We start from the raw sequence: 43,305 nt of genomic DNA on the forward strand, positions 1-43,305 counted from the left end.
GGACCATCATGTTTCACCCCACGGTGCGACCCGACGAGCTACGTGAAACCGCCCGCCTACTCCGGGCAACCAAATACACCCAGCCTTTCAAGTTCATGGGCCGGATCACACCGTATCCGGGAACGCCGTTGTACCAGGCATATTCGGCGGCCGGCTATCTGAGTGCGGAATGGCCGCTGGGGCAATGGGACTTCGTCGACCCGCAAGCCGCCCGGGTCTACGCCGACCTGGTCGCCCGCATCTCCCCCGACGAGAACATCAGCTACGACGAGGCCGAAGCGTTCTTCCTGGCCCGCCTCGACGAATGGGACAACGCCAGCGCACGCGAAATCGCTGGAATGGCAGACCAGGACGCCGGCGCGGCGGCCATGCAGATCGACCGCAAACCGACCCAGGCCCCCCACCTACCGACTGGTCCTTCGGTCCGAACCGGGCGTTCTTCGCTTCAGCTGGTTCAAAATTGAGGGTTGTCCTGGTTCGCCGACCGTCTTGGGCGGCGCCGGCGGTATAGCTGCCCGACCCCGCCGGCACCTTGCTCGCCAGCGATATGTCAGCATGTGCGGATGACTGCACGCAGCCTTGCTCGCATCGTTGGTGTCGTGGTTGTGACGGCGTGGGCGCTGCTGAGCGCAGCCGTCATCAGCCCCGCCGCTCACGGTGACCTATGCTCCGACGTCGCGGTGGTATTCGCTCGGGGCACCCACCAGGCGCCCGGTCTCGGGGACGTCGGCCAGGCATTCGTCGACTCGCTCAGCTCGCAGGTCGGCGGGCGTTCCGTCGGCGTCTACGCGGTGAATTACCCCGCCAGCGACGACTATCACGCGAGCGCGGCTGCCGGGTCCGACGATGCGAGTGCTCACATCCAGGACACCGCGGCGAGTTGCCCGAACGCGAAGATCGTGCTCGGCGGCTATTCTCAGGGCGCGGGAGTGATCGATTTGGCATCGTCGGCGATGCCGCCCACGATGGCCGATCATGTGGTCGCGGTGGCCCTCTTCGGCGAGCCGTCCAGCGGGTTCTCGAGCATGTTGTGGGGCGGCCAACCGCTGCCGACCATCAACCCGCTGTACAGCTCCAAGGTCATCAGTATGTGCGCTCCCGACGATCCGATATGCACCGGCGGCGGAAACATCATGGCGCACGTTTCCTACATCCAGTCCGGGATGACAACGCAGGCAGCCACATTTGCCGCCAACAAGCTCGGCCAGGGCAGCGAACGCGCGTAGCGGCACGGCAAGCCGACCACCGGCTCGGGCCCGGCCGGCTACCGGCTAATGAAAGACCGTCGTCCCGACACCGGACGGGGCGTAGGAGACATACACCGGCTGCTGCGTGAAGGGCACATACCCGGTGTTCATCAGCCCACTGGAAATGACCCGGGGGCCGTTCCCATTCACGATGTACTCGTACAGCAGCGTCGAACCGTCGTTGGTGTAGACCTGGATGTGCGTTCCGTCCGGCACGTTCCCGGAAACCTGGCCGGTGCCGAGCACCGATGCCGGCATGGTACCCAACACGCCGCCGGAATCGACGATCATCGGAACGTTCTGCAGGGGCCCGAAGCCGCTGCCGGTGTCGATCTTGAGACCCAGTGTCGCGATCGGCGATCCGGTAATGGAGTCTCCCCCGATCAGCGGATCGGGACCGAACCGCATGGTGCCCTCGGGGATGTTGATGAGCACACCCTGATTGAGGTCGCCCGGCAGCGCCTGGTTCGGAATGCTGGGGCCGGGGCCGGTCGCGTTGGGTCCGATACCCAGCACACCGTTTACACCGGCGGGCGCGAAATACCCGGAGAATGTTTGCGGGAATGACAGCAGGACGACGTTGACATTGGTCGGCGGGGTGGCGATGCCGTTCCCGAAATCGACCGGCGCTTGGTAGGTGGCATAGAGGTAGGTCAGTCCGCCGCTGTAACCGCTGAGTCCGAAGCTGGTCGGCAAGCCCATGCGGAAGAGGCCGAATATTCCCCCCACTTCGCTGGGCGTGACGACAAGACCGGCGGAGCCGGTGTCAACCAGCACGGGCACGCTCGGTCCGCCGTTGACGGAGATGTACACCACCGGCTCGGTGACGGCATGCATGGTCAGCGGAACCGTTCGGCCGTCCAGACCTGGCCCGCTGATCCCGGCGTTGCCCCACAACAAGCCGCCGCTGCCACCGGCGCCGCCGGTGCCGAGAATTCCGCCGTTGCCGACGCCGCCGGCACCACCGCCCCCGCCCCAACCGAACAGGCCCGCGGCGCCACCGACGCCACCGGTCCCGCCAATGGCAAGCGACGCGCCCCCGGGTCCACCGGGCCCGCCGTTGCCCCACAGCCAGCCACCGTTACCGCCGGCCCCGCCCGGTGCTCCGGTTCCGCCGGTACCTCCGGCGCCGCCATTGCCGAGCAGCCCGGCCGGACCACCAGCCCCGCCGGGCACTCCCGACGCCGTCTGGGAATAACCGTTGCCGCCGTTGCCGACCAACAGCCCGCCCGCCGCACCGTTCGGACTCGACGCCGTGCCGGCTGCGCCATCCCCGATCAGCGGACGACCCAACAGCAGCTGGGCGGGTGCGTTCACCATGCCCAGCAGATCGCTTTGTGCCGTCTGCAACAGCGACACAGCCTGGGCCTCTCCGGCCTGATAGGACCCGGCCGACGAGTTCAGCGCCGCCACGAACTGCTGGAAAAAGGCATTGGCCTGGGTGTTGAGCGCCTGGTATTCCTGACCGAACCCGGCGAACAGGGTGGCCACCGCCACCGACACCTCGTCAATGCCGGCGGCCGCAAGCACAGTTGTCGGTCCGGCAGCCGCCGCGTTCGCCGCATGCAGCGCCGAGTTGAGGCTCTCCAGATCCGCTGCCGCCGACGCCACGATCTCGGGAGCCACGACCAGAAGTGACACGCCGCTCCCTCCGCGTCAATCACCGACCCGTGTGCGCCACTAAGCGTATCCAGGTCCTGCCGCGGGATATGCGTTTTCGGCACAGCGGCCTACATCGCGGCCCAAATCGGCCCGAGCACCCCGTGCCGTCTTCCTGAGCTCAGTCAACCGGCGCGCCCGCGCGGCCTGCACGCAGTGACGAAATTGCCGATGGCGGATAGGTGCGGATAGGTAGTGTCGGCACCCGAGTTGATCGGAAGGGTCGGGGTATGCGATTGGTGGTCGATCTCAACAGGTGCCAGGGCTATGCCCAGTGCGTCCCGCTGGCGCCCGAGGTGCTGCGGCTCGTCGGCGAGGAGGCGCTGGCCTACGACCCGAATCCCGACGATTCGCAACGCCAGCGGGTCTTGCGCGCGGCGGCCTCGTGCCCGGTCCAGGCGATCATCCTCGAGGTGGACCCGCCGGCGGACCGGGACACCAAATGAGCGCGGTTTCACTGGTCGACCAGCTCGTCGACAGCTTCAAGGCCCAGGGCCGGATCGTCATCGTGGGTGCGTCCCTGGCAGGTCTGCGTGCGGCAGAAGCCCTGCGGGACAACGGATTTCGTGGAGCGCTCACCATCATCGGCGACGAGCCGCACGAACCCTACGACCGGCCGCCGCTATCCAAGCAGGTGCTGAAGGGCTGGGTGCGCGCCGACCACACCAAACTACCCCGGCTGCGTCCCGTCGACGCGCAGTGGCGATTGGGCGTGGCGGCGGTGGGGTTGGATCGGTCCAATCGCCAGGTGCTGCTGGCCAACGGCGAGAAGGTGGACTACGACCGGCTGCTGATCGCCACCGGGACCAGGGCCCGGCCGTGGTTCAACCCGGAGGAGGCGGCGTTGCTGGGGCTGTTCACGGTGCGCACGTGTGACGACGCCGCGAAGTTGGCGGCCGCGCTGCAGGCGTGCCCGCGCCGGGTGCTTATTGTCGGCTCGGGTTTCGTAGGTTCGGAGATCGCCTCGGTGTGCCGCGAACTCGGCCTTCCGGTAACGGTCGCCGAGCGCGGCAAGGCGCCGCTGGTCGGGGCGCTCGGCGGGGTGATCGGTGACATCGCCGCGCAGATGCAGATCGAAGCCGGGGTGGACCTGCGTACCGGGGTGGCGGTCGAAGGCCTCGACGCTGACGCCGACGGCCATGTCCGCGCGGCCCGGCTTTCCGACGGCAGCGTGCTCGACGTCGACGTGGTGGTGGCCTCGCTGGGTTCGATCCGCAACGTGGAATGGCTCGACGGCGCGCAGCTGGCCAGCGGCTTCTGGGGAGTCGCTTGCGACGCCGGCTGCCGCGCCTTCGACATCAACGGCGTGGTGACCGACAACATCTTCGTAGCCGGCGACGTGGCCCGCGCCCCGCACGTGCTCTACGAATACCAATTCATGTCTCAAGAGCATTGGGACAACGCCGTTTCCGGAGCCGAGGTGGCGGCCAACAACATGATCAGCCTGGAAACCGGACGACGCCCGCATCTGCCGCTGCCGTCGTTCTGGTCCGGGCAGTTCGGCGTCAACGTCAAGAGCGTCGGGGTGTGCTCGTTCGGCGACGAAATCGTGTTCACCCAGGGCTCGGTCGAGCAACGCCGCTTCGCGGCCGCCTACGGCCACCGGGGGCGCATCGTCGGCGCGGTGACGTTCAACCACGGTAAATGGCTGCCGTATTACGCCTCACTCATCGAGCGGTCCGCTCCGTTCCCACCGCCCCCGCCGGGCTACGACCGACCAGCCAACTGCGAGCCGATGCCGGCCCGGTTCCCCGACCCGCGCGAACCGACCGCTTTGCCCGATGTGGTGCTGACCGGACACGACCCGACCTCGCGCGGTGCCGAATTCCGCCCCCGAACCCGCTGACGGTAGGAGACGACCATGGACGCCGCAACCGCCTGGGCCGAGGCGATGAAGTTCGAGAACCGGCCCAACCCCTACCCGTACTTCGCGGAGCTGCGCCGGACTCCGGTGGCCAAAGTCGCCGAGGCGACCTACGTCGTCACCGGTTACCACGAATTGCTCGCCCTGGCCCACGACCCGCGGATCAGCTCCGACATCAGTCGAAGCCCCGCGGGTTTCGGTCCGAACAAGCCCGAACCAGAGCCCGGCAGTGAGCACATGAAGGCTTACGGCCGCGACGCCAGCATCATCGTCTCCGATCCGCCCGATCACGACCGGGCCCGCCGGCAGGTGATGCGCCACTTCGGCCCGCCGCACTCCCCCGACCTGATCCCGGGCATGGAGCCGTTCGTCGTCGCACTGGCCAACCAATTGCTGGACAAGGCCCTGGACAAGGCCCTGGACAAGGCAAAAGCCCGCGGCAAGAACCGCTTGGACATTGTGGAGGACTTCGCCTACCCGATACCCGTTGAGGTCATCTGCAAGATCCTCGGCGTGCCGGTCGACGACGAGGCCATGTTTCATGCCTGGATCTTCGACTTCATGATGGGCACCGACCTCGGCCCCGAGGGCACCACCGAGCAGGGACGCTCGCTGGCCGAGAAGGGCCGGGCCAGCACCGCAGCATTGCTGGACTACCTGGGCGATCTGGTACAGCGGTACGCCGAGACCCCGGGCGAGGGCCTGCTGTCCAGGCTCTTGCACGACGACGGACCCGACGGCCCGATGTCGGTGGCGGAGACGACGTCGAACGCCATGCTGCTGTTGGTCGCCGGCCACGACTCGACGGTCAACACCATCACCAACTGCGTCATGACGTTGTTGCGCAATCAGGGTTCCTGGGATCTGCTGAGGCAACGTCCGGAGCTGATTCCACGCGCCATCGAAGAGGTACAACGGCTGCAGTCCGCGGTGCAGTTTTTTCCCAGCCGTAGCGCCACCGCCGACATCGAGGTCGGCGGGACGGTGATCCCGGCAGGGGCGGCGGTGCACCTGATCTATGCGGCGGCAAACCGTGATCCGCGGCGGTTCGACAATCCGGATCGCTTCGACCCGTTACGTAAGGACAACGAGCACTTCGGCTGGGGCAGCGGAATCCACACCTGCATGGGTGGCCCGTTGGCTCGCCTTGAAGTCAACCTGGCGCTGGAGATCTTGCTGCGCCGTGTCGAATCCCCGACGCTGGTGGTCGATCCGCCACCATATCGGCACAACCAGGTGTTCCGCGGTCCCCGGCACCTTTGGGTGGATTACGTCACGATCGCCGGCTGAGCCTTGCCTACGTGATCTGCGGCTGAACGCCGCCGCACGCAGCGGTCCACACAGTCACTTCCGACGACTCGCCCGCGCGCACAGTGCTGGAACGGCGTCAACGACTTGTCGGTAGCGACCGTCAACGACCCGGAATCCTGAACCGCATGACGTGATCGTCGAGGTACGGCTCAGCACCACCTGCGGCTCGGACCCTCAAGTGCGCGACACATTCCGGGCCGGCTAAGTGTCGCCGGACCCTCCGGCGGCAAGGCTGCAGGATTCGACCAGAGCCGGCCCATACGTAGCCGCGCCGCACTCGCACTGCCAACAGATGTGCCGGCCGCAGGAACATTGGATGGTGGCCACGATCATGTGCCCGGGCAGCAGCCAGTGGCCACGCCCACAGCGCCGGGGCGGTCGGTCCGCCCAGTGCGCTGCCCAGCCATGCGCCAACTCGCCTACGTCAACACTCACCGCAACACACTCGCATCCGCTTGCGGATCAATTCCAGGGCGGGCGCCGAATCGTTATGCTTCGTTCTCCGCTCTTGGCCGTGTCGTTGCATCCGAAATGGTGCCGGGTGCGTCCCGCCCGGTAGCGACGGCAGTCGGGCCTGGCTGTTAAAGGTTGTGCGCCAAGCGAATTGGCTACCTATCGCCGGGGCCGGAGCCAAGCGCTACTTCTGCAAGGTGAACTGGTTGACGTCTATGTAGCCGGTGCGGAACGCCTTGGCGCAGCCGGTCAGGTACTTCATGTAGCGCTCGTAGACCTCTTCGGACTGGATTGCGATGGCCTCATCCTGGTGCGCCTGCAGCGCCTGCGCCCACAGGTCCAGGGTCCGCGCGTAGTGCTGTTGCAGCGACTGGCGCCGGGTCAGCGTGAATCCCGACTTTGCCGAGCGCTCCGCCACCATGTCGATCGACGGCAACCGGCCACCGGGGAAGATCTCGGTGACGATGAACTTGACGAAGCGGATGATGTCGATCGAGATGGGCAGACCCTGCTCGCTGAGCTGCTCTCGGGTCAGTCCGGTGATGGTGTGCAGCAGCATCACGCCGTCGGCGGGCAGAACCCGGTGCGCCATGGCGAAGAAGTCGTCGTAGCGGTCGTGGCCGAAGTGCTCGAAGGCGCCGATGGACACGATCCGGTCGACGGGCTGGTCGAACTCTTCCCAGCCCTTCAGCAACACCGTCCTGCTGCGCGGAGAGTCGAGCTCGTCGAAGGTCTTCTGGACGTGGGCGGCCTGGTTCTTCGACAAGGTCAGGCCGATGACGTTGACGTCGTACTTTTCGATGGCCCGGCGCATGGTGGCGCCCCAGCCGCAGCCCACGTCGAGCAGCGTCATGCCCGGCTGCAGGCCCAGCTTGCCCAGCGCCAGGTCGATCTTGGCGATCTGGGCCTCTTCCAGCGTCATGTCGTCGCGCTCGAAGTAAGCGCAGCTGTAGGTCTGCGTCGGGTCCAGGAACAGCCGGAAGAAGTCGTCCGATAGGTCATAGTGCGCCTGCACCTTGTCGAAATGCGGCCTCAGCTTCTGCGCCATGATCGTGTGCCTTTCCGGCCCCCCCAGAGGCCCCCGCGGGTGGCGTGCACCGTCTGCAGCATTCTCCCCGTTTTGTCAATCAAACCAGCCGACAGCCATGCGCTCGCTTGTCCCCCCGCCAGGCGATGCTCCATAGCGGAGCGGGGGCGTAAGGACGGGCGAATTCCAGGTGTGGTTGGCTGAATCTTCGTGGCGAGTAATCGCGTGCGCCGGCCGACCAAGGACAACGCATGAACGTGAACGCCGAACGGTATGTCGTCAGCCGTACCATCGCCGCGACTCCGGCGGAGATTTTCGCAGTTCTGGCCGAGCCGTCACGCCATCGGGACACCGAGCCCGGCGATTGGGTCCGCGACGCGATAGACGCCGCACCGATCACCGGCAGCGGTCAGGTCTTCGCGATGAACATGTACCTGACTCAAGCCGGCGGTGACTACGTCACCTACAACGTGGTCAATGTCTTCGACCGGGACCGCGCGATCGGCTGGATGCCGGGCCAGCTCGACACCGCGGGAAACCACGTTGCCGGCGGTTGGTGGTGGCGCTACGACCTCGTCCCCAGCGGGGAGTGCACCGACGTCACCCTCACCTACGACTGGAGTGGCACTCCGCAGAGTTTCCGCGATCAGGTCGGCGGGATGCCGCCCTTTTCGGAGGCCTACCTGACCGCATCACTGCAGACCCTGGAGCGCTTGGTCACCAGTTGAGCCGCGATCGGCAATCTCGGGTCAACTGCTTGCGCCGCAAGGCTATTGAACTCATGAGTCGATGAGCCGAGGCGAACGACGCTCGTCGTTCCAACCGGTTGCATCCGACCGCCACGGTCCATGACGGGTTCGCCAAATTCCAACCCCGATAAGTCTTGACTGATTCAAGAAAAGGCGTCATAGTGGCGAAGTGGCGTCAATGGCGCACTACACAGAAAAGCTGCGAATAGCCGATCTGCGTGTCACCCGGCCACGGCTTGCTGTACTCGAAGCCGTAGACGCCCACCCGCACGCCGACACCGAGACCATCTTCTCGGCGGTTCGGGCCGGCTTGCCCGACGTTTCCCGCCAAGCGGTGTATGACGTGCTCAGCGCGCTCACCTCGGTGGGCCTGATCCGTCGGATCCAACCTTCAGGGTCGGTCGCCCGCTACGAATCCCGGGTCGGCGACAACCACCACCACGTCGTCTGCCGCTCGTGCGGAGTCATCGCCGATATCGACTGTGCGGTCGGCGACGCGCCGTGCCTGACCCCGGCTGACGGCGGCAACGTTCTTGATGGCTTCGTTCTCGACGAGGCCGAGGTCATCTACTGGGGCTTGTGTCCCGACTGCTCGACCGCAGTACCTCGATCACAGCCGTGATCGCAGCCCGTTTCACCCCATGGAAGGAATGCTGTGTCATCCGCTACATCCGAAAGCCGCCCGCCGCAACCGGATACGAACACGGCGAGCACCAGCGACAGCGAAAACCCGGCGATCGCCTCGCCCAAGCCCAAGGCGCATGCACCGCTGACCAACCGGGACTGGTGGCCCGACCAGATCGACGTGTCGATGCTGCATCCGAACCCACCGGCGGCCAATCCGCTCGGTCCGGATTTCGACTATGCGAAAGAGTTCGCCAAGCTCGACGTCGAGGCGCTCAAAGCCGACCTCATCGAGGTGATGACCACCTCGCAGGACTGGTGGCCCGCTGACTACGGCCACTACGGCGGCCTGTTCATCCGGATGAGCTGGCACGCCGCCGGCACCTACCGCATTCATGACGGCCGCGGCGGCGGCGGCCAAGGCATGCAGCGGTTCGCCCCGCTCAACAGCTGGCCGGACAACGCGAGCCTGGACAAGGCCCGCCGGTTGCTGTGGCCGGTCAAGAAGAAGCACGGCAACAAGATCTCGTGGGCGGACCTGATCATCTTCGCCGGCAACGTCGCCCTGGAATCGATGGGATTCAAGACCTTCGGCTTCGGCTTCGGCCGCGAAGACGTCTGGGAGCCCGAAGAAATCCTCTGGGGCGAGGAGGACGAATGGTTGGGCACCGACAAGCGCTACTCGGGCGAACGTAACCTTGCCCAACCCTACGGTGCCACCACCATGGGTCTGATCTACGTCAATCCCGAAGGCCCCGAGGGCAAGCCGGATCCGATCGCCGCGGCGATCGACGTCCGCGAGACGTTCGGCCGGATGGCCATGAACGACGAGGAAACGGCTGCCCTGATCGTGGGTGGGCACAGCTTCGGTAAGACCCACGGGCGCGGCGATCCCGAGCTGGTCGGTCCCGAGCCGGAGGCCGCCCCGATCGAGCAACAGGGACTGGGCTGGAAGAGCTCCTACGGCAGCGGCAAGGGCAAGGACGCCATGACCAGCGGCCTGGAGGTCGTCTGGACACCCACCCCGACCAAGTGGGACAACACCTTCCTGGAGATCCTGTACGGCTACGAGTGGGAGCTGACTAAGAGCCCCGCCGGAGCCTGGCAGTTCACCGCCAAGGACGGCGCGGGTGCCGGCACCATCCCCGACCCGTTCGGCGGGCCGGGCCGCGCCCCGACGATGCTGGTCACCGACATCTCGTTGCGCGAGTCGCCGATCTACCGCGACATCACCCGGCGTTGGCTGGATCACCCCGGGGAGCTGCAAGAGGCCTTCGCCAAGGCCTGGTACAAGCTGCTGCACCGCGACATGGGGCCGATCAGCCGCTACCTGGGGCCGTGGGTGGCCGAGCCGCAGCTGTGGCAGGACCCGGTTCCGGCCGTCGACCACGAGCTGGTCGACGAGCAGGACGTTGCCGCGCTGAAGAGCAAGGTGCTCGAGTCCGGCTTGTCGGTTCCGCAGCTGGTCAAGACGGCATGGTCGGCCGCGGGAAGTTTCCGCCGTACCGACAAGCGGGGCGGCGCCAACGGCGGCCGGCTGCGGCTCGAGCCGCAGAAGAGTTGGGAGGCCAACGAGCCCGCCGAGTTGCAGCAGGTGCTGCCCGTGCTGGAGCGCGTCCAGCAGGAGTTCAACGGGTCGGCATCCGGCGGCAAGAAGATCTCGCTGGCTGACCTGATCGTGCTGGCCGGGTCCGCGGCGGTGGAGAAGGCCGCCAAGGACGCCGGCTATGAGATCTCGGTGCATTTCGCGCCCGGGCGTACCGACGCCTCGCAGGAGAACACCGACGTGGAGTCGTTCGCGGTGCTCGAACCACGTGCCGACGGGTTCCGCAACTACATCCGTCCTGGCGAGAAAGCTCCGCTCGAGCAGTTGTTGGTCGAGCGGGCGTACCTGCTGGGGGTGACCGCTCCGGAGATGACGGTGCTCGTCGGCGGGTTGCGTGCCCTCGGTGCCAACCACGGTGGCAGCAAGCACGGTGTATTCACCGACCGGCCGGGCGCGTTGACCAACGATTTCTTCGTCAACCTGCTCGACATGGGTACGGAGTGGAAGCCCTCGGAGACTGTGGAGAACGTCTACGAGGGTCATGACCGGGCTACCGGCGATCTGAGGTGGACCGCGACCGCCAATGACCTGGTGTTCGGGTCGAATTCGGTGTTGCGGGCATTGGCCGAGGTCTACGCCCAGGACGACAACGCGGGCAAGTTCGTCGAGGACTTTGTCGCGGCCTGGGTCAAGGTCATGAACAACGACCGGTTCGACCTCGCCTGATCCGCCGGCGTGACCGAGCGACACCCCGCGAGCCGCCGGTTCGCGGGGTGTCGTTTTCGGTCAACCCGCGGCGGCGGTGACGACGATCGAATCCCCGCCGGTATGCCAGGCCGTCGTGAAGGTGGTGACAGCGACCTGCTCGTCGGCGTGGTCGGCGCCGGGGTCATTGAGGTGGACGATCTCGTTGTTGGTGTCGATCCCGGTGACGACGAGGAAGTGATCGGCCGTGCCGCGCTGGTCGTTGCTGTTCCAGATGACCGCGGAATTGACCCAGGCGATGATCTTGCGGTTGTCGGTGAGGTACCGCTGCAGGGCGGGCAACCCGGTCTGATCGGGGTGCGTGGTATCGGTCATCACGGATGTGATGCCGTAGTGCGCCAGCAGCACCACCTCGTCGGCCATCTCGATGCCCCCGGTGCCGTTGGCATGGCTCGGGTCGTTGGCGGGGGCATAGATCGGACCGGGATTGGTCTGCGACGGAGTGCTTTCCGCCAGCGCGATCACCTCGTGCTCGGTCGGCGCATGACCGGTGATTTCACCGACCACGTCGGCCACCGAAACCAGCCCGCAGTTGTCCTCGAGCGACTGCTGCTGCCAGTACCTGGCGGCCGCCACCGGGTCGCCGTACATGCCGGCGACGGTGGTCGGGGACGCCGTTACCGGGAGATTGGTGGACGTGGCGCCGGCGGTGACCGTCGACAGCGTCGTCGACGGCTCCGGCGGCGCAGGGTGGCCACACGCCGCCGAGGCGATGGAAATAGCGGCCACGACGAACGCGGCTCGCACCGCATTGCGTGTGGCGGCTGCGATCCGGACGTCGGGCATGGTGCTGATTATCGATCACGGTCTGGCCGCAGTTGTGCTTTCGCCTCTTTGACCAGATCCGCAGCGGTGCGGCGGGCTTCCTGGGCTTTGCGATAGCGCTGTTCGGCTCTGCTTTCGACTTTTCGGCCCGAGTCCCCGCCAGCAGCTGCTCCGCGTCGCCGAGGGCCCGAGTCCCCGCCCACCGCTGCGCCTTGGTCAGTCGAACCCAGTCGCGCCGCAACCCGGGGTCGGCGATCGCGGCGTGCAGCGTACTTATCACGTCGTCACGCAGCGCTGACGACGGGTTTTTCGCCTCGGCTGCGGCGAATGCGGTGCGCGCGATTGTCGCATCTAGCTTCTGCGGCTTCTCTTGACATTTCAACTTACTGATCGGCTGAAAGGCCCGCACGAGTTGGCCGACGAGGAGCATGATCGGCTCAGCAGCTGGTCGTTAGTGCTTAAGGAGCGCCTCGTGGAGATGCAACCGCAGAAATTGTGTCGGTGTGCACCTAAGGATATTGGGAAATCACGCAAGCACGCTTCCGCGCCTATCGCGAAAGTGGTCTGAGATGACACTGGCACAGGTTTCACATCATGCGATGACGCCGCGCCAGCGGCTGACAGTTGTGGCGACCGGTCTGGGAATCTTCATGGTGTTCGTGGACGTCAACATCGTGAACGTCGCCTTGCCCAGCATCCAAGCCGTGTACCAGACGGGTGAGCAAGGTCTTCAGTGGGCGGTCGCCGGTTACAGCCTCGGAATGGCTGCGGTATTAATGAGCTGCGCTTTGCTCGGTGATCGGTATGGCCGTCGCCGTGGATTCTTCATAGGGCTCGGGGTATTCGCTGCCGCCTCCGTGATCTGCGCGGTACCGGTCAGCCTCGGAATACTCACGCTGGCGCGGGTGGTTCAGGGCGTAGGTGCGGCTTTCATTTCGGTGCTATCGCTGGCCTTGCTCAGTCACACCTTTCCCGATCCCGGTATGAAAGCGCGGGCGATAGCCGGCTGGATGGCCATTGGCTGCATTGGTGCGGGCTCGGCCCCGGCGTTGGGCGGGGTCCTGGTTGAAGGACTCGGCTGGCGAAGCGTCTTCGCGGTCAACGTGCCGCTTGGAGCAATCGTCTGGCTGCTCACGGCGTTGAGTGTCAGCGAATCCAAGGATCCTGATCCGACTCAGCTGGACTGGCCGGGGCAGCTGTTGTTTGCTCCTGCGATCGCGGTGATCGCGTACGCGATCATCGAGGCTCCGAGGGCGGATCGGGAGCCCGGGTTGATTGTCACGTTGCTGCTGGTGGCCGCGGTGTTGCTGCTATTTTTTGTGCAACACGAGCGTCGTGCTGTCTTTCCGCTGATCGATCTGCACTTGTTCGCCGAGCCCGTGTACCGGTCGGCACTACTGGTGTACTTCGTGGTGATGTCGTGCTATTTCGGGACGTTGATGGTCATCACCCAGCACTTCCAGAACGTGCGCGGCTTCTCTCCGCTGCATGCGGGCCTGCTGATGTTGCCAGTGCCGGTCGGATTCGGGATTGCAAGTCTGCTGGCGGGGCGGGCGGTAGAACGCTGGGGCTCTCGGCTGCCGCTGCTGATTTGTCTGACAGCGATGATTGCCGGGTTGGTGCTCTTCGGGATGGCCATTGGCCGGGTGATGCCAGTCGTGATTATTGGTCTGGCCTTGTTCGGCGCGGGAGCCGGCGGGTGCGCTACGCCGCTGTTGAGTATCGGTATGACCGAGGTCGATGATCACCGAGCCGGCATGGCCGCGGGTCTGATCAATCTGCAGCGCTCACTGGGCAGCATTTTCGGCGTCGCCTTGCTTGGCTCCATCCTGGCGGGCTGGCTCAGCGCCGCGTTGCCAGAGCGTCTCGATCAGGTGATCAGCGAACCCAGCGAACGCGCGGCGGTTCTTTCTTCCGTGGTTGACGGCGCAAATCCGCGCGCCCACGCTGCTGATATCGGACCTGGACATCCGATGACTTCAGCGCAGGAGCAGCTGATCGTTCGTGTCGCGGACAAAGAGTTCATTCGCGGGGTCCAGCTCGCAGTTGCCGGCGCTGCAGTCTTACTCTTGGGTGCGCTCGCCCTCGGGCTGCGGCGGTTTCCCAGTGGTCTTCCCGCCGCACCTCAGCAGGATTGAAAAAGCAGGATTGAAAACTGCTTAATAGCAAGATTATTCGGCCGACGCTGCTGGAATAGGCAGAGACGCGGTAATGCTAGCTGGAGTGCTGTCCGGTGCATTTCTCCGTACCCGGTACCGATATTCAGTTTCCGGCGAACCACGCGGTGGCCACCGCGCGAGTCTGCGGCGCCGGGAAATGGTCAGTGGGCATGCCCAGCTGCCCCACCCTGACCGTCCACACCGGCGCCGTTCGGTCGATGCAGGTCCCAACCCCCTGGCTGGGCAGCCACAGGACCGCGAGGTTCGAGCCGGGCGCGCCACATCCGTAGACGCCGACGTACCCGTCGTCACGGCCGCCCCAGGCGCCGCCGTTGCGTAGCAGGCAACGGGTGCCGTCGTCGAGAAGCAGCGCGAACGGATCGGGTGTCGCGATCGGCTGCACTCGCGGGAGCGGGCGGCCGTAGGTCACCCGATGCAGCCGCTGGTCCCACGGATTATCAACGCACAGAAGCGATTCCGGCGTGGATGGCCAGCAGGTTCCGGCATCGGCGGCGCTCGGCGAGCAATAGTAGATGTTGTCGGCCACCGCCGACGGCGACGGTGCTGTGCAGTTGTCGACGGCGGTGACATTGCCCTGCGCGGGGGCTTCACGGTACCCATTGATCGGCTGGCCATTTGATCCGACCGCCACCGCGGTGACCACCCGCGTCGGCGCGGGATCGGCCAGCGCCGACCCGGAGACGGAGAAAACCGCGAAGGCAAGCATCGCGACCGGCGTCGCGACGGCTCGAAAGACGAAGTCCACGAGCCTAACTCTGCTCCACCGCGGGCCAGCTTTCAAAGGAGCAATCGCGTTCACCCGTTGATTGCAGACGACGCTCAGTCCCGTACCCCATCCACCGTGACAACCAGGTGGCGCGGCCCGCGCAGCAGAGGACTCCTTCGGTACGGGGGCGGATCCGCGACCAGCCGCGGTGATTTCAGCCGGCGCGCCAGTGCGGTTAATGCCATCTGTGTTTCGAGCCGAGCCATGGGAGCACCGAAGCACGCGTGAATGCCGTGTCCGAAACCGAGATGTTGATTGTCCGGGCGGTCGGGCACGAACAGGTCAGGGTCGGTGAAGCGCCGCGGATCGCGATTTCCGGCGGCAAGCAGAAGCATGACTTTCGCGCCCCGCGGGATCGTCACCCCGGCAAGGGAGATGTCGGCCAGGGCCACCCGCGGCGTGATTTGTGCGGGCGGCTCGTAGCGGAGCAGTTCCTCGACCAACGGGATGACCAAGTCGGGTTCGCGGCGCAGCCGCTCCATCACCTCGGGATGCCGCAGCAGGGTCAGCATCCCATTGGCGATCAGGTTGACGGTCGTTTCGTGGCCGCCGATGAGCAGCAGGACTCCCGTGTCCGCGATTTCGGTCATGCTCATCTGGCCGTCGGGGCTGTCGTCGGTGACCCACCGCGACAGCATGTTGTGGCCCGGGCGCCGGCGATAGGCCTCGGCGATCCCGGTGATGTATTCCCGCATCTCGGCGATCGCTTGCTCACCTCGGTGGCGCTGTTGGGGTGTTCCGAATTCGCCGTCGAGGAAGTCTTGCGTCCAGCGCTGGAACCGGGGTTCGTCCTCGAGCGGCACCCCGAGCATGTCGCAGATCATGGACACCGGCAGTGGATACGCCAGGTCGTCCACGATGTCTATCTGGCTGCGGCCGCGACAGTCGTCGATGAGGCGCTGAACCGTGTCGGCGAACTTGTCGCGCATGCCGTCGATCCATCCGGCCCGGTGCGGCGGACCGAAATGCCGCATCGCCATGCGGCGTAGCCGGCCGTGCTCGGGCGGGTCGAGCGTGATGAAGCCCGGGATCAGATCTGGCTCCAGTTGGGCGCCCTTGGTCATATCGGAGCTGATCCGCGGGTCGTGAAGCAAAGTCACGATTTCCCGATGGGTGCTGACGACGTAGCTGCCATCCTCGTACTGGGCCACCGGTGTCTGCCGCAGCTGGGCGTACAGCGGATATGGGTTGGCACGGTTGGCGTAGTCGAGGACTTGTTGATACGCGGATTGTGGCGTCATGACGGCTCGCTCTCAGCCTGCTCGTGGCCGGTCAGAATGAATCCGGGCAGGGCCTGAGTCGGAAACCGGGCTGGGACCGGCTGGGCGTCGGCCGGCTGGTCGAAGCCGGGTGCGACGGGCGGGAACGGGGCCGATTCGGCGATCAGCCGTTCGAAGAAGTCCAGCCACATGCCCTGGTTGAAGGTGACGGCCCCGACGAGTCGGCCTTGCCTGCCGTAGGCGGCGACGAACCGGTGCTTATCGACCGAGCCCTGGCTGACGACGACCTCATCGGCGAAGCGCGGCACGCCGACGGACTTGATATTGACCCCGAACTGGGCGGACCAGAACGTGGGCACCGCCAGATGGAGGCGGCGCTGGGCGGGGGCGCACGCCATGTTGTGAGCCGCGACCTCGGCCTGGGCCACGGCGTTGCTCCAGTGCTCCACACCCAGGAACTCGAAATCGTAGAGCGGGTGTGGGCAGCGGGCCACGTCGCCTGCGACAAAGACATTGTCGGTGACGATGCCGTTCAGCCCGAAGGCGCGGCAGGCCGCGTCGCAGGCCACACCCCAGTTGCTGTCGGCTGCCAATCCCGAGCCTTGCAACCACTCGGTATTGCGGAGCGAGCCGAGCGCGGCCACGGCCACCTCGACGTCGAGCGTGGTTCCGTCGGACAGGTGTGCGCGCCGGAGTCGCCCGTTTTCATCCCCCTCCAACTCGGTGACGGTGACGCCGCAGCGCAGATCGACGCCGTGCTGTCGCTGCAGGGTCGCGGCGACGTCGCCGATCACCCCGCCCAAAGCGTTCTGCAGCGGGGCCCCGCCCCGATCGACCACCGTCACGGGCAGATCTAGTTCACGGCAGACCGAGGCGATTTCCGAGCCGATGAACCCGGCGCCGATGGTGAGCACCCGCCGCGGCTTGGCGACCAGGTACTGCCGCAGCCGGGCGGCGTCATCGCGCGTGCGCAGCACTCCCACGCCGGCGAGAGCGGCTTCAGCTCGGTTGGGCCATGGTCGGGCGCGCGCGCCGGTGGCAATCAGTAGGCGGTCGAAGCCAACTTTCTGGCCGTCGGCGAGGTGCACCCGCTGCGCGGCCAGATCCAAGCCGACGGCGGCGACCCCCAGTCGCCATTCGGCGTCGAGCCGGCACCGGCGCGGCAGCGCGGTTTGGTCGGCCGGCGCATAGCCCGTCAGGACTTGCTTGGATAGCGGTGGACGGTCGTACGGCTCGTAGGGCTCCTCGCCGATCAGGGTCAACTTTCCAGAAAAACCCTTCTCGCGCAACGCCTCCGCCGCCCGCAGTGCTGCCAGCGATGCGCCGACGATCACGACCCGCCCAAGGTCCTGGCGGGTCCCGGCAACCGAGGTGGTCATGCTGACTCCGCTTCGTGGGTCAGTTCCGCATCTTCTAACCGATCCGTGCGGATCGCCTGGACCGGACAGGCTGCTGCGGCGCGCAGGATCTGCTGGCGCTGCGCAACGTCCGGGTTGGGGTGATATACCAGCGCCTCCTCCCCCGCCAGCTTGAATGCCTGGGGCGCAAGGAAGCAGCACTGGGCGTAGCCCTGACAACGCACCAGATCGACGACGATACGCAAAACAAATTCTCCTTCGGGGGCGGACGAGTCCTCGTGAAGGGGTGCAGCATGCGCGGCTGAGTGCCGTGTTTTCACTACAGCCCGGTCGTGAAGTTTCCCTAGGTCGTCAATCGACCCATTGACAATGTTATCGAACGATAACCAAGGTGTCAACGGGCACTCTCCGGGCCAACCGTTGAACCCGATCGCCAGAACGCTGAGTTGGCCCCAGGACCGGTGCGCCGCAATGCCAAGCAGTTTCGGCTGGCGATACCTGGGCGGCGCTGGATGCCGAGGTTGGCCCGCGACGGCTCGGTCCTAAATGATCTGTCCCCGAACGTCGTTGAACGCGTACGCTACGAGTAGCGACGACGGATGTCCGTCGCCTGTAGTGGTGCCGACGAAATTCGCAGCGGCTCAATAAGTTTCGTGAATCCGACGGTCACGGAGTTGAGTGCCCGCCGCCGGATCCGCCGCCGGATGCGGCGAACCACCACCACCGCGACGAGACCGACCGCCACGTCGGCAAGTATCGCCCCGCGCCCTCGGCGCCGCAGACGTGGGCTGCTCGAGCGGCGGCCGAGGCGGTAGCCGATGCCCAGTGCTATCAGCAGCGCAGCGATAGCCGTCAACGCGGTCATGGATCGAGGATCTTGCGTCGCCGTCGCGGTTGGGTCACGGCCCAGGCACGCCTTGGCCAACACCGACGTAAGGTAAGCACTCAGGGCACCGGAGCCGGTCAGCGATCGATGCGGAAGCGTTTGACCCGCGAGCGCGCGCCAGACACCAATTCGACTCGGCTCCTTGGCAAGTGATAGTGAGCTGCCAGCAGCCGGGCAACCGCTTCGTTGGCTTTGCCGTCGACCGCCGGCTCGGGCACGTAGATCGTCAGCTCGGCGCCGGAAACCGGCTCGACACGCGGACCTTTACGAGAGCCGGGTTTGACCTTGACGACGACGATGTCGGCCATGCCGGGTGACGCTATCGCGCCGTTGCGTCACGCTCTGCGAACCGCGGAACTCCGGCCGGCGCGCCAGTCATGCGAGACCCGCGCAACGCTCGAGTAGTTGTAGCGTGGGCGGCTGCCGAAACGCCAACACCATGTGGTCGCAGCCCAGTTGCTCGAATTCGGGCAACAACGCCAGTTGCTCGTCGACCTGTCCGGCCATTGCCGGATGCAGGGGCACTTGCCCGGAACGGCGGACCTCGGCAGGGTTGCGGCCTACTTCGGCACAGGCCTTGTCCAGCCGGGCGTTCACGTCGCCCCACAGCTGCGGGCCGTCGTAGGCGGGCATGTTCCACTCGTCGGCGTGGCGGGCGATGAGACGCAGCATCTTTGGCCCGGTACCCGCGATCACGATTGGCGGGTGCGGAAATTGAATGGGCTTGGGCTCGCAGAGCGCGTCCGCGAGCGTGAAGAATTCACCGGAAAAGTTCACCAACTGCTCCGTCCAGAGCTTGCGGATCACCGTCAATGCTTCGTCGACCATTGCGACCCGGCTCGTCGGGTTCGGGAACGTGATCCCGTACCCACGATGCTCGGCTTCGTGCCATCCCGCGCCGATGCCGAAATTGAGCCGCCCGCCGGAGATGTGGTCGACGGTGACCGCCATCTTGGCCAGCACCGCCGGATTCCGGTACGTCACGCCGGTCACCAGGCAGCCGATCCGACTCCGTTCGGTGATCGCCGCCATGGCGGCCAGCGTCGTCCAGCCCTCGTAGGTCGGCTCGTCGAACTCCGATGGTCCGAAGAAGTGGTCGTAGTCCCAAATCCCTTCGAAACCAAGGTGATCGGCGCTTCGCCACAAATCTTTCAGTTCGGGGAATGTGAAACTCAGATGGAACTTGACCGAGATCCGCATGCCGCGATCGTACGGTCGGAGCCCTGGTCGCGTGATCCTTATCCGCTCATGCGCCGCCAAAACCCGGCGGTCGGCGTGAAGCCGGCCAACGGCCGGGCCGGAATGGCTACCATCTTTCTGTGCGCGCTCCGCTTGCCGTGAAGTCGGTTGGACAATTGTTGGTGGCTGTTGCAGTCTCCGCTGTGCTGACGATCGCTGCGGCCGTGTTGCCGCCCGGCGCGCCGGGCGCCCCGCGGCGGGCCAGTGCGGCCAATTGCCCGCAGGTGGAAGTTGTCTTCGCCCGCGGCAGATTGGAGTCGCCGGGGCCCGGCGTGATCGGCAATGCGTTCATCAGCACTCTCGCCTCCAAGGTCGGCGGTAGGAGCATGGGCAGCTATGCCGTCAAATACCCGGCCGACACCGAGGTCGACGTCGGCGCCAATGACATGGGCCGCCATGTTCAGTACATGATCAACGCCTGCCCGGCCACCCGGCTGGTGCTCGGCGGCTACTCCCTCGGCGCCGCGGTCACCGACGTGGTGCTTGCGGTGCCGATGTCCGCATTTGGGTTCGACAGCCCGCTACCTCCCGGTGCCGACGAGCACATCGCCGCCGTCGCGATGTTCGGCAACGGAAGTCAGTGGGTGGGTCCGATCACCAACTTCAGCCCGGTCTACAACGACAGGACTATCGAGCTGTGCCACGGCTCCGACCCAGTCTGCAACCCGGCCGACCCGAACACCTGGAAGCAGAACTGGCCGCAACACAACGCCAGTGCCTACATCCAGGCAGGCATGGTCAATCAGGCAGCCGACTTCGTCGCCGGCAAGCTGTAGCGGGTGGATATCGGGCGACTCGTCACGCGCTACGCCCGCCGGTTCAGTCGGGTGCACGCCGGCGTGCACCCGGTGTCGTCGCCGTTGGGCGCGTGGTTGCTTCTCGCGCTGGCCGCGCCGGTGGCACGCGACCACACCGAGGCGGCCGCGGCCACCTCGGTTGCGTTGCGCAGCGCGATGGTGTCGTCGGCGCTGTCGCGGTCGGCGACGCTGCGTTTCGGTCATCCCTATGCGGTAGTTGCTGTGACCGGTGCGCGTCGGCGCGGCGATCCGTGGGCGGGTGTGCCGGTGTTCGCCGCGTGGGTGTGCGAACCCGCCGACGTCGCGTCGATCGGCTAGCCAGCCGTCATTTGGGCTGCCGCCATTCGCTGATCTTGCGGCCCAGCGAATCGGCCGCGCTCGTGGCGGCGCGCCCGACGCCGTCGACGAGGCCGCCGAGGCCGTCACGGATGCCCTTGATCAGCGGGTCCTCGGACTGGTCGAAGCCGTCGCGGTAGTGCCGAGCGGCCTGGCCCACGTCGTCGGTCAGCGAGGACTTGTCGTCGTCGGCTCGGCGGGGATAGTCGCCGGACATCACCTTGCCGTAGCCGCCGGCGTCCACCCACTTGGTCAGGGCGGCGGCCCGCAACACCGAGAACGGATGTGTCTGCAGTTCCAGGTTCAGCAGCTTGAGCAGCCCGTCACGCATGTCTCCGGACCGTTCGTACTCCCGCGCCTGGGCCAAAAAGGTCTCTGAATCCAGCTTGTCCAACCGGCTACCGCCGGCGAGTTTCATCTCGACCCGAATCGCGGTGTCCAAGTCCTGGCTGCACAGCAGCCCGGCTCGGTCGCCGGACAGCTCCGATTTGCGTTGCCACTCCAACAGCGCGGCGATGATGGCGCGCAACGCCCAGCCGCCGACCGGCACCACGCCGAACGATCGTGCCAACCGCATCAGATGCATCATCATCGTGCGGTACACCGCGTGCCCGGACAGCGCGTGGCCTAGCTCGTGACCCACCACGAATCGGAGTTCGTCATGGGTCATCAAGTCGTAGAGCGCGGAAGTGATCACGATGAACGGCTGCTCCATCCCGATCGTGTACGCGTTCACGATCGGCGACTGCGCGACGTACAGCTCGGGCTTGGCCGGAGCGTCGAGAACGTCGGCGCATTCGTCCAGCAGGGCGTCGAGATCAGCGAATTGGCGCGGCCCGACGCGGGCGGCGCTGGCCAGGTAGAGCAGCCGGTGTTGACGCTCGCGCAGCATTCCCGACAGGAGTTTCAGGATCTGGTCGAAGCCCTTCAGGCGGCGCAGCGCCGATAGCGCGGTCCGGTCGGCGGGATGCTCCCAGGCGCGCGAGCTGATGCCGGGGAATGTGGTTCGGGTGGTGGCGGGTGGCTGAGACATTGGCGCTCCCCTCGATGCTCAGTATCAGGATACGGAGCCTGGCGCGGGGCGCCATTCAACTGAATTGGGGGCGGGCTTGAGTCCAGTTTTAGGCCGGTGCGTCGGCGCTGACCCATCCTGGGGTGGCGGGCACACCGGCGCCGACGTCGTGGCCCAGTGCTGCTGCGCGCTGACGACCCAGATATGCGGGATGACGACGCATCTCTTCGAGGAGCTGACTTTCGCGCCGCTGGGCCGCAATCCAAGCCGGGTGTGACTCCAGACTGATCACCGTTGCCCCTGATGCCTTCGCCACGATTGTCCTTTCCTCTCATCCCACCGACTCAGGTTCACACGGCGCTGTGCAACGTAAAGTTAGGATTCTTAGCAAACCTGTGATCAAACCGTGTCTTTAGATAAGAATTAGCCATGAATTTCCGGGGGTCCCAGGCGTTTCCGCAGGTCTGGTTCCGGCGGTGGCCCGCCGGAACCGCTGGGTCCGAAAACCGGCCGTTGCTGACGCTCGGTGCTCGCTGCTGTGGCGGAATTGTTATCGCCCGCACCGGAATTCTCCCAGAGACGTTAATTTATGTAGTCGGCGGCTTCACCGCGTGAGGAGGGCCACCGCGCTCCACGGTCTACGGCCCGGGTGACGCGGATCGGGCTGGGGCAGCCATGCGGCTGCGCGCATGGATTTGGGTAGGCGGTGGAATCGATTCGCGGCCGCAAACAGCGATTCCGATTGGGCTACTCGCCAGCCGAGGCCTTCGAAGAAGGCCAGCCCGTTATCCGGCGCGAACGTGAAGGGCGCATTCTCCAGCATTCCCGCCATCCTCTTGTTCATCATCATCTTCAGACCCGGACCGGCGAAATCGAGCATCCACCAACCGACTTCGGGCCGGCGTATGGCTTCCGAAAGTGCAACGACGTCCTGCTCGGCGAGATACATCAACAGGCCCTCGGTTAGGACCAGCGCATTGCCGGCGCCGTCGAGGGCCTCGGTGAAGAACATCTCGCGGGCAAGCGGGTCGGCCAGGTCGAAGGCGCTGCGGGTCAATTCGCATCGCGGCGTCTGGTCGGCCAGCAATTCGGTTTTTTCGGCAAGCAACTGCGGCAAATCAGCTTCGATCCACCGCAATCGAGATGGCAGATTCAGCCGATACGGTCGAGTGTCCAGGCCGGCGGCCAGGTTCAGCACTCGGTCACAACCCTCCGCGATTGCCCTGGCAATGGTGTCGTCGATGATTTTGGTGCGCGCGACCAGCCACCAACCATTGCGAAGTGTCCACGGCGCGTGCCGGACGATCGCGCGGCCATGCTGACCGGCCAGACGCTGGGCAAGCGGGTCGCTGAACAATGCGTCGGGGCGGGCCGATTCGGTGGCCCGATGCAGGGCCGTCAACCTGGCAGTGTCGGAAACATGAGTGATGACGTGCCCGTCGCCGGACTCAGAGCCTGACATAGAGGCGTTATAGCATTCCCGGCGAAATCCGCCGTGGTTCGCAGGTAAAGGTTCGCAGGCAAATTGGATTCGGCGCATATGTCGCGGCGTTGACGTGTCGGGTACCGTGCGCTCATGCCCGATCGCAACCGCCGGTTTCTGCTCCGTGAACGACCTACCGGACGCATCGGTGCGGACACCTTTGAACTCAGCGATGCGCCGGTCCCCGAAATCGCCGATGGGGAGGCGATGGTCCGTGTCGACTGGATTTCGCTCGATCCGACGAACCGCGCCTGGATCAACGATCTGCCGTCCTACCTGCCGCCGGTCGGCATCGGTGAGGTCATGCGTGGTGGCGGGCTCGGCGAGGTCGTCGAGTCGAAAAATCCCCGGTACCCGGTCGGTCAGACGGTGCAGGGTCTGGTCGGCTGGCAGGAGTACGCGGTGGTTTCGGACGCGACGCCGGTGCTGCCGGTCGACGTCGCCGACGGCGTCTCCCCCAGCGCCTACCTGGGTGCTCTCGGAATGACCGGGCTCACGGCGTGGATCGGGATTCGTGACATCGGCAAGCCGCGGGCCGGCGAGACGGTCGTGGTTTCCGCGGCGGCGGGCGCGGTCGGCTCGGTTGCCGGCCAGCTGGCCAAGGCCGATGGGGCGCGCGTCGTCGGCATAGCCGGCGGCCCGGAGAAGTGCGCTCTGCTCACCGAACAGCTCGGCTTCGACGCCGCTGTCGACCACCGGGCCGACGACTGGCCCGCACAACTGGCCGCGGCCACTCCCCACGGCATCGATGTCGACTTCGAAAACGTCGGCGGCGACATCATGGACGCGATCTTCGCGCGCCTCAATATTGGCGCGCGCATCGCCCTGTGCGGCCTGATCTCGGGCTACAACTCGGTCGATCCGCCCCCCGGACCACGCGCATTCGCCAATCTGCTCGTCCAGCGCGCGACGCTGCAGGGCTTCATCATCCTCGACCACCTGCACCGCGCGCCGGAGGCGACCGCGGAGATCTCGGGGCTGATCGCCGAGGGTAAGCTCACGCCGCTGGAAACCGTCGTGGCGGGCTTCGAGCAGCTGCCCACGGCCATCAACATGCTGTTCGACGGCAAGAACGTCGGCAAGCTGGTGGTCAAGGTATCGCCGTAGGCACTGCGGGTCGCGGCTTAGCGCGGTACGGCTCGGGCATTCTCGGCCTGCTATCCTCCCTGGCTTATGCCTGAGATGGATCGTCGTCGCATGATGCTGATGACGGGCTTCGGTGTATTTGGCGTGCTCGGGGTGGCCAATCCGGTTCCCAGGGCGCATGCCGACCCGTTCCCGCGTGGCGCACCGGCGGGACGTATGCCCATGCCCGCGGCGCCGGCTCCCAATGGTCAGGCGGGCAACTACGTTTTCCACGACGAGTTCGACGGCCCGGCCGGTTCGGCACCCGATTCGTCGAAGTGGACCATAGCCCGAGCGCGCGAGCAGATGAAGGATCCGACGTACTGGGAGCGGCCCGAGAACGTCGGGCAGTACCGCGACGATCGCCAGAACGTGTTCCTCGACGGCCACTCCAACCTGGTCATCCGGGCCGCCAAAGACGGCGGGACCTACTATTCGGGCAAGCTGCAGAGCCCGTGGCGGGGCGGCATCGGCCACACCTGGGAGGCCCGCGTCAAACTGGACTGCCTGACGGCCGGATGCTGGCCGGCCTGGTGGTTGTCCAATGAGGACCGCGGCGAAATCGACATCCTCGAGTGGTACGGCAACGGCAGTTGGCCGTCGGCCACCACCGTCCACGCCAAATCGAATGGCTCCGAATGGAAGACGCACAATATCGCGCTGGACAGTGGGTGGCACACCTGGCGATGCCAATGGGATGAGGCCGGGATGCGGTTCTGGCAAGACTATGTCGACGGCGCGCAGCCGTACTTCACGGTGGCGGCGCATTCACTGCCGGACTGGCCGTTCAACGATCCCGGCTACACCGTGTCTCCAGTGGTGAACCTCGCGGTCGCCGGCTCCGGCGGCGGCGACCCCGGGCCGGGGACCTATCCCGCTCAGATGCTCGTCGACTGGGTGCGGGTCTGGTAGTCACAACGCCGCGACCACGAGGACTTTCGACGGGTCCCTGGGATCGACCCGCACCGGCACCTCGGCGCCGACCGCAAGATGCGGTGCCGTCGACAGCTCGAGCGCGATGCGCCGCGTCGCGCGGTACGAATCACGTTCGGGCAGTTGCACATCCAGTTCCAGCTCGTGCCAGGATCCCAGTGTTGTGGTTGCGACGTTGCGGCGGATCCCGACGATGGTGGCCACGCCCGCTAGGCCGTCGCGCAGCAGCCGTTCCCGGTCGGCGTTGAGCGTGTCGAGTTCGGCGAACGCGTCCATCGCCCAAGGCTGGTCGGCGCGTGTGACTCGTTGAGCCGCACTGGCTTTCCTGGCTCGCCGCAACCAGTTCGTGTCCGCCAGGGTACGGCGCCACCCGGTGATCGTCGATGCGGCCGGCGAGAACCTGGAGCCGGCGCCGGCCGGAACACAGTACCGTTGCCGCATGTTTCGGATGACGGTCCAGGACGTGTTCTTCATCCGCGGTCGCGGGATCGTGGCCACCGGCCGCGTGGAGTACGGGCAGTTGCGGGTCGGCGACGAGGTGCAGATCAACGACGGGCCCGGGGTGCGGGTCGACGCCATCGAGGCGTTCCGCAAGAAGCTGGACACGGCGACCGCCGGTGACAACGTCGGCCTGCTCTTCAAAAAGCTCAGCAACCGCGACCTGGCCACCGGGGACGTGATCACCTCGGCGGGTGTGTTTCTGGCGTAGCGCCAGGTGTTTCCGGCGGTGCCCCGCCCGCCGGCGGCCGGCACGAGTTCTTGGGATCGGTAGCGGCCCCGCGCGCCTGTACTTGTCCCAACGACGACGCCACCACGGCGGCGCCTCAGGAAAGGAAGAACACATGAGCATCATTCCCGCCGGCATCGAAGAAAAGATCAACCGCGTCGATCGCCAACCAAGCCTGGCGATCGGCATCAGCCTCGGCCTGCTGGCGGCGTGGTCCTTCTACCGGGTGATCTGGCTGCTGTACCTGTCGATGACGTACGGCTGGTTCATGGGCTCGGTAGCTTTCCAGTTCGTGGTGTGGACCGTGACCGGCGCCGTCGCGGCCATCGCGGCCACCGGTTTCCTGACCCGCTACTTCAAGGGGCCCGGCGCTAACCATTGATGGCTGGCGGCGACGAACCGTGCCGAACCCGACCCGGGTTCGGCACGGTGCCGGCTCGGGAATCTGCGGGTCAGCGGTTGGAGATTCGGCTCAGCGTGCTATCGAAGAGGGCATCGAAGGGTTGCTGGTGCCCGGTGCTGGCCGTGCCGCTCAGAATCAATCCCGAAGTGCGCGCGTAGGAGTAGTAATCGGTTCGGGTGGCATCCGGCTCTCCGCCAATAGTTGTGATGACCGAGTAGCGGAACCGCCGCCGTCCGTCGGCGGAGTGCGAATCCTCGAGGATACGCACCTCATAGGAGCCGACAGCGGCGCTGCTGAAGCGCAGACACCGCGACACCAGGCCGGTGAACGCGTCGAATCCGGTGGGGTCGAATTCACGGCCGACCATCAGCCGGATGTCTCGACGGTCGGCGACCTCTGGCGGATCGGCCGGGTCGTGCCCGAACACTTCGGCCGCATCGAAAGCGCCGGTAGAGGCGACCCCCACCACCCCGAAGCATTCGACGGGACTAAAGCCCAGGCCTTCGTCGGACACGTGGTATCTGAAGTACCCGAACGTATCGGACAGTTCTTTGATATCGCTGACGGTCCACGTGACAGGAAAATCGCCCGGTTTGGGCAGCAACTCCGCCAATTGTTGGTCACTCAACGAGGCCAGCTTCGGCGCGAGTGAGCCCGGGGCCGCGGGACTGCTATGCCGCCAGGCGCGGAGCACGTCCGGTGCGGTGATAGCGATGGCGGCCGTTGCCAACACGCACAGCGCGGCCGCGATCACCCATGGCCGCCGCAAGAGTCCGTTCATAGCGCGCGCAGCCGTTGCAGCGTTTGGCCGGCGAGCTTTTGCACCAGATCGAGCTCGGAACCCTCCATGTAGATAGTGCATTCCAGTAGTACGCCGCGTACCGCGTAATACGTGACGTGATAGGTCGACGAAGGATCGCGGCTACCGATCGTGGTGAACGTTCTGGTGAGTGTGACCGCGGCATCGGCACCGGCGGCCGAGCGCGCTCCGACCTGAGTGGTGACGGTCCGATGGTTCTTGACCCGGCCGTCGAAGAAATAGTTGGTGACACGGTAGGAGCCGCAACGGCCCAGCCAATCCAGGTAGTTCGCGATCCGTGCCGCGGCGTCCGGAACAGCCCAGATCGCGAAGCGGGCATTGGGTCCGTGCTCGCGGCCTTCGCCGGTCGCGGCGAAATCGGCCGCCGCCGCGTCCTGCACGAATAGTTGGGCGTAACGGTCGACCTGGACGTAGGCGGCCAACGCACCCCCGGCGTGGTCCAGGATCTTGGGGATGTCGCCACAGCTGCCCGGTTCGTACGCGGCTGCCGGGTCCTGATGGGGCGCCGTGCTCAGCGCCCCCGGAGCTGGTGTCGCGGCTCGGCGCAACCGCCCCGTCAGCGAATATCCCCAGTCGGACGGGAAGTCGGCGGCGGCTGGCAACGCCGTCGCCAGGACCCAGTCGGTTCGCGATGCTAGGTTCGCCGGGGCGGTATCCGGGCGGTGAGCTGTCACCAACAACGCCGCGCCGCACGCCCCCAGCACGGCAAGAGCGGCGGCCCCCACCGCCCGGGGCCATGGTTGACTGCGCGAAGTAGCGGGTTCCGCGGCCTGGGATCCCATTGGCGCTCCTCCCATGGGCCGGCCGGTGCGACGTCCGCATCGCCAGCGCGGTCGCGGGTAACACTATCGCGGCCGACCAGCCGTCAACCCGATCGACACAGTGCTCCGTATCGGTGCAAACGGCTGCTACGTCGGCTCCGGCGCGGTTTCGGGCGCGGTTGTGGTTCCGCCCGAATAGCGCCAATGGGTCCCGGTCGCGGTAGTGGTAACAAATGCCGCCACGGTGGCGTTACGTCAATCCGCGGCTTTCCGATCAGCCGCATCAGTCTCCGCGGGTTCGGGGTGTCTCGGTGTGCTCGGCAGTGAGCGACAAATTCGTTGCGCCCGTTGGCGTGTCGCTGATAGACGGGCAAATTTCGCACCGACTGGGCCTGGGGTCGGAGTTGTGATCGCCGGACCCAGGACTGCGAGCGGCGCGGTGACTCACATCGGCACCGTCCGCTAGCCGAAGCACTTCGGGCGTTTAGTTAACGTCAGGCGTGAACCAACTCCGGGTGAAATCTCGCCACCATCCGACGTAATCCCTCGCGCCAGTCGACTGTTGTTGCGCTGCCGATGAGTTCGCGCATCCGGGTCAGCTCCACGGGATTTCCGCGCAGCGCCCGATCGCTCTCGGCGAACACCGGCTCCTTGCCGATCAAGGTGCCCAGGTAGGCGCACCACTCCTGGATGCTGACAATCTGGTCACCGGCCCAGTTGACCGTGGTCGCCGGAATCGACGCCACCGCAAGCAGTTTCGGGATAGTGGCGATGATGTCATCCTGATGTATCGGGTTGTAGCGTGCCGGTTCGCCGGGCGGAACCGGGATCGGGATGCCGGCCAGCATCATCTCCATGTGGAAATATGGCCACCCGCCGGTATCGCCGTACGGCACATTGAGGCGGGCGATGGTGGTGGGTACTTCCAGGATTCGTGCCGTCGCCCGGGCGACCGCCTCACCGGCGATCTTGGAGATCGAATACGTGGGGAACAGAAACCGGTGGTTGTCGCCGAGGGCCGCACGCTCGGTGCGCGGCTGGTCGTCCGGCGGATCGTAGACGGCCGCCGATGAGCAGTGCAGGAAGGCCCTTGCGTCGCGGCACCAGGCCATCAGCAGACCAATCGACTCCGCGTTGGCGCTCAGGTCCTTGTCCCAGTCGCCGCTTTTGGCCACTGCAAAGTTGAGGACATAGTCGAAGTCGGACGGGATCGCGGTGAAGTCGCCGGCGGCCAGGTTGACCGATCGGCAGCGAACACCGGCCTCCTCGAGGCCGGCACGCGCGGCGGCGTCGGCGAAACGGGCGATGCCCCATACCTCGTTGTCGGCTGCCAGGGCCCGGGCGACGGGTGCGGCGACCTGGCCGCTGACACCGGTGATCAGGATTTTCGAGTCGGCCATGACGGCGATAGTAAGCGGTTAAGCACATTCCGGGATCCGTCCGGCCCGCGGCACGCACCTCGCCCGGGTTCCAAGGGATTGTCGAGGATTCAGCGAGCGGTTGCCGCCAGCCTTGTCTGACCACATCGCGGTTGTGAAGGCCTCCCGTCGGAAAGGCAATGCTCAAGCCCTGGTGGCCGCGCGCGCTCGTGTCGGCAGTCGGCTATGCGATGGCACTGGCCGCGGACTGGCTCGTCCGTGGGCTGGTGGTCGGCCGATTCGAGCCGTGGCTGCTCACGCCGGTACACGCTGCGAGAGCATCGTGATTTTCGGCCTCGCGGTAGCCGGTTTCACCGGCGGCTCGCACCGGGCCTATCAATTGCTTCGGCCGTCCAGCGCGCCGCCGGTCGGGTTGCACCACGTGGTCATCGATCGTCACATACAGGTCGGTCAGGAGGGCATCGAGGTCTGTCTTCACAACTGCCCATCGGTGCCCTTCAGCCACATCCTTCACAAGCCGGCACGCCGAGAGTGCAACCACGGCGGCACCGCCCGGCGTGTCGCCGCCGCCAGTGCACACTCGGCGCAGCCGGTGCACACTCGGCGAGCAGTTAGGAATTACTGATCTAGGTGGCGGCGGCCCACGCGGCTTCGTTCGGCGGTTCGGGGCGCGACCAGCGGGCGTCGCTCCGCGCGAATCGGGCCGCAGCGGCGATGGCACGCCCGACGCCCCGCATGACCAGGCTTATCCCGAACCGCCGGGCAGCACGGCGAGGTGGTATGCGAGTCGGTAGTGGCCTTGACGGGGCTGCCGCGCCGTCCGTCGAAGTCGAGCGTGCGGTTGTGTACCCGGGCACACCGCGAGCCCGACGGCCAATCTTTGACGCCGCCGGAGGCAACCACGACTTTATTCCCGTCTGATTTCGGATCTGATTCGGGAATTCTTGGTCACCGGAGAATTTAGGTCCAAGAAATGGCCGATGGTGATTACGTCGACAATCGACCGGCCCCGTGCTTACCAGGCCAGCCACGGGTTGGTGATCGGAAAGAGCGCCGACAGCACGCTGTCGGCGGCGGCTTCGTCGAAGCGCGCAGACCTCATCCGCCCCGGCGGGAGCGAGGCCGGTCACCGAAAGCGCCGCCGTGGCGCCGTCCTGCAGCGCGCGAGTGCCCAGATCGGCCAATTGGCTACCGATCTCGGCCACCACCGGATCAAATGACATGGGCTGCATTGACGTACTCCTCGTCGGCTCGTGTCGAATTCGTCTGCCCGGTGATAAAGCGGCAGAACGGCAACTCGAAGAATGGATATTCGATCCGCGCCAATCAACTTTCGCGCTGCTGATCACGAATGTTCTCGGTGCTTGTCAGACCGAATTTAAGACGTCACTGCCCTGGTGTCGCGCTTGTAGGCGATATCCGGTATAAGCGACGATTTCCAGCTTTTGCGCATTGTGCTCAAGCGTGGTGCGTACCGCCGGACCACGGTGATTGCGCGGGCGCGATAGCGCAGGCGGCGTCGTGTGCTGCGTCACAATGAGCCCGAAGGATTCCGGCAACTGGCCCAAAGGCGCCGCCACTGACCCGTCCTGAAAGAAAGTGGCTGGCTAGGGCGCCACGAGGCCTTAGAATTGAACAATCGTGCAGCGCAGCTGTACCGGAGTTTGCGGCGGCAGCCGCGCCACGGGCCCCGCTGATCGTTGAATTGCTAAGCGGTCACGACCACGGTCATGGCCGCACAAATACATAGGAGCAGCAGGCAAATGGACACCATGTCACACGACCCGTCGGCAGGCGATATTGGTTCGCAGTTGGTCGACATCGGCAGCCAGGGCATAAGCGCGGGAAGCACTGCGGCGATGACGGTGCTGACCGGCCTGATCCCCGCGGGCGCTGAAGAGGTCTCGGCGCAGGCGGTGATGGCGTTTGCGCAGGAGGCCGCCTCGATGTTGGCGTCCAACGTAGCGGCTCAAGAAGAGCTGATGCGGACCGGCTCGGCGTTGACCAACATCGCCCAGATGTACGGTGACGCCGACGACAGTGCCGCTGACGCCCTGGCCTTCCGTGGTACGGCGATGTCCCACTCCGCGGGTGGCTCCGGCGCAACGCTTGGTCCGGGACTCATGCGCCCCGGGGCAGTTCAGGCAGCGGCGGAATCGATGGCGCGCGCGCCGCTGATGTCGCAGATGGTGGAAGGGTCATCCTCGCCGATGGCCTCGACCGTTGCCAACGCCGGATCATCGGCGATGAGTGGCGCAGCCCCGCTGAGCAGCGGAATGGGCGGCGGCGCACCGGCCGGCGGTGCCTCCAAAGCAGGTCTGACGTCAGCTACCGGACCCGCGGATCAGGACGAGCGCGAACGCGACGAGCAGGCCGACGCACAAGCCGGTGAACGCCTGGCCTGACAGACCCGCGCAGTTGTCGCCTCGCTGAATCGCGCATCCGTGGCGAGCGCTCGACCGACTGTGTGTGATGGTGAACAGTCCACCATCGCGGTCCTGTCTGCGGCGCATCGCCGAACCGCCGGCCTATCTCCTACGCTTGCGCTGTCCCGTGGTAGCGCAGGAAGCGAAAGAGAGGGCGTAGTGACCAACCCGGACATGGCCACCATCTTGCGGGAGATGAAAATCCCGGAGCGGATGACCGGCAGCCAGGCGCTGCGCGACTTCTTGCTCATCTACATCGATGACCAGGAGTCGCTGGCGAACAACCCGGAACGACTCAAGCAGTTGAACGGCCTGCTCATCCTTTCGCATCTGGAGGTGGTCAACGCTCTCGGGTCGCTGGAATCGGCAGCCGCCGAGCATCACGTGGAGAAGTTCCGGAAAGAGATCGACCGAAAATACCGGAAACGCTGGTGGTTCTAGCCCGGACCCGACATCTACGGTGAGGTGTGCGCTGGATCGTCGACGGTATGAACGTGATCGGGAGTCGCCCGGACGGCTGGTGGAAGGACCGTCACGGCGCCATGGTCGCGCTGGTTGACCGGCTGGACCAGTGGGCCGCTGCTGCCCGAGACGCCGAGGGTAACGAGGTGACCGTGGTGTTCGAGCGACCCCCGTCCAGGGCTATCGGCTCCGCGGTGGTCGAGGTGGCGTATGCGCCCAAAGCGGCCGCCAACTCGGCTGACGACGAGATTGTCCGGTTGGTGCGAGCCGACGCCCAACCGGAGACGATTCGAGTCGTCACATCGGATAAGGCGTTGACCGACCGGGTCCGGCGCTTAGGCGCCGCCGTGTATCCGGCGGAACGTTTTCGTGCACTCATCGAGCCGCTCGCCCCCAGACAGGCCCCCGGACGGGCCCCCGGACAGGATTGAGGCGCACGCCGGAACCGATCCGGCCACCCGGACGGTCAGCGCCGGGCCGGCCGAGCGTCAGGCGCTGACGGCAGCCAGCGCGGCATCGTAATCGGGCTCCTGCCCGATTTCCGGTACCAACTGGGTGTAGGCGACGTTGCCGTCGCCGCCGACCACCACGATGGCCCGAGCCAGCAGGCCGGCCAGCGGACCGTCGGTGATGGTCACGCCGTAGTCCTCGCCGAAGCTGTCCCGAAATGCCGAGGCCGTCTTGACGTTCTCGATCTCCTCGGCACCGCAGAATCGCTTCAGCGCGAACGGCAGGTCTTTCGACACGCACACCACGGTCGAGCCGGTTGCGGCGGCCCGCTCGTTGAACGTCCGCACGCTGGCCGCACACACCGGCGTATCGATCGAGGGAAAGATATTCAGCACGACGGCCTTGCCGCGGAACTGGTCGCTGCCGAGGTTGCCGAGATCGGCGCCGGTCAGAGTGAACGCGGGGGCCGAAGATCCGACAGCGGGCAGTTCGCCGACAGTGTTGATCGCGTTTCCGTGCAGGGTTATCTGTGCCATGGGCACAGTCTGCCAAGGTCGGGAACTGGACTTGGGACCAGGTCCAACCAAGGACTCATGTCCTAATTTGTGGGGTATAGGGCGTAGACGCCATACCGTTGTCTGGCCAACACTTGAGTCCATGGCCCGCAAAGTGCTGATCGTCGGCTTCTCCGGGGTTCAAGCGCTCGACGTCGTGGGACCATTCGAGGTCTTCGCCGGCGCATCGCTGCTGACCAAGGGCGGCTACGACGTCACCCTCGTCTCCCCCGGCGGACATCCGGTGACCACCGCAACCGGCCTCGCCTTGATCACCGAGCCGCTGCCGGACCCGCGCGCAGCCGTGCACACCGTCGTGCTGCCCGGCGGCGCCGGGATCGATGCCGCACGCGACAACCCCGAACTGATGGCGTGGATCAAAGCCGTCGCGCCTCTTACCCGCCGTCTCGTCACCGTCTGCACGGGCGCCTTCTTGGCGGCTCAGGCGGGATTGCTCGACGGTCGACGTGCCACCACGCACTGGGCCTTCGCTGACCGGTTGGCCCGCGAGTTTCCCGCGGTCGCGGTGGATCGCGACCCGATCTTCATCCGTAGTTCTGAGACGGTATGGACTGCCGCCGGGGTGACGGCAGGGATTGACCTCGCGCTGTCGCTGGTGGAGGACGATCACGGCACCGAAATCGCGCAGACGGTCGCCCGCTGGCTGGTGCTGTATTTGCGCCGCCCCGGCGGCCAGACGCAGTTCGCTGCTCCCGTCTGGTTGCCGCGAGCCAACCGGCCCTCGATCCGCCAGGTCCAGGAGGCCATCGAAGCACAACCCGGTGGTGCCCACCGCGTCGACGATCTGGCCCGCCGCGCGGCAATGAGTCCACGGCATTTCACCCGGGTGTTCACCGATGAGGTTGGTGAGGCGCCGGGTCAATACGTGGAACGCGTTCGCACCGAAGCCGCGCGCCGACAGCTGGAAGAGACCGACGACACCATCGTGACCATCGCCGCACGCTGCGGCTTCGGCACCGCAGAAACCTTGCGGCGCAACTTTATTCGCCGGATCGGCATCTCGCCCGACCAGTACCGCAAAACCTTCGCGTAACACACCGAGGAGAACACCGATGACCCAAATCGCGATCGTCACCTATCCGGGATTCACGGCGCTGGACATGATCGGACCTTACGAAGTGCTACGGAACCTCCCGCACACCGAGGTGAGGTTTGTCTGGCACGAATCCGGGCCTATCACCGCAGATTCCGGTGTGCTGGTGCTCGGCGCCACCCGTTCTTTGGCCGAAACACCTTCGCCCGACGTGATTCTGGTGCCGGGCGGTCCGTCGACTCCGGTGCATGCCCGCGACGAGCACCTGTTGGACTGGCTGCGTCAAGCCCACCGGACGGCCAGCTGGACCACGTCGGTGTGTTCCGGCTCGGTGATCCTGGCCGCCGCCGGGCTCCTCGAGCATCGACGCGCGACGTCGCACTGGCTGACCATTCCCGCGCTGAAGGCATTCGGCGCCATCCCCGTCTCCGACGAGCGGATCGTGCGCCAGGACAACGTCATTACCAGCGCGGGTGTGTCCGCGGGACTGGACCTGGCGCTCTGGCTGGCCGGGGAAATCGGCGGGGAGGGCCGCGCCAAGGCGATCCAGCTGGCGATCGAGTACGACCCACAGCCGCCGTTCGACTCCGGCCACATGTCGAAGGCGTCGGCGACCACCAAGGCCGCGGCAACGGCTCTGCTGTCCAAAGACAGCGTCACACCGGCCAACTTGACGGCCACCACGATGCTCGCGTGGCAGCAGGCGCTGGCGGCGGTGCGGTCACGGCGGCGCAAGCGGCAGCCGGTGGCCGCGTCGGGATAGCAGCTCCAGCTCGAAAAGTGATACCGCGGTCAAGGTTTGGGCGCCATGATGTGCTCGGTGGCGAGCCGGCCGCCCGCCTGCAGCCAGGCGCCGACCACCCGTGGCGCATCACGGTTGGGGTTGTAGATGTCTTCCTCGCTGCTGAACAGGCCGTTGCCGGCGTAGACCAGGCGCGTCCAGTTCGGGAACCAGAACGGCTCACCGTTGGGATCGGTCGGGTGGTCGAGCTGATTCCTGATCCCGAAGACAACCGCGTCGTTGTCCTCGTCGTAGGCAATCCAGTCCGAGGGAAACCGCATATGCGGGAACGGCGCCATGACGGCGACGATCCAGTCCCGCACCGCCTCGCGACCATGGAAGACGCCGTAGTGGTGTTCGATGTAGACGACGTCCTCGGTGAACAGATCGGCGAACGGTCGCCAGTCACCCGACGCCGAGCACCCCTCGACGACGTCGGTGTAGTGCCGGACAGCTTGTTCGATCTCAGCTTTGGGGAACTTGCCCATACCGGACACACTAGAGCCTGTGTCGATCCGCGGTCGGCGTCTGGAGGGGATGACGAATGAGCGTGTTGGACTTGTTCGACCTGCGCGGCAAGCGGGCTCTGGTCACCGGGGGTTCCACCGGCATCGGCAAGAAGGTGGCGCTGGCGTACGTCCAGGCCGGGGCTGAAGTAGCCATTGCCGCAAGGCATTCCGACGTATTGGCGACGGTCGCCGAGGAACTGGCCGCAGCGGGCGGCAGGGTGCTGCCCCTCTGTTGCGACGTGACTGCGCATGAGCAGGTAACCGGCATGGTGGACCGGGTCACCGCGGAGCTGGGCGGGATTGACATCGTCGTGTGCAACGCCGGGATCGTCGGGATCACGCCGCTGCTGGAGATGTCGCTCGAGGAGTTCGAACGCATCCAGAGCAGCAACGTGACCGGCCTATTCCTCACCGCCCAGGCCGCGGCCCGGGCAATGGTCGAACAGGGCCAGGGCGGGGTCATCATCACCACGGCGTCGATGTCGGGCCACATCATCAACGTTCCGCAGCAGGTGAGCCACTACTGCACCGCCAAGGCCGCGGTCATCCACCTGACCAAGGCCATGGCTGTTGAGTTGGCACCGCACCGGATCCGGGTCAACAGTGTCAGCCCGGGTTACATTCTGACCGAACTCGTGGAGCCCCTCAGCGAGTACCACCGGCTGTGGGAGCCGAAAATACCGCTCGGCCGCCTGGGCCGTCCGGATGAACTCACCGGCCTCTACCTTTACCTGGCCAGTGAGGCATCGAGTTACATGACGGGCTCCGATATCGTGATCGACGGTGGATATACCTGCCTCTGAGGCGAGCTTCGGTTGCGCGGTATGCGGCAACTTGGCGGGACGAGTGCGGCTCGCCGGAGTGGCTGAACCGCTCGTTGACAACTGCCGGCCGGCACTCGAGGCATTGGCCGAGTTGGATGCCCTGGTCCGCCCGCAGGAACAAGCCCGGGTCGTGGTGCAGACCTTCTTCGGCGTGGCCAGTCAACCCGTCTCGGCCGACCGCGTCGACGTCGTGGCCCAAGCTATCGCCGACACCGACGCGTCGGCGCTGTATCGCATCGGCTACTCATATGCGCCCTTCCATTGCCCGGACTGCGCGGCGTCCTACTGCGGAGACCATTGGGATTGGCGCGAATTCGACGACGACCCGTTCAGCGGCATCGAAGGCGACTGCCCCCGTGGGCATTTCCATGTGCTGGCCTACTGAACCTCACCCGACGAGGCAGCGACGGCCGAAACGCGTTCGCATACCGGGTGAATACAGCGCGCGTAACCGCTGGCCGGCGGGTCGGACCCCGCTCGCGTCGCGCAGTTCGTCATCCAATTCGACGACCTCCGCGGCGCGCAATGGCCACGTTTCATGCTCATTGGGCACCCACCACGTCCGGCCGCCCCGGCGAGTGTGGGCGCCCCAGCGGGCGGTCAGCCAGATTTCCAGCGCCGTGGGCTCGACCACGCCGCCGACTTCGATGGTCAGCCGGCTGCGTAGCCCACGCTGCGGCCAGCGGCGCACACTGTCATAGGTAATCCGGTTGCCGCAGCGCGTCATTCGCATCCTGGCCCAGGTATAGGGGACGCCGAGGCCGATCCGGGTGACCGGCACGACTGCCAGCCGCGCCGTTTCCAGGGACCGGAAGAGGACGCCGTGACGACCGGCGTCATCGATCGAGTAGAGCCGGATGTTGGTCTCCAGAAAGCTGCCGAAATAGGGCAGCGGTACCGCGGTGCCGAGCTTGGTGCCGGTCATGGCAAAGGGGACCAACGCGACATAGGTCATCCCGTCGGCGAAGACGTCCGGTCTGGTCCCGGGTGGATACAGCTGCGCGACACTGTTCGGTGCCACCGGCCAATGCACGAACGTCAAATCAGTCCAGAGCTGGTCGAAGATAACCGGACCGGTCAGCGGTGGGGCGGTGACCGGGTACCCCGCAAGCGCGGAATTCTCGTCTGGCGCTTGCGACGACGGAACAGGAGTGCCGGTCATCCGACCATCGTGACACGCGAGCCGGCCGGTAGGACGGATTCGCCAGAGCCCGCCAAGCACGGCCGGCGCCGTCGATTCAATAACGCGAGCCGACGGTTTAGGAGCCGTCGATAATCCATTTTCGTGCTTCGTCGGCCTGCCCGGCGGGAAAGTGACGAACCGTTGCCGCCACGAAGTGTGACGTCAGATGCTCGGCGACATCTCCGAGATGAGAGTCGGTGACGACCGCGACCTTTTTCACGTGCTTGTGGTGATCCCGGACGAAGCGGAAGTGGGTGACCATCGCCCCGAAGCTGTCCCAGCCGGGAAACCCGGGAGCATCGAGGATCAGCCCGGCCAGGTCGCCCGTAGCCTCGATATGGGGATCCACCGTCTTCGCGAGTTGGTCGAAGTCGTCGCTGTCGAGCGCGGATTTGGGCCGCACCAGCAGGATCGAGTGCTCGGTGTCCAAGTCGTATTCGATCATGTCCTACTCCCAAGGGTCGCTAGCTAGGTGACGGTCTGTGACCAAGCTGAACGGTCCCGAGTTCTTGCTGGCGACGTCGTCCATGATCGCCTTCGCCGCAAGTCGTGGATAAGAGGCCAAAGTCCCCTCTATGTTGGCCGGTATGGCTATGTCACGGTGTCGGAGCGGGGGCTCGCTAGTCACGGCGGTGGCAGTGTTGATCGGGGTCGGGGTGGCGCCCGCCGGACGCGGTACGGCCGATCCGGGGTGCGCCAATGGGCAACCCGACGCTGTCCCTGCCGGCAAGGGTCAACAGGTGATCGTCGACTACTTCTCGGCAATCAACAACCACGACTACATCACCGCATGGGGATACCTCGGTGATCCGATGCGTGCCATCTATGGTGCGACGGCACCGGACCGGGACTCCACCGGGTTGGCGACGTTCACGTCGAGCATGCGTGAGCACGTGAGATGCGTACGCGTCACCAACATCGCCAATGCCACCAGCAGCGACCCGGACATCTCGGCGTCACTCGGAATCCAGTGGTATCGGGTGACATTCGACGCCGAGTACCTCACCCCGTTCGAGGCCGGCGCGGGCACGCTGCCGCCGTTCTACAAGACCCATGCCGACCCCCATGAAGGAGCGCCACCGCCGCTCATCATCAACCAAGGCACCAGCCCCTGAGCCCTTCGGGCCAGGCAAGCTGACCGCGTTGCAGCGCCGGTTTTCCGCCGCCGCGCCGGCGGCACCGGGCGCCATGGCAGGCTGTGCGTCGTGACAATGGCAGAAGCGGCGAAGCTCGCCTTCCAGATAAGCCTGTTCGTCGTGATCCTGGGCTACGGGTTGACCGCGCAGTTCGCCGACGTGGGCTACCTGACGCAACGTCCGGGACTGCTGGCGCGGTCGCTACTTTCCGTTCTCGTCGCTGCACCCGGGGTGGCGGTGCTGCTGGTCCAGGTGATGGACCTGCGGCCGGAGGTCGCCATTGCGCTGGTGACCTTGGCGATCTCGCCGTTGCCGCCATTGTTGCCCCGCCGCGGGGAAAAGGCCGGTGGCCACGTCCAGTTCGGGCTGGGCCTGGTCATCGTGCTGGCCGTGCTCGCCGTTCCCGTGCTCGCCGTGGCTGCGACCTTGCTGGGCAACGTATTCGGGCATCAGTACGTGGTCAGCCCGTGGGCGATCGGCAAGCTGATGCTGGTGTCGGTGTTGGCGCCGCTCGTCGCCGGAATGACGATCGGGGCGTGCTGGCCGACGGCGGCCAAGCGTATCGCGGCCCCCATCGACAGCGCCCAGCGCTGGATGCTGCCGGTGGCGATGATCGTGCTGTTGATCGCCGCGGCGCCGCGGATGTGGAAGCTGATGAGCGGTTCCACCCTGGTAGCCCTGGCGGTATTCGTCGCGGCCACGTTGCTCGTCGGGCATGTGCTGGGCGGGCCCGATCGCCAGTTTTCGGCGGTGGTGGCTTTCGCCAGCAGTTGCCGCCACCCGGCAACTGCGCTGACCATCGCGTCGGCGAACTTTCCCGACACCGACGAACACGGGGCGATTGCGCTTTATGGCCTGATCACTGTGGGTGCCGGCATCATTTACACGCGCTGGATACGCCAGCGGGAAGCCGCACCGCCCGGCTGACCTCCGGGCCTGCCCGGTTAGAGAATTCCCAAGCCGTGCAAGGCTTTCCACCCGAACCAGATTCCGAAAACCGTCCCGACGACCACCATGATGGGCCGGTTGTTGGCCTGCAGCCAGCGCAGGATCCGGTCCAGCAGGGTGCGCGACTGGGTAGGGAATAACGCAGCCATCGCGATGATCAGCAGATTAGCGCTCATGGCCAGCATCACGAAGGCGATGTAGGAGGCGATATTGGCGACCCGCGGCAACCCCGCCCCGCCGATCACGCTGATCGCCGCCAGGGTGAACACCCACGCCTTGACCGAGACCGTGATGACACCCGCCCCGATGAAGAAGGCCTTGGTGGGTGTTGCCGACATCAGCATGCTCATCCACTTCGGTGGCGGCGCCTCGGGATCGTCGTCGCTCAACAGCTCGCGCGCGGCGGTGACCACAAACAGCAGGGCCACCACCAACAGCACCGTCGACACAATCCAGTGGTGGGGATGACTCGTGTCGGCCTTGCGGGCTCCCCAATGCAAGATGCTTCCGAAAATGAGGCCCTGCAGTAGGCGGGTGCCGATATGCCCGGCGACCCAGGCGCCGGCCGTCCGCAGATGCGATGGCGTGCCCAGCAACATGATCGTGATCGCGATCTCGATGGGTTCCAGGACGCCGCCGAGAATCAGCGGGATAAGGCTGCTCCACATGGCGGTCACCGGCTGAGGATAGCGATTCGGCGTCCCGTTTCGGCTACTGCGAGCCCAGTGCGGCGCGCATCTCGGCTTCGGCGATCGCGGCGGCGAGATCGGCCGGATGCGGGTCGACGGTGGCGTCGATGCGATCGATCCGGCCCGTGAACCGGAAGTCATGCCCGTACGGTGCGACCGGAGATCCGGTATCGACGCCGACGTCCAGAGTTTCGCCGCTCATCGAGAACCGGAACGGGACGGTGCGCTCCAACCGGCCAGTTGCCACCGCGGCGTCGTCGACGATTAGCGTCACCGACGCCCCCTTGCCCAGTCCCCCGCCGTCGTAATCGAACGAAAGACCAAGGGTGACTCGGCCTTCCGGTAACGAAGCGGGAGCTGTCAGGGTGGTGAGTTCGTGGCCCAGATAGTTGTAGGCGAAGTTGGGAACGCCGTCTTGCAAACAAAGGCTCCACCCGGCCATCGCCCCGCCGATGGAGATGACCACTCCCCGCGCGCCGCCGCGCGGGATCTGCAGATGCGCTCGAAGTGTGAACGACGTGCTGGTGTAGCTCAGGGTCGCCGGTTCGGGGATGCGCACCTGGCCCGGGTAGTAGGTGATCGAGGTGCGGTCGCCGAGCAGGCTCGGCCGATTGACGGGCAGCGCCCGCGCCAGTGTGGCATCGCTGAGCGGGTAGACGTCGTACTTGCGGGCTTCGGCATCGAAAACGGCCTGGAGCTCGGCGAGCTTGTGCGGGTACTGATCGGCCAGATCGACGCCCTGACTGAAGTCGTCGGCGAGATGGTAGAGCTCCCAGCGCTCGGCCTCGCCGAACGCAATGTTGCGCTGGGCGCGGATCCAGGGCAGTCGCCCATGGAAGCAGGACGCCATCCAACCTTCGTGGTAGACGGCGCGATTGCCGAAGATCTCGAAATACTGTGTAGTTCGGTGGCTTTCGGCGGCGGCGTCGTCGAACGAGTACCGCATGCTGACGCCTTCGATCGGTTTCTGCTCGATGCCGTTGACGCGCTCCGGCATCTCGATGCCGGTGACCTCCAGGATGGTGGGGACGATGTCGATGACGTGGTGAAACTGGCTGCGCTGCTCCCCCGCTGCGCGAATGCCTCGTGGCCAGGACACAGCGAGCCCGTTGCGGGTGCCGCCGAAATGGGATGCCACCTGCTTCATCCACTGGAACGGCGCGTCGAGTGCCCAGGCCCAGCCGACGTTGTAGTGGTTCTCGCAGCGCGCCGTGCCGAAATCGGCCAGGTGCGCAAGCAGCCATTCGGGGTCTTCGGGTAGCCCGTTTTGAAACGCCGGCGAGCTCCAGGCACCGTGCAGGGTCCCCTCAGCCGACGCGCCGTTGTCGCCGCACACATAGATGAACAGCGTGTCGTCCCATTGCCCCAACTCATCGATGGCGTCGACGACCCGTCCGATCTGGGCGTCGGCGTGGGCCAGGAACCCGGCGTAGACCTCCATCAGGCGCCGCGCCACCGGCTTGTATCGATCGTCGTAGTCCGCCCAGGCCGGTATCTGCTCGGGCCGAGGGGTCAACTGCGTGCCGGGCGGGATGACGCCCATCTCGATCTGGCGGGCGAATATCTTTTCCCGCAACGCATCCCAGCCGTTGTCGAACTGGCCGGCGAACCGATCCGACCACTCCGGCCAGACCTGGTGCGGGCTGTGTGTCGCCCCGGGCGCCAGGTACACGAAAAACGGCTTGTCGGGCGCCGACGTCTTTTGCTTGCGGATCCACTCGATCGTCTTGTCGGCGAGATCCTCGGTGAGGTGATAGTCGTCGCGCCCCAGATACGGCTCGACGGGTGTGGTCTGGTCGTAAAGCGCCGGCTCGTACTGCGACGTGTCGCCGCCCAGGAAACCGTAGAAGCGCTCGAAACCGAGGCCGGTGGGCCAGCGGTCGAACGGGCCGGCGGGACCGGTCTCCCAGGTGGGGGTGAAGTGCGCCTTGCCGAACAGCGCGGTGCTGTAGCCGTTCATTTGCAGGACCTGTGCGACGGTCGCGGTGCTCCGCGGCAGCACGCTGTCGTAGCCGGGGAATCCGTAGGCGATCTCGCAGATGGTGCCCATGTGGGCGCTGTGGTGGTTGCGTCCGGTCAGCAACGCGGCGCGGGTCGGTGAGCACAGCGCGGTGGTATGAAACTGGTTGTAGCGCAATCCGGCTCGGGCAATACGTTCGAGCGTCGGCGTCGGGACCGGGCCGCCGAACGTGGACGCGGCGCCGAACCCGACGTCGTCGAGCAACACGACCACGACATTCGAAGCGCCGGCGGGTGGATAGGTGATCGTCGGCTTGACCGGTGTGGAATCGGCCGCTGACGGGTTGATGACTCCGCTGAACTGCTCAGTGGCGCGTGGAAGATCAACCACTATGCCTCCGTTGCTCGACGGGGTGGAGCTTTCTTCATGCCGATCCGTCCCGGTGGGTTCGGCTTCGCATCGCTCACCGGGCCACTACACCGTAGTGGCTGGAAGTTTTACGGCTCTAGGCCGTCGGCACAGGCGGCAACGACCTGATTGGGACGGCTGCGCAAGCCATGCTGCCGGGACGACCATGGTTCCAACGTCTTTTGATCAAGATGGCCGTATGAATCGGGAGGTCCACGTACGAATCCGTGGGAGCCGGGGGAAACTATCCATGGCCATGTGATTGGGGCACTTTGCGTCTTGTGATCGGTGTGGTGGCTGCGGCTCGGGATGGCGTTGGGGTGATGCGGGCCCCGGATTGTTGTTCGCTACCAGCGAAATGTGAAATCGGTTGTTCGGCAGTTGTTTTCAGGCCGGTTTTTGTCAGAGGTCGCCGATAGGTTAGGTGTCATGGATTGGGAGGCGATCACGGCGGCCTTTGACGGGTTGGATACGGCGCTGGATGTG

The 43,305-nt window shown here is 65.8% G+C and carries 47 protein-coding genes and 3 pseudogenes; 26 read left to right on the top strand and 24 right to left on the bottom strand.

Going from position 1 to position 43,305, the window contains the following annotated elements:
* Together AWC07_RS21985 and AWC07_RS21990 are read left to right on the top strand one after the other, a co-directional pair.
* Window positions 1-464: pseudogene (locus AWC07_RS21985) on the top strand (hypothetical protein); the annotation flags it as partial.
* Window positions 465-563: 99 nt separating this feature from the next.
* The gene (locus AWC07_RS21990; RefSeq protein WP_051507929.1) at window positions 564-1,226 is read left to right on the top strand and encodes a cutinase family protein; all 663 of its coding nucleotides are present in this window, start codon (window positions 564-566) and stop codon (window positions 1,224-1,226) included.
* 45 nt (window positions 1,227-1,271) lie between these two features.
* Here the strand turns inward: AWC07_RS21990 and AWC07_RS21995 are convergent, their stop codons facing one another.
* The gene (locus AWC07_RS21995; protein WP_036412329.1) at window positions 1,272-2,888 is read right to left on the bottom strand and encodes a PecA family PE domain-processing aspartic protease; all 1,617 of its coding nucleotides are present in this window, start codon (window positions 2,886-2,888) and stop codon (window positions 1,272-1,274) included.
* Window positions 2,889-3,136: 248 nt separating this feature from the next.
* Between AWC07_RS21995 and AWC07_RS22000 the strand changes: the two genes are divergently transcribed.
* From AWC07_RS22000 to AWC07_RS29000, 4 genes and pseudogenes are all read left to right on the top strand, one after another.
* A complete protein-coding gene (locus tag AWC07_RS22000; RefSeq protein ID WP_036416246.1) occupies window positions 3,137-3,352 on the top strand; it encodes a ferredoxin in 216 nt (71 codons plus the stop codon).
* Window positions 3,349-4,752 (top strand): NAD(P)/FAD-dependent oxidoreductase, encoded by a 1,404-nt coding sequence (locus tag AWC07_RS22005; protein WP_036416248.1) that lies wholly within the window; start codon window positions 3,349-3,351, stop codon window positions 4,750-4,752. Before AWC07_RS22000 ends, AWC07_RS22005 begins: the two co-directional genes overlap by 4 nt.
* A gap of 15 nt (window positions 4,753-4,767) precedes the next feature.
* Complete coding sequence (locus AWC07_RS22010; protein WP_036416250.1) at window positions 4,768-6,060, top strand: cytochrome P450; 1,293 nt, start codon at window positions 4,768-4,770, stop codon at window positions 6,058-6,060.
* A 105-nt stretch (window positions 6,061-6,165) separates the two neighbouring features.
* A pseudogene (locus AWC07_RS29000) lies at window positions 6,166-6,283 on the top strand (glutathione-dependent formaldehyde dehydrogenase); the annotation flags it as partial.
* Between the two features lie 435 nt (window positions 6,284-6,718).
* Here AWC07_RS29000 and mmaA2 read toward each other — a convergent pair.
* On the bottom strand, window positions 6,719-7,582 hold the full coding sequence (gene mmaA2 / locus AWC07_RS22015; protein ID WP_036416252.1) for a cyclopropane mycolic acid synthase MmaA2: 864 nt from the start codon (window positions 7,580-7,582) through the stop codon (window positions 6,719-6,721).
* Between the two features lie 230 nt (window positions 7,583-7,812).
* On the opposite strand from mmaA2, the gene AWC07_RS22020 reads away from it, so the two are divergent.
* From AWC07_RS22020 to katG, 3 genes are all read left to right on the top strand, one after another.
* On the top strand, window positions 7,813-8,289 hold the full coding sequence (locus tag AWC07_RS22020; RefSeq protein WP_036416253.1) for an SRPBCC family protein: 477 nt from the start codon (window positions 7,813-7,815) through the stop codon (window positions 8,287-8,289).
* 190 nt (window positions 8,290-8,479) lie between these two features.
* Window positions 8,480-8,932: a Fur family transcriptional regulator gene (locus tag AWC07_RS22025; RefSeq protein WP_036416254.1), complete on the top strand. Its 453-nt coding sequence runs from the start codon at window positions 8,480-8,482 to the stop codon at window positions 8,930-8,932.
* Window positions 8,933-8,965: 33 nt separating this feature from the next.
* Window positions 8,966-11,206: a catalase/peroxidase HPI gene (gene katG / locus AWC07_RS22030; protein WP_036416255.1), complete on the top strand. Its 2,241-nt coding sequence runs from the start codon at window positions 8,966-8,968 to the stop codon at window positions 11,204-11,206.
* Between the two features lie 60 nt (window positions 11,207-11,266).
* On the opposite strand, the gene AWC07_RS22035 is transcribed toward katG, so the two are convergent.
* A complete protein-coding gene (locus AWC07_RS22035; RefSeq protein WP_036416256.1) occupies window positions 11,267-12,031 on the bottom strand; it encodes a C39 family peptidase in 765 nt (254 codons plus the stop codon).
* A gap of 578 nt (window positions 12,032-12,609) precedes the next feature.
* Between AWC07_RS22035 and AWC07_RS22045 the strand changes: the two genes are divergently transcribed.
* Window positions 12,610-14,148 carry an MFS transporter gene (locus tag AWC07_RS22045; protein ID WP_036416269.1) on the top strand — a complete coding sequence of 513 codons (1,539 nt, stop codon included), beginning with the start codon at window positions 12,610-12,612 and terminating at the stop codon, window positions 14,146-14,148.
* 124 nt (window positions 14,149-14,272) lie between these two features.
* Here AWC07_RS22045 and AWC07_RS22050 read toward each other — a convergent pair whose 3' ends face one another.
* The 7 genes from AWC07_RS22050 to AWC07_RS22080 all read right to left on the bottom strand — a co-directional run bounded on the left by AWC07_RS22050 (window position 14,273) and on the right by AWC07_RS22080 (window position 19,620).
* A complete protein-coding gene (locus AWC07_RS22050; RefSeq protein WP_051508121.1) occupies window positions 14,273-14,896 on the bottom strand; it encodes a hypothetical protein in 624 nt (207 codons plus the stop codon).
* A gap of 113 nt (window positions 14,897-15,009) precedes the next feature.
* Window positions 15,010-16,197 carry a cytochrome P450 gene (locus AWC07_RS22055; RefSeq protein WP_036416260.1) on the bottom strand — a complete coding sequence of 396 codons (1,188 nt, stop codon included), beginning with the start codon at window positions 16,195-16,197 and terminating at the stop codon, window positions 15,010-15,012.
* Entirely contained in the window at window positions 16,194-17,555 is a 1,362-nt protein-coding gene (locus AWC07_RS22060; protein ID WP_036416261.1) for an NAD(P)/FAD-dependent oxidoreductase, read from the bottom strand. Before AWC07_RS22060 ends, AWC07_RS22055 begins: the two co-directional genes overlap by 4 nt.
* Window positions 17,552-17,779 carry a ferredoxin gene (locus AWC07_RS22065; RefSeq protein ID WP_036416270.1) on the bottom strand — a complete coding sequence of 76 codons (228 nt, stop codon included), beginning with the start codon at window positions 17,777-17,779 and terminating at the stop codon, window positions 17,552-17,554. Before AWC07_RS22065 ends, AWC07_RS22060 begins: the two co-directional genes overlap by 4 nt.
* 335 nt (window positions 17,780-18,114) lie before the next feature.
* On the bottom strand, window positions 18,115-18,399 hold the full coding sequence (locus AWC07_RS22070; protein ID WP_036416262.1) for a hypothetical protein: 285 nt from the start codon (window positions 18,397-18,399) through the stop codon (window positions 18,115-18,117).
* Window positions 18,400-18,497: 98 nt separating this feature from the next.
* Window positions 18,498-18,728, bottom strand: a complete 231-nt coding sequence (locus AWC07_RS22075) for a DUF167 domain-containing protein (RefSeq protein ID WP_036416264.1) — start codon at window positions 18,726-18,728, stop codon at window positions 18,498-18,500.
* Window positions 18,729-18,795: 67 nt separating this feature from the next.
* On the bottom strand, window positions 18,796-19,620 hold the full coding sequence (locus tag AWC07_RS22080) for a TIGR03560 family F420-dependent LLM class oxidoreductase (RefSeq protein ID WP_036416266.1): 825 nt from the start codon (window positions 19,618-19,620) through the stop codon (window positions 18,796-18,798).
* 119 nt (window positions 19,621-19,739) lie between these two features.
* Here AWC07_RS22080 and AWC07_RS22085 point away from each other — a divergent pair, with 119 nt between their 5' ends.
* Complete coding sequence (locus tag AWC07_RS22085) at window positions 19,740-20,435, top strand: cutinase family protein (protein ID WP_036416268.1); 696 nt, start codon at window positions 19,740-19,742, stop codon at window positions 20,433-20,435.
* A 3-nt stretch (window positions 20,436-20,438) separates the two neighbouring features.
* On the top strand, window positions 20,439-20,774 hold the full coding sequence (locus AWC07_RS29005; RefSeq protein WP_036412978.1) for a hypothetical protein: 336 nt from the start codon (window positions 20,439-20,441) through the stop codon (window positions 20,772-20,774).
* 7 nt (window positions 20,775-20,781) lie between these two features.
* Here the strand turns inward: AWC07_RS29005 and AWC07_RS22095 are convergent, their stop codons facing one another.
* The 3 genes from AWC07_RS22095 to AWC07_RS22105 all read right to left on the bottom strand — a co-directional run bounded on the left by AWC07_RS22095 (window position 20,782) and on the right by AWC07_RS22105 (window position 23,266).
* Window positions 20,782-21,825 carry a M48 family metallopeptidase gene (locus tag AWC07_RS22095; protein WP_036412976.1) on the bottom strand — a complete coding sequence of 348 codons (1,044 nt, stop codon included), beginning with the start codon at window positions 21,823-21,825 and terminating at the stop codon, window positions 20,782-20,784.
* A gap of 88 nt (window positions 21,826-21,913) precedes the next feature.
* Complete coding sequence (locus tag AWC07_RS22100; protein WP_084293505.1) at window positions 21,914-22,120, bottom strand: hypothetical protein; 207 nt, start codon at window positions 22,118-22,120, stop codon at window positions 21,914-21,916.
* 288 nt (window positions 22,121-22,408) lie between these two features.
* On the bottom strand, window positions 22,409-23,266 hold the full coding sequence (locus AWC07_RS22105; protein ID WP_036412975.1) for a class I SAM-dependent methyltransferase: 858 nt from the start codon (window positions 23,264-23,266) through the stop codon (window positions 22,409-22,411).
* Between the two features lie 114 nt (window positions 23,267-23,380).
* On the opposite strand from AWC07_RS22105, the gene AWC07_RS22110 reads away from it, so the two are divergent.
* Both AWC07_RS22110 and AWC07_RS22115 read left to right on the top strand, forming a co-directional pair.
* Window positions 23,381-24,394: an NADP-dependent oxidoreductase gene (locus AWC07_RS22110; protein ID WP_036412973.1), complete on the top strand. Its 1,014-nt coding sequence runs from the start codon at window positions 23,381-23,383 to the stop codon at window positions 24,392-24,394.
* A 66-nt stretch (window positions 24,395-24,460) separates the two neighbouring features.
* On the top strand, window positions 24,461-25,324 hold the full coding sequence (locus tag AWC07_RS22115) for a glycoside hydrolase family 16 protein (protein ID WP_036412971.1): 864 nt from the start codon (window positions 24,461-24,463) through the stop codon (window positions 25,322-25,324).
* Here AWC07_RS22115 and AWC07_RS22120 read toward each other — a convergent pair whose 3' ends face one another.
* Window positions 25,325-25,621 (bottom strand): Mu transposase C-terminal domain-containing protein, encoded by a 297-nt coding sequence (locus AWC07_RS22120; protein ID WP_244187661.1) that lies wholly within the window; start codon window positions 25,619-25,621, stop codon window positions 25,325-25,327.
* Window positions 25,622-25,784: 163 nt separating this feature from the next.
* Between AWC07_RS22120 and AWC07_RS22125 the strand changes: the two genes are divergently transcribed.
* Together AWC07_RS22125 and AWC07_RS22130 are read left to right on the top strand one after the other, a co-directional pair.
* Window positions 25,785-26,054 (top strand): EF-Tu/IF-2/RF-3 family GTPase, encoded by a 270-nt coding sequence (locus AWC07_RS22125; RefSeq protein WP_085105228.1) that lies wholly within the window; start codon window positions 25,785-25,787, stop codon window positions 26,052-26,054.
* 133 nt (window positions 26,055-26,187) lie between these two features.
* A complete protein-coding gene (locus AWC07_RS22130; RefSeq protein ID WP_036416452.1) occupies window positions 26,188-26,454 on the top strand; it encodes a hypothetical protein in 267 nt (88 codons plus the stop codon).
* A gap of 70 nt (window positions 26,455-26,524) precedes the next feature.
* On the opposite strand, the gene AWC07_RS22135 is transcribed toward AWC07_RS22130, so the two are convergent.
* The 4 genes and pseudogenes from AWC07_RS22135 to AWC07_RS29905 form a co-directional block, all read right to left on the bottom strand.
* The gene (locus tag AWC07_RS22135) at window positions 26,525-27,256 is read right to left on the bottom strand and encodes a hypothetical protein (RefSeq protein ID WP_036416453.1); all 732 of its coding nucleotides are present in this window, start codon (window positions 27,254-27,256) and stop codon (window positions 26,525-26,527) included.
* A complete protein-coding gene (locus AWC07_RS22140; protein ID WP_036416454.1) occupies window positions 27,253-28,077 on the bottom strand; it encodes a hypothetical protein in 825 nt (274 codons plus the stop codon). Before AWC07_RS22140 ends, AWC07_RS22135 begins: the two co-directional genes overlap by 4 nt.
* 473 nt (window positions 28,078-28,550) lie before the next feature.
* Complete coding sequence (locus tag AWC07_RS22145; protein ID WP_036416455.1) at window positions 28,551-29,456, bottom strand: NAD-dependent epimerase/dehydratase family protein; 906 nt, start codon at window positions 29,454-29,456, stop codon at window positions 28,551-28,553.
* A 355-nt stretch (window positions 29,457-29,811) separates the two neighbouring features.
* A pseudogene (locus tag AWC07_RS29905) lies at window positions 29,812-29,913 on the bottom strand (IS982 family transposase); the annotation flags it as partial.
* Between the two features lie 502 nt (window positions 29,914-30,415).
* Between AWC07_RS29905 and AWC07_RS29410 the strand changes: the two are divergent.
* The 4 genes from AWC07_RS29410 to AWC07_RS22170 all read left to right on the top strand — a co-directional run bounded on the left by AWC07_RS29410 (window position 30,416) and on the right by AWC07_RS22170 (window position 32,754).
* Window positions 30,416-30,655: a hypothetical protein gene (locus AWC07_RS29410; RefSeq protein ID WP_036416458.1), complete on the top strand. Its 240-nt coding sequence runs from the start codon at window positions 30,416-30,418 to the stop codon at window positions 30,653-30,655.
* Window positions 30,656-31,198: 543 nt separating this feature from the next.
* Window positions 31,199-31,840 carry a PE family protein gene (locus tag AWC07_RS29910; protein WP_036416459.1) on the top strand — a complete coding sequence of 214 codons (642 nt, stop codon included), beginning with the start codon at window positions 31,199-31,201 and terminating at the stop codon, window positions 31,838-31,840.
* 180 nt (window positions 31,841-32,020) lie between these two features.
* A complete protein-coding gene (locus tag AWC07_RS22165; protein WP_036416460.1) occupies window positions 32,021-32,302 on the top strand; it encodes a hypothetical protein in 282 nt (93 codons plus the stop codon).
* Between the two features lie 26 nt (window positions 32,303-32,328).
* The gene (locus tag AWC07_RS22170) at window positions 32,329-32,754 is read left to right on the top strand and encodes an NYN domain-containing protein (RefSeq protein WP_036416461.1); all 426 of its coding nucleotides are present in this window, start codon (window positions 32,329-32,331) and stop codon (window positions 32,752-32,754) included.
* Between the two features lie 57 nt (window positions 32,755-32,811).
* Here the strand turns inward: AWC07_RS22170 and tpx are convergent, their stop codons facing one another.
* Complete coding sequence (gene tpx, locus AWC07_RS22175; RefSeq protein ID WP_036416463.1) at window positions 32,812-33,309, bottom strand: thiol peroxidase; 498 nt, start codon at window positions 33,307-33,309, stop codon at window positions 32,812-32,814.
* A 121-nt stretch (window positions 33,310-33,430) separates the two neighbouring features.
* Between tpx and AWC07_RS22180 the strand changes: the two genes are divergently transcribed.
* Window positions 33,431-34,381, top strand: a complete 951-nt coding sequence (locus AWC07_RS22180) for a GlxA family transcriptional regulator (protein ID WP_036416464.1) — start codon at window positions 33,431-33,433, stop codon at window positions 34,379-34,381.
* 19 nt (window positions 34,382-34,400) lie between these two features.
* Window positions 34,401-35,144 carry a DJ-1/PfpI family protein gene (locus tag AWC07_RS22185; protein WP_036416466.1) on the top strand — a complete coding sequence of 248 codons (744 nt, stop codon included), beginning with the start codon at window positions 34,401-34,403 and terminating at the stop codon, window positions 35,142-35,144.
* Between the two features lie 29 nt (window positions 35,145-35,173).
* Here AWC07_RS22185 and AWC07_RS22190 read toward each other — a convergent pair whose 3' ends face one another.
* Window positions 35,174-35,650: a nuclear transport factor 2 family protein gene (locus AWC07_RS22190; protein ID WP_036416467.1), complete on the bottom strand. Its 477-nt coding sequence runs from the start codon at window positions 35,648-35,650 to the stop codon at window positions 35,174-35,176.
* A gap of 56 nt (window positions 35,651-35,706) precedes the next feature.
* On the opposite strand from AWC07_RS22190, the gene AWC07_RS22195 reads away from it, so the two are divergent.
* Together AWC07_RS22195 and AWC07_RS22200 are read left to right on the top strand one after the other, a co-directional pair.
* Window positions 35,707-36,474, top strand: coding sequence for an SDR family oxidoreductase (locus tag AWC07_RS22195; protein WP_036416469.1), 768 nt, complete (start codon window positions 35,707-35,709; stop codon window positions 36,472-36,474).
* 58 nt (window positions 36,475-36,532) lie between these two features.
* Window positions 36,533-36,880, top strand: a complete 348-nt coding sequence (locus tag AWC07_RS22200; protein WP_139829823.1) for a hypothetical protein — start codon at window positions 36,533-36,535, stop codon at window positions 36,878-36,880.
* Window positions 36,881-36,883: 3 nt separating this feature from the next.
* On the opposite strand, the gene AWC07_RS22205 is transcribed toward AWC07_RS22200, so the two are convergent.
* A complete protein-coding gene (locus AWC07_RS22205; RefSeq protein ID WP_036416473.1) occupies window positions 36,884-37,657 on the bottom strand; it encodes a YqjF family protein in 774 nt (257 codons plus the stop codon).
* 97 nt (window positions 37,658-37,754) lie between these two features.
* Window positions 37,755-38,123, bottom strand: a complete 369-nt coding sequence (locus tag AWC07_RS22210) for a SpoIIAA family protein (protein ID WP_036416474.1) — start codon at window positions 38,121-38,123, stop codon at window positions 37,755-37,757.
* Window positions 38,124-38,310: 187 nt separating this feature from the next.
* Between AWC07_RS22210 and AWC07_RS22215 the strand changes: the two genes are divergently transcribed.
* Together AWC07_RS22215 and AWC07_RS22220 are read left to right on the top strand one after the other, a co-directional pair.
* A complete protein-coding gene (locus AWC07_RS22215; protein WP_244187662.1) occupies window positions 38,311-38,793 on the top strand; it encodes a hypothetical protein in 483 nt (160 codons plus the stop codon).
* 96 nt (window positions 38,794-38,889) lie between these two features.
* The gene (locus AWC07_RS22220) at window positions 38,890-39,741 is read left to right on the top strand and encodes a bile acid:sodium symporter family protein (RefSeq protein WP_244187664.1); all 852 of its coding nucleotides are present in this window, start codon (window positions 38,890-38,892) and stop codon (window positions 39,739-39,741) included.
* Between the two features lie 17 nt (window positions 39,742-39,758).
* On the opposite strand, the gene AWC07_RS22225 is transcribed toward AWC07_RS22220, so the two are convergent.
* Together AWC07_RS22225 and AWC07_RS22230 are read right to left on the bottom strand one after the other, a co-directional pair.
* Window positions 39,759-40,430: a GAP family protein gene (locus AWC07_RS22225; RefSeq protein ID WP_036416482.1), complete on the bottom strand. Its 672-nt coding sequence runs from the start codon at window positions 40,428-40,430 to the stop codon at window positions 39,759-39,761.
* Window positions 40,431-40,473: 43 nt separating this feature from the next.
* Entirely contained in the window at window positions 40,474-42,801 is a 2,328-nt protein-coding gene (locus AWC07_RS22230; protein WP_036416476.1) for an arylsulfatase, read from the bottom strand.
* Window positions 42,802-43,305: the final 504 nt, after the last annotated feature.

This window comes from Mycobacterium gastri, assembly GCF_002102175.1.
GTDB classification, from domain to species: domain Bacteria; phylum Actinomycetota; class Actinomycetes; order Mycobacteriales; family Mycobacteriaceae; genus Mycobacterium; species Mycobacterium gastri.

What these genes read in the sequence shown, in the direction of transcription:
- AWC07_RS22115 (WP_036412971.1), top strand. Translation starts at nt 24,461, where the DNA reads ATGCCTGAGATGGATCGTCGTCGCATGATGCTGATGACGGGCTTCGGT.
- AWC07_RS22055 (WP_036416260.1), bottom strand. Translation starts at nt 16,197, where the DNA reads ATGACGCCACAATCCGCGTATCAACAAGTCCTCGACTACGCCAACCGT.
- AWC07_RS22075 (WP_036416264.1), bottom strand. Translation starts at nt 18,728, where the DNA reads ATGGCCGACATCGTCGTCGTCAAGGTCAAACCCGGCTCTCGTAAAGGT.
- AWC07_RS22070 (WP_036416262.1), bottom strand. Translation starts at nt 18,399, where the DNA reads ATGACCGCGTTGACGGCTATCGCTGCGCTGCTGATAGCACTGGGCATC.
- AWC07_RS22020 (WP_036416253.1), top strand. Translation starts at nt 7,813, where the DNA reads ATGAACGTGAACGCCGAACGGTATGTCGTCAGCCGTACCATCGCCGCG.
- AWC07_RS22110 (WP_036412973.1), top strand. Translation starts at nt 23,381, where the DNA reads ATGCCCGATCGCAACCGCCGGTTTCTGCTCCGTGAACGACCTACCGGA.
- AWC07_RS22035 (WP_036416256.1), bottom strand. Translation starts at nt 12,031, where the DNA reads ATGCCCGACGTCCGGATCGCAGCCGCCACACGCAATGCGGTGCGAGCC.
- mmaA2 (WP_036416252.1), bottom strand. Translation starts at nt 7,582, where the DNA reads ATGGCGCAGAAGCTGAGGCCGCATTTCGACAAGGTGCAGGCGCACTAT.
- AWC07_RS22125 (WP_085105228.1), top strand. Translation starts at nt 25,785, where the DNA reads ATGTTTCGGATGACGGTCCAGGACGTGTTCTTCATCCGCGGTCGCGGG.
- AWC07_RS22105 (WP_036412975.1), bottom strand. Translation starts at nt 23,266, where the DNA reads ATGTCAGGCTCTGAGTCCGGCGACGGGCACGTCATCACTCATGTTTCC.
- AWC07_RS29410 (WP_036416458.1), top strand. Translation starts at nt 30,416, where the DNA reads ATGGTGATTACGTCGACAATCGACCGGCCCCGTGCTTACCAGGCCAGC.
- AWC07_RS22120 (WP_244187661.1), bottom strand. Translation starts at nt 25,621, where the DNA reads ATGGACGCGTTCGCCGAACTCGACACGCTCAACGCCGACCGGGAACGG.
- AWC07_RS22080 (WP_036416266.1), bottom strand. Translation starts at nt 19,620, where the DNA reads ATGCGGATCTCGGTCAAGTTCCATCTGAGTTTCACATTCCCCGAACTG.
- AWC07_RS22225 (WP_036416482.1), bottom strand. Translation starts at nt 40,430, where the DNA reads ATGTGGAGCAGCCTTATCCCGCTGATTCTCGGCGGCGTCCTGGAACCC.
- AWC07_RS22005 (WP_036416248.1), top strand. Translation starts at nt 3,349, where the DNA reads ATGAGCGCGGTTTCACTGGTCGACCAGCTCGTCGACAGCTTCAAGGCC.
- AWC07_RS22050 (WP_051508121.1), bottom strand. Translation starts at nt 14,896, where the DNA reads ATGCTTGCCTTCGCGGTTTTCTCCGTCTCCGGGTCGGCGCTGGCCGAT.
- AWC07_RS22060 (WP_036416261.1), bottom strand. Translation starts at nt 17,555, where the DNA reads ATGACCACCTCGGTTGCCGGGACCCGCCAGGACCTTGGGCGGGTCGTG.
- AWC07_RS22000 (WP_036416246.1), top strand. Translation starts at nt 3,137, where the DNA reads ATGCGATTGGTGGTCGATCTCAACAGGTGCCAGGGCTATGCCCAGTGC.
- AWC07_RS22045 (WP_036416269.1), top strand. Translation starts at nt 12,610, where the DNA reads ATGACGCCGCGCCAGCGGCTGACAGTTGTGGCGACCGGTCTGGGAATC.
- AWC07_RS22010 (WP_036416250.1), top strand. Translation starts at nt 4,768, where the DNA reads ATGGACGCCGCAACCGCCTGGGCCGAGGCGATGAAGTTCGAGAACCGG.
- AWC07_RS22210 (WP_036416474.1), bottom strand. Translation starts at nt 38,123, where the DNA reads ATGATCGAATACGACTTGGACACCGAGCACTCGATCCTGCTGGTGCGG.
- AWC07_RS22130 (WP_036416452.1), top strand. Translation starts at nt 26,188, where the DNA reads ATGAGCATCATTCCCGCCGGCATCGAAGAAAAGATCAACCGCGTCGAT.
- AWC07_RS22185 (WP_036416466.1), top strand. Translation starts at nt 34,401, where the DNA reads ATGACCCAAATCGCGATCGTCACCTATCCGGGATTCACGGCGCTGGAC.
- tpx (WP_036416463.1), bottom strand. Translation starts at nt 33,309, where the DNA reads ATGGCACAGATAACCCTGCACGGAAACGCGATCAACACTGTCGGCGAA.
- AWC07_RS22220 (WP_244187664.1), top strand. Translation starts at nt 38,890, where the DNA reads ATGGCAGAAGCGGCGAAGCTCGCCTTCCAGATAAGCCTGTTCGTCGTG.
- AWC07_RS22190 (WP_036416467.1), bottom strand. Translation starts at nt 35,650, where the DNA reads ATGGGCAAGTTCCCCAAAGCTGAGATCGAACAAGCTGTCCGGCACTAC.
- AWC07_RS22135 (WP_036416453.1), bottom strand. Translation starts at nt 27,256, where the DNA reads ATGAACGGACTCTTGCGGCGGCCATGGGTGATCGCGGCCGCGCTGTGC.
- AWC07_RS22205 (WP_036416473.1), bottom strand. Translation starts at nt 37,657, where the DNA reads ATGACCGGCACTCCTGTTCCGTCGTCGCAAGCGCCAGACGAGAATTCC.
- AWC07_RS22195 (WP_036416469.1), top strand. Translation starts at nt 35,707, where the DNA reads ATGAGCGTGTTGGACTTGTTCGACCTGCGCGGCAAGCGGGCTCTGGTC.
- AWC07_RS22145 (WP_036416455.1), bottom strand. Translation starts at nt 29,456, where the DNA reads ATGGCCGACTCGAAAATCCTGATCACCGGTGTCAGCGGCCAGGTCGCC.
- AWC07_RS21990 (WP_051507929.1), top strand. Translation starts at nt 564, where the DNA reads ATGACTGCACGCAGCCTTGCTCGCATCGTTGGTGTCGTGGTTGTGACG.
- AWC07_RS22140 (WP_036416454.1), bottom strand. Translation starts at nt 28,077, where the DNA reads ATGGGATCCCAGGCCGCGGAACCCGCTACTTCGCGCAGTCAACCATGG.
- AWC07_RS22095 (WP_036412976.1), bottom strand. Translation starts at nt 21,825, where the DNA reads ATGTCTCAGCCACCCGCCACCACCCGAACCACATTCCCCGGCATCAGC.
- AWC07_RS29910 (WP_036416459.1), top strand. Translation starts at nt 31,199, where the DNA reads ATGGACACCATGTCACACGACCCGTCGGCAGGCGATATTGGTTCGCAG.
- AWC07_RS22180 (WP_036416464.1), top strand. Translation starts at nt 33,431, where the DNA reads ATGGCCCGCAAAGTGCTGATCGTCGGCTTCTCCGGGGTTCAAGCGCTC.